Raw genomic sequence first — 57671 nt, 5'->3', positions numbered from 1 at the left:
CATTTTTTTGGCAAAAACAGTTAATATACCTTTTAAATCGCTTAATCTGACATTTTTATCAACATAAAGTCCTTCAATTTGCATAAATTGATGGGAGTGGGTAGCATCATCCGTGTCCCGACGATAAACTTTTCCGGGACAAATAATTTTTACAGGTCCCTTGCCGTTATGAGCCTCCATTGTACGCGCCTGATTCGGTGATGTGTGCGTACGTAACAATATTTCTTCCGTAATGTAAAATGAATCTTGCATATCTCTTGCCGGATGGTCCTTTGGTAAATTTAAAGCTTCAAAGTTATAATAATCATTTTCAACTTCAGGGCCTTCGGCAATTGAAAACCCTAAGCCGATAAAGAGATCTTCAATTTCTTCAATCACCGCAGTCAGCGGATGATGGTTACCAACTTGTACCGGGCTGCCGGGAAGGGTTACATCAATAGATTCCTTGGCAAGCTGCGCTTTGATTTTCTCCATTTCTAAATGTTCTTGTTTCTCTTTAATAGCTGATTCAATCATTTCACGGACATCATTAGCAAGTTGACCGATAACAGGGCGTTCCTCTTTGGAAAGCTTGCCCATGCCCCGTAGAACTTCAGTAATCGGTCCTTTTTTTCCTAAGTATTTGACGCGAAGATCTTGAAGTGATTTAAGATCCTGGGCGCTCTTCACTTGTTCTAACGCTTCATTCCTAAGCGATTCCAATTGTTCCTTCATCAATATCCTCCTCTAAAACTTCGGCTTGCACCAGACTGTTGACAAATAAAAAAATGCTCCATCCCGAAAAGGGACGAAGCATCGCGGTACCACCCTTGTTAGCAATGACTGTAAAAAACTTGTCATCTGCTCACTTATCATGATAACGGCTGCCGCCGGTTTATCCTTTAAGATAACAGCTCCGGAGTGAATTCCTTATGTTCTACCATAGATACGCTTTCAGTCTTTGGCGAATCCTCCCTAAATGGCGGTGCATAAGTACTACTCTCTTTCATAGCATTCAACCAATTTTTTCGTATATACTTGACATTATAAAAGAGATAACAGCGACTTGCAAGCCTATTTGTTACTCGCTGCCGCTGAATTGTGTGCTTCATTGCAGCTTTGCGATGAGAAGTTGGCGATACTTCTTAGAATAAGCGACAGCGAAGGATCACCAAACCCGCATTCTCAACTTTTACCTATCCCTCAAATCCCCGAAGCCAATACAGTAAAATACCCGCTGATACGGCTACGTTAAGAGATTCAGCAGCTCCGTAAATTGGAATTTTCACATTGACATCTGTTAAAGACAAAAGCTCTTCCGAAACGCCATTGCCCTCGTTTCCTAATAACAAGGCAAAAGAATGAGCTGATCTCGGCGTGTATTCTAATCCTTGTCCGTTTAATGATGTCCCATACACCTGGATATTGTTTTTCTTCATTTGCCGGATCGTTTCACTTAATTCAACGGCCGCGATCGAAAGATGAAAATGGGATCCTTGAGCCGCCCTTATTACTTTTTCATTGTATAAGTCTGCACAGCCTCGTCCTAAAAAAACCGCCTCTAATCCGCAGGCATCTGCAGTTCTGATAATTGTTCCCAGATTGCCTGGATCTTGGACACCGTCGACAAGCAGATACCTTCCTCTTTCTTCTATTTCAACGCTCTGATTCGGCATTTTACAAACAGCAATAACACCTTGAGGCGATTCAGTTTGCGACAGCTCTTGGAATAATTTACTGGGAACACAGTATTCTTCGATATCATCTGTTGGCCAATCATTTTTTTGACTTTGAAAATGTTCATCATAAATGATCGACTGAATTCTGGAAGGAACCTTTAATGCCTCTTCAAGCAAATGCAATCCCTCAATTAAATAAAGTCCATATTCGTCGCGCCATTTCTTTTTATGGCATTTTCGCCACGTTTTGATTTTTTGATTTTGCGATGATTCAATCCATTTCACAGCGTATGACTCCTTTATAACTTCTTACATAATTATTTTATTTTAATCAATACTAATACAAAAAGTAAAGGAGAGTTGTGTATGGATATTAATATTAGAAAAGCCATCAAACATAATATTGCTGATAACGATAAAGAACAATTAAGGGATACTATCGTTGACGCTATCCAGGATGGTCAGGAAAAAATGCTGCCTGGTCTCGGCGTACTTTTCGAAATCATTTGGGAACAGTCTGATGAAAATCAAAAAAATACGATGGTTGACAGCCTGTCAAAGGGTGTATAAAAACAGACCTGATCATTACGATGATCAGGTCATTTGTTACATTTGGAAAAAATAAGCTGGCAACAATGCTGCTAACTCGACGTTGGGCCAATTTTAAGTATAAGCGCAACAAAGCGAGACTTGTGCTCTGGAGTACTAGCCTCTGTCTGCGCCTTTTAAGGCTTGCCAATCGGCAAGTCTTCTTTATTAACCAAAAGTTAATTCTTTAACTTTTTCTTCGTCTAATCCTTTAATCACTTCAACAAGAATTTTAACAGCATTTTCATAGTCATCACGGTGAATAATGGACGCGTGAGAGTGAATGTACCTTGTTGCAATTGTAATCGACAATGCCGGTACGCCGTTTGCTGTTAAATGAATTTTACCTGCGTCAGTGCCGCCGCCGGCTATTGAATCTAATTGATACGGAATATTATGTTGATCAGCCGTATCGGTTACATAATCACGAAGACCCTTATGTGTCACAATAGACGCATCGTACATAATAATTTGCGGACCCTTACCGATTTTAGCAATCGCTTCTTTATCGGTAATCCCCGGCGTATCCCCCGGAATACCTGTATCTACAGCAATGCCAATGTCAGGTTGAATCTTATGAGCGGATGTCGTAGCACCGCGAAGGCCGACCTCTTCTTGGACGGTGCCGACACCGTAAACAACGTTTGGATGCTCAACATCTTTTAATTGTTTTAAGACATCAATAGCAATTGCGCAGCCAATTCTGTTATCCCATGCTTTTGCCATTAAGTATTTTGGATTTTTCATGATGGTAAAGTCGCAAACCGGAACGACAAAATCCCCAGGCTTCACACCAAATTTAAGCGCTTCTTCTTTATTTGCCACACCGATATCAATGAACATATCTTTAACAGGTACAGGCTTTTTGCGGGCTTCTGCCGATAAAATATGCGGCGGTTTTGAACCGATAACACCTGGAACGTCACCATCCTTTGTCATAACTGTAACACGTTGTGCAAGCATGACTTGCTCCCACCAGCCGCCGACTGTTTGAAAGCGCAGAAAGCCATCGTCATCAATTTGCGTAACCATGAAACCGATTTCATCCAAATGTCCGGCTACCATGATTTTTGGGCCGTTGGCATTGCCTTTTTTAACAGCGATTAAGCTGCCAAGGTTATCATATTGAATTTCATCAGCATATGGTTCTATGTATTTTTTCATTACTTCACGGGGCTCGCGTTCATTTCCAGAAACACCCTTAGCATCTGTCAAATCTTTTAGCATCTGCAGTGTTTGATCTAATTCACTCATCGGCTTGTCCTCCTTAATTATCATCAGTTACATTATACTGAATATAATATCTTGCCACAATCTTCCTGCCTAATAACTTGACTCTTGACGCTTATGATTAATTTGATTCTTTTTAAAATAGGCATCTATAATATCATTTGAAGAAAATCCGAGAGCTATACCTAAACTTAAGTATTCATTATAGAGTTCTTGATAATTTTTTTGGTTTGTCCCTTCCCTCAGCCGGTTGATACTTTCAATAACTGCGTGAAAATGATCAGTTAAACTGCCGCGGCTTTTCTTCGTATACTTAATAATAAGTTGGCTGGCATCATTAAATTCCAGGTCAAGGCCAATGGAAAGCAAGAAATGAACGCCATCAACATATTCTTCTAAAATAATCTCTCTCTTTGAAGCTGGTTTAAAGCTCCAAAATTTAAAGCATCTTGTTTCATTTGCTAATTCGCCAACTTCTACATAAAAAGCTAACAGCTTATCTTTTAATAAATCCTTAGACTCCAGATCGTGGTTTTCTAAAATTCTATCGTCAAGGATTCTTTGCTCTTGGAATAATTTTGTCAATTGTTCTGTATCCATGGTTTTTCACTCCTGATTTCGTGGTAAATTATATTATAGCATGGTCATAACTGGGCGGGGCGCAAATTATTAAATGAAAGGCGGGGCGCTGCATGGGGTTTCTTTTATTATTATTAATTATTCTTGGATTAGTTTGCATTCTATTCAGCCTTTATCGGTACATTCAAAAAGATGAGTATCGATTTAATAAAGCAGTTCGCCGTGAATCGATGTATCTTTATGAAAATGACGGCAACGTTTTTATAACAGTAAGAGGGATGACTTTCATTGGTCAATGCACAATAAAACCCTATGAATCAAAATACAGGGTAACTGAGATATTTATTTATTCCAAAAGCCCCCAGCCTTTGTTGAAAAATATAACAAAAGAGGACCTTTACAATATTGAAGAACAGCTTTATACGAAATACCCTGTTGCTGAATTAAAGTGGGATCGTCCATTTGCTGAGTTAATGGAAAGTATATAAAAAAAGGATCATCCATAATGAATGATCCTCTTTATTATTTAACAGCTTCTTTTGCTTTAGTTGCTAATTCAGCAAATGCTTTTTCATCGTTAACAGCTAAATCAGCAAGCATTTTACGGTTAACATCGATACCGGAAACTTTCAAGCCGTGCATCATGCGGCTGTAAGAAATACCGTTCATACGTGCTGCCGCATTGATACGCGCGATCCAAAGTTTACGGAAATCACGTTTTCTTTGACGACGATCTCTGTATGCATATTGTAATGATTTAAAAACTTGTTGTTGAGCAACTTTAAATAGTTTATGTTTAGCACCATAATAACCTTTTGCAAGTTTTAAAACTTTTTTGCGTCTGCGACGTGTAACATAACCGCCTTTTACTCTTGCCATAATACTACCTCCTAGTATATCTCATTAATCGTTCAATAGTTGTTTAACAGGATGTTCAAAAAATCCGATTGGCTTCTTTTTGAACACATACTTTAATTTAATTAGATAAGCTTGCTGATGCGCTTTTCGTCCGCACTTGACACCAATGCGCCTTTACGAAGCTTGCGTTTTTGTTTTTGAGTTTTATGTTTGAACATGTGGCTTGTGTAAGCATGGCTGCGTTTTAATTTACCTGAACCTGTCTTTTTAAAACGTTTTGCAGCACCTTTATGGGTTTTCATTTTTGGCATGATAATTCCTCCTGTCAGCTTCTTATTTTTCGCCTTTTGGTGCGAGGATTAGGAACATACTGCGGCCTTCCATTTTCGGCTTCGCTTCAATAACACCAAATTCCTCACATTCCTTAGCAAGACGTTCCAATACTTCTCTTCCAATCTCTGAATGGGTAATAGCACGGCCGCGAAAACGGATCGATGCTTTTACTTTGTCGCCTTTTTTAAGGAATTTTTGAGCGTTGCGAAGTTTAGTATTAAAATCGTGTTCTTCAATGTTAGGGCTTAAGCGGATTTCTTTAACATTGATGATCTTTTGCTTTTTACGGGCTTCTTTGTCTTTCTTCTGTTGCTCATAACGATACTTCCCGTAGTCCATGATACGGCAAACCGGGGGCTTGGCGTTCGGCGCCACCATGACAAGATCAAGATTGACGTTTCTAGCCATATCCAATGCTTCACGCTTTGGTTTAATGCCGATTTGTTCACCGTTTTGGTCAATGAGACGTACTTGGTTAGCGCGAATCCCCTCGTTAACAATCATATCCTTGCTAATATTGAGCCACCTCCAAATTATTATTAAAAAGTAAATGAGCAGTATTAGGCACCGACCGATAACTTTTTACTAATAAAAAAGTGCGGGCACATTCGTACGCCCACACTTATCCTTCACATTCATCACTCAAACCTGTCAACAACCATATAGGCATCAATCAGGTGAGAAGCCGGGCGCTTCTTCTTTTGCTCGATTTATTCACTTTCCTAATAAACTATATCACTTTTCATCAATGTGTGCAAGTTAATCAAAACATCCTATATAAAGATACACTAATATAAAATTAGATTCAAGTTTTTTTATTACTTATGGTTTTTAATTGCTTTTTCTAAACGGTCAACGAATGTGTCAACGGCAATGGATTCTGAATTCTTTTCCCCGTAGCGGCGGACATTAACGCTATCCGTTTCAATTTCTTGATCTCCGACCACGAGCATAAAAGGAATTTTTTGTGTTTGTGCTTCACGAATTTTATAACCGATTTTTTCATCACGCTCATCAATTTCTACACGAATATTGTGTTCGCGGAGTTGATCAGCGACTTTATTGGCATAATCGTGATGAACCGATGCTACAGGTATCACTTTTGCTTGAACCGGTGCCAACCAGGTTGGGAAGGCGCCTTTATATTGCTCGATAAGGAAAGCAACAAACCGTTCCATGGTCGATACAACACCGCGGTGAATAACAACCGGACGATGCTCCTTGCCATCTTCACCGATGTAAGTCAAATCAAAGCGTTCAGGCAAGTGGAAGTCAAGCTGAACTGTTGATAATGTTTCATCTTTTCCTAATGCTGTTTTCACTTGAACATCAAGTTTTGGACCGTAAAACGCTGCTTCGCCCTCTGCTTCAACATAATCAAGCCCAAGAGCATCCATTGCCCCTTTTAACATGCCTTGCGCTTTTTCCCACATCTCATCCTTGTCAACATATTTTTCTTTGTTTTCAGGATCACGGTAAGAAAGACGGAAATAATAATCGTCAATCCCGAAGTCTTTATAAACTTTTTGAATGAGTTTGACTACATTAGTAAATTCCTCTTGAATCTGATCCGGACGACAGAAAATATGCGCATCATTTAGAGTCATAGAACGTACCCGCTGCAGTCCAGCCAGCGCCCCGGACATTTCATAACGGAACATTGTACCAAGTTCGGCCACACGGAGCGGAAGATTGCGGTAACTATGCAGCTCATGTTTATAAACCATCATGTGATGCGGACAGTTCATCGGTCTAAGTACAAGCTCTTCATTATCAATTTTCATCGGCGGGTACATATCATCCTGATAATGATCCCAGTGACCGCTTGTCTTATATAAATCAACATTGGCAAGATGTGATGTATAGACGTGCTTATAGCCGCGGGCTGTTTCTAAATCAACGATGTAGCGTTCAATAATTCTGCGGATCGTTGCCCCTTTTGGAAGCCAGATCGGCAGTCCTTGACCAATTTCTTGAGAGATAGTAAATAGGTCAAGCTGCTTGCCAAGCTTGCGGTGATCCCGTTCTTTCCGTTCTTCAAGGACATGCAAATGCTCTTCGAGTTCGCTTTTTTTCGGGAACGCTGTGCCGTAAATTCTTTGCAGCATTTTATTATTGCTGTCTCCGCGCCAATAAGCGCCGGCAATGCTTAATAATTTAAAAGCTTTTATTTTGCCTGTTGAAGGGAGATGCGGTCCGCGGCATAAGTCGAAAAATTCACCTTGCTCATAAATCGTCACTGACTCACCTTCAGGAATATCTTCAAGCAGTTCAAGTTTAAGATCGTCACCAATTTCTTCAAAACGACGCTTTGCTTCTTCGCGAGAAACAACATGACGCTTTATTTCAAAATTTTGATCAATAATTTTTTGCATTTCTTTTTCAATACGTTTAAGATCTTCAGGAACGATGGCTTCTTCCATATCAATATCGTAATAAAAGCCTTCTTCAATAACCGGGCCAACCCCAAGCTTAACATTATCATACAATCGTTTAATTGCTTGGGCCATCACATGTGTTGTTGTGTGACGAAGGATTTCAATACCTTCAGGATCTTCCAGCTTTAAGATTTCAATCGTCCCGTCAGTTGTTAATTCTCTCCGTAAATCAACGGGCTGTCCGTTAAATTTACCAGCGATGGCTTGCTTTTTTAAGCTTGAACTAATTGAACCTGCAATATCTTCTGTCGTTGTATTTTTGGGAAACTCCTTGATATTGCCGTCTGGAAAAGTTACTTTGATCATTTCAGCCATCAATCATCACTCCATTCATTAGAAATAAAAAACACCCGTCCCCTTAAAAGGGACGAGTGTGATCTCGCGGTTCCACCCTTGTTCATGCATAAATATGCATCTCAAGTAAACATAACGGTTGTTACCGGCGGCAGATACTCTATAGGATGATCAAAGGCGGCTGTTTGTCCACACTTTGAACATATATAATCATTTCCCTGCCGCAGCTCAGAGGCGGTAAGTTATTTTTTTCGTTAGGAAGATTCCAGCTATTCTCCCCTCTCTGTTAACGACATTTAAAACAACTCTTGTCCTCATCAAGGCTTTTTATTTAAGCAATTGTATTATGTAAGGTATTATAGCCACTTATGATAATAAAATCAAGGACTTTAAAAAAAGAAAATTAGACCTTCTTTAATAAACATTATACTCTAAAACAATTTATTTGTTAATTGTAACAGCTGTACTTTTAGGAAGAAAGGTTACCCGTTCTTCAAAGACATTTTGCAATGTTTGCATCATGCCATTATCCGGACGATCTGTATAAACAAAGATATTTTTTGGCGCCAGTCCAATTAGCGTTAACAATATGGATGGCTCGGCTTCAATCCCCCATTGTTTTAACAAAGGATAGAACGAACGGATCGAATGTACATTTTTTATATAATTGTGATTTTTATCAAATAATTTAAAAGGATGATCATCGATAACATAAATTGTGTGATGTAATGGCCGATAAGCTTTAACAATTCGCCTTAATTTATCGATAAATGCCTGGTACTCTTGTTGAAGCTTGTACTCATCAATAGCCAACTCAACATATTTTTGCAAGCACGTCCGATATTTATTAAGGCGGAATCGAATAACCGATTGAAATGACAAACTTGTCCGGTCTTCAAAGATATCACGGACAGCTTCTTTAATAACATTTCGTCTGGAAGGCAAAATATCCAATCTTGGCAGATCTGTTTTCTCTCCATCAAATATCGCTTGAACAATTTCTAAAATTTCTTCCTGGTCATGCTTGTCTTTAAAATAAAAAGTCGAAGAGATAATATCAAGAAGCCATTTTTCTTCGTATGTGTCAATAATAAAGTCAACAAAAATTCCAATAAACTTCGTTCTAAAGTCAACCGACAACGGTTCATCTTCTAAGCCAATCGTTAACGTTTCCTTATGAATTTGAAAATGCAAAGGTTCTTTGATTACTTCAGCAATATGTGTATTCAGAGACACTGCTTCGTGCCTTGATTTAAAAGTAACAGAAATCAACCTGGTCCCCCCTTGTCCCTTCTTCATTACACTATATGGAACAAGACGGGAAAAAATGTCCTAAATTTTTATTACAAAAATATTAAACTAAGTTATCCACAGCTTTTGGGGTCTGACCCCGAAAAGTGAAGTTATCCACAGTTTAAGGGCCAGCCTAAAGCTGACCCTAAATCCGGCGATTATTCCCTTTAACTGTAACCAATTTCGTATAATGGCGGATCCGTTCCATGACACGCTTTGCCTTAAGAAGTTCGGTCCCGCTTTTTTGTGAATACGAGAAGTGATCTTCCAATTCTTCATAATCATAATTTGACGTATATAACGTCGGCAATTTTTTCATCATTCGGTATTGCAAAATACTGCCAATGATTTCATCACGAATCCAAGGAGAGATCGTTTCCGCACCAATGTCATCCAAAATCAGCACTGGTACCTTCTTAATATAATCTAACTTTTCATCAAGTGTTTTTTCCTGTATTGCACCTTTTAGTTCCCTGAAAAAATCAGGTGTATAAACCATTAAAGAAGATACATTTTTATCTTTCAGCCTATTCATGACAGCACCCATTATATAGGTTTTGCCGACACCAAATTCGCCGTAAAGGTAAAGACCCTTTGTTTTGGAAGGATGTTCTATATATTCCTTTACAAAATCCCCCGCGGCTTTTAAGGCATCGTAACGTCTTGGATCACTTGTATCTATCGATTGAAACGTTGCCTGTAAAACATCATCCGGTACATAATAACTATTAATTAATTGTGATTGATGTTTCATTTCTTCATTTCTTTGTTTCAACGGGCAAGGATGAAAAGCCAAATTGATTGATGCTTTGTCATATATTAATTCAGGCTGGTAGCCTTTTAAAACGTTCGGGCAGCGTTCCAGACCCGGGCAATTGTCGCATTGATTGCGTTCTTGTACAAATTGGTACAAACTTGGGATACTTTTTTCAACAGCGGCAAATGATATATCCTCATGGCTGTTTAAAAATGCTTGTACATCCCCGTGATTCAGCAAAGAATCTGTTATTTTCTTGAAAAATTGTTCAATGTCCTGACCCTTCGCCATTTGACGGATGACAGATTTTATTGAATCCATATCTTCCACCGCCTATATATTATTTAAATAATCTTCAAGGGACTTTCTTTTTTTCGCAGCTTCTTCATCTGATAACCCCGTTTGTTCTTTCGAGGATGATTTATCGGTCATCCATTTCGGCAATCTTTCCTGATGATCATTTTTCCGGGTTTTTTGCGATTGCTTTTTATTTTTAGTTTGCGACCACTGTTGATACTTTTTGTGTTCAGAGCGTGCCAAAGCCATTGCCTCTCTTACCGTACGCACTTGTTTCCTGGCCCAATGAGCAGCAATTTTTTCGACATAACTTTTAACCAGTTTTTGGTCACTTGTTACCATGACATAATGTATGAGGACATTAACAACGCCTGGATTTAATTTTTGTTCAAATAAAATTTCCTCAGCAATTTTCAAATCTGCCGCTGCCGGCTTGCCGCCTTGTCCCACTTGTTCAAGCACCTCGTACGGCGATAATTGCTCAAACGCCTGTATAGCCTGTTCTTCCTCATTTTGAGGTGTTCGATTAGCCATTTCCTGAAGAGCCGCAGGCTGAGTTCGGTAACTTAGAGCCGGCAGTTGATCACCTGATTCTATCCTGTAAAAATTACGGACTTGTTTTCTAAGTTCTTGAATATCTATAACACCGGTATGCAGAAAGGCTTCTTGAATGACACGGCTCATCTGCCCCGGCGTCAGCTGATAGACAAAGGCAAGCTTAACAACGGCATCCTTTACTTCAGAGGTAAATGCCTCTTTAGAAATAATAACATCGGAAAGTTGATGATACAAAGCCTGGAAATCAAATTCTGATGTCACTGACGGTGCTGTCGGATTCTTTCTGTCTACCCATTCATATTGATCATTTATTAGTGACACTTCATCTTTATTTATACGCAATTCCGATGGATGAACAGATTGAAAAACATCGCTAAATGACACAGTAATATCTTCAAATTGCTTTCTATCTACCTGTTCTTGAACAAAAATTTTCTTTAATCGGATAAAATCCTTTTGGCCAATTCGATTGTATAAATATATGTTTAATAAACCATCCGTAAAAAACTGCTTAGGCGTTAAAGGGGGCTGCAGCTCATAAATAAACTCAGTCTGTTCATTATCCTTTTTTTTATAAACCTTAAGCAAACCAATAGCTTCAAGCTTTTTTCTATCATCCAGCAATAGATCAAGGGGACAGTTCATTCGAACCATTAATTGATGATGCGAGCATAAGTCGCCAAAAAAGGACATCTCATCAATTTCATGCCAAAGTGAAGTATATAAACTGACTGCTCTTGGCCCTATAAGCGGCTGATATAAATAATTAATAATTTTTTGATCATAAGGATGGATTAAACCATTGACGCGGACCTGATAACGGTCTGCGGGTAATAACTCTTTCCAATAATTTTGCACCCTGATCACCTCACACATCTAAAGGGTACAGGTAAAAGTGTAAAAGAGCTTTAAACAAAGCTCTTTAGTCATCATCTTTATTGACTTTTTTCAATAAATCTTTCAATTCATGGATAAATACATTAATATCTTTAAACTGCCTGTAAACAGACGCAAAGCGGACATAGGCAACTTCGTCGACTTGAGCCAATTCATCCATAACTAACTCGCCGATATCATGACTTTTCACTTCGGATATTCCTTGATCCCTTAAAGTTTTCTCAACTTTATTAACGATTTCTTCAAGGCGCTTTAAAGGCACTGGCCGCTTTTCACATGCTTTAATCAAACCGCGCAGTATTTTATCACGGCTAAACGATTCTCTATCATCGCCTTTTTTAACGACTATAAGCGGCATTTCTTCAACTGTTTCAAACGTTGTAAACCGGTACTGGCATGATTCGCATTCACGCCGCCTTCTAATAGACCGCCCATCGTTAACAGGCCGAGAATCAAGAACCTTTGTTCCTAGTTCCTTACAATTAGGACAACGCATGAATCCCACCTCTATTAGGGCCTTTTAACTTTAATCATATTAAAAAAAACGTCGAATAACAAGTATGTTTCTTTAAAAGTGCAATCTGTTTTAAAGAAACAAACCTGACAGTCATATCAAAAGGGTTGCCTTGGGCAACCCTTTATCTCATTTTTTATATAGATGTCATTTGTTTCTTTTTAATTTGTACTGGACCTAAACCTCTTGGCAGTTCCATCTTTTCCGATATCTCAGCGTCCAACGCCTTTGCAATATAGTCGGCTGCGACGTTCGGATCAATTCGGTCACCGCAAGTATATACATCAATACTCGCATAGCCGTGTTCTGGAAAACTGTGAATTGTTAAATGAGATTCAGAAATAATAACAACTCCGCTTACACCTTGAGGTGCAAATTTATGAAAGGCTACTTCCCTAACTTCTGCCCCGGCAACTAATGCCGCATCAACAAAAATTTTCTCAATCATTTCCATATCATTTAATTTATCGACATTACAATTCCATAATTCAGATATAACATGACGTCCTATTGTTTCCATTTAACATTCCCCCTTAGGAAAAAGTACCATGCTTAGAGCATGCAGGATTGTTTTAACACCACGGGGGATAGTTAGTCCGATGAGGTCCTAACCCTTTAAGTGTTGTACAAATCCTCTTTCGTACATTTTGTATTGACGATGATTAGTATAATGGTTTTACATAAAGTTTGCAACGACTTTTTTACACTATTAAAATTTCCCAATCTTTCATTTAAAAAAGCCCGCTACCGGCGGGCCTTTTTCTGTTACATTGAAAATTTCTCTATGATACTTTTACATCATTTGTATTAATCATACAAGAAGCGACTAAATTAGCCAAATCAACTACCCGGCAAGAGTATCCCCATTCATTATCATACCATGCCAAGACTTTTACTTTATTTCCATCAATGACCATAGTGGATAATCCATCTACGATTGCCGAATGTTCATCGGTATTAAAATCTTTTGAAACCAGCGGCTCTTCAGTATAAGCTAAAATACCTTTATAATTCGCTTGTGAGGCAGCTTGAAAGGCATAATTTATATCATCAACAGTCACTTTTGTATTTAGTTCAACAACAAGATCGACTAATGAAACATTTGGTGTCGGCACACGCAAAGCCATGCCGTTTAATTTCCCGCTAAGTACAGGAAGCACCTTGGAAATTGCCTTTGCTGCACCCGTTGATGTTGGGATGATCGATTCAGCACAAGCACGCGCACGCCGCAAATCCTTATGCGGGTTATCTATATTCTTTTGGTCGTTCGTATAAGAGTGAACAGTAGTCATCATGCCGGAGACAATTCCGAATTGCTCTTCCAATACTTTAACAACCGGCGCCAAACAATTCGTTGTACATGAGGCATTTGAAAGAACATGATGATGGTTTGGATCATATTTGTCATCATTGACACCCATCACAATTGTCATATCTTCATCTTTCCCAGGTGCCGTAATAATGACTTTCTTGGCACCTGCTTCTATATGGTAACCTGCTGTCTCACGTGTTTTAAATTTACCCGTAGCTTCGATAACAATATCTATACTCAATTTTTTCCACGGTAAACATCTTGGATCACGGTTATTAACAAGTTCAATAATTGCGCCGTTAACTCTAAGATGATTGTCGTCTACAACGTCCACTTCCCCTTGGAAACGGCCGTGAATACTATCATATTTTATTAAATGGGCTAATGTCGCAGCTGGATAACTTGCATTAATCGCCTTAATATTTAATGAAGCGTCTGTCATCGCTCTTCTAAAAACCATACGCCCAATTCTTCCAAATCCATTTATCGCAACATTTACAGGCATGAAACATCAACCTCCGAATATGTGTTATACAATTTATGAATTAACTACAAATAGTATAACATAATAACCGGAGATTGAAAGCGCTTTTTGATTTTTTATTAAAAAATGTGCCACTGCCTAAAGATCGCTTTTAATTGTTGCAAAGTATTATCCACCGAGCCATTATTATCAATAATCGCATCGGCGAGCGCCTTCTTTTCATCCAACGGCATTTGTGACCGTATTCTGTCCAAGGCCTGTTTTTCCGTGCTATGATCTCTATTTATTAATCTTTCCAGCTGTGTTTTAGGATCAACGTAAACCAATAACTTTTTATCAACCCACCCTGTTAATTTCCCTTCAAAAAGTAAAGGTATATCAAGGACAATGGCTTTTTCACCTTTTTTTTCGTAAAAATTTATCTTTTGTAACATACTTTTTCTTACTTGAGGATGTACGATATTATTTAGTATAATCCTTTGGTCAGCATCTTGAAATACAATACTGCCAAGTTTTTTCCGATTAATTTGTCCATTTTCTAACAATATGTCCGAACCAAAGGAGGCAACAATTTGTTTATATGCCTCCTCTCCCGGTTCAACGACTTCTCTTGAAATAATATCCGCATCAATAATTGGGATACCAAAATTTTTAATCATAGCGGAGACAGTGCTTTTACCGCTGGCAATACCGCCTGTTAAACCAATTTTTATCATCCGTCTTCTCCTTTATCACGAATAAAGCGTCAGGAATTCATTCAAATCATAACTTGGCAAGCATGGCAAAAATGAGTTCCTCTGCCGCCGACTTTAATTTTTTCAATAGGATGTCCGCAATTCGGACAAGGCGAACCAACGCGGCCATAAACATTTAATTTTTGTTGGAACATGCCCATTTGCCCTTGGCTGTTTAAATACGTTCGAATCGTACTTCCTCCCATTTCAACCGCTTCATTTAGAGTCTTTCTAATACATTTCGTCAAATTATCGATTTGTTTATGATTTAGCGTCCTCGCTTTAGTTAATGGATGAATACATGCACGGAACAAGGCTTCATCAACATAAATATTGCCAAGACCGACAACGATTGTTTGATCTAATAAGGCTGTTTTTACCGCACGGTCTGTTTTCGCTAAACGATCAGTTAAATATTCTGCCGTAAAGTCAGAACCAAGCGGCTCCGGTCCTAATTGACTGAGGGGCGGATACAAGAATTCCTCCCCTTTTGCAAACAGATGCATCGTGCCGAACTTTCGTACATCCCGATACCTTAGCTCTGTTTGGTCAGTAAATTTAAAAATAACATGGGTGTGTTTATCTATTGTAACATGTTCTTCTTGTAAACTATACTTGCCTTCCATTCGCAAATGAGAAACGAGAACATCTTTATTTAAATAAAAAAGTAAAAATTTCCCTCTTCGTTTTATATCTTTAATTGATTGACCTTTAAGCTCTGTTTGAAAAGCCCGAACATCATCAGGTCTTTTGATGATGTTCGGCCAAAGAACGGTAATATCCTCAATCTTTTTTCCAATAATAAGTTGCTTTAATGTTTCTTTTACTGTTTCCACTTCAGGTAATTCCGGCACGGATATCTTCCTTTCTTATTTCGCGTCGTACCATGTGTCCCCAAATGAGAAATCAACTTTTAAAGGCACCTTCAGTTTCACGGCATTTTCCATAACATCCGGAACGATGGTTTTCAGCTTATCTATTTCATCCTTCGGTGCTTCAAAAATCAATTCATCGTGAACTTGAAGCAGCATATTTGCTTGCATCCTTTCATCCTTAAGCCGCTTTGCCATATGAATCATTGCCTTTTTTATAATATCAGCTGCGCTTCCTTGGATCGGAGTATTCATTGCTGTACGTTCCGCAAAGCTTCTTCGGTTAAAGTTCCTGCTTGTAATATCCGGTAAATAACGTCTTCTATGAAGCAAAGTCGTTACAAACCCATCTTGCTTTGCCTTTTGAACGATATCCTCCATGTATTGTTTTACCCCTGGATAACTTTCTAAGTAACGGTCAATAAAAGCCCCTGCTTCCTTTCGGGTAATATTTAAGCTTTGGGATAAGCCGTAATCACTAATACCATAGACAATACCAAAGTTAACTGCCTTCGCATGGCGCCGCATAAGAGACGTGACATCCTCCTTATCAACACCAAAAACGTCCATAGCCGTTTTCGTATGAATATCCATTTCATGTTCAAACGCTTCAATAAGACTTTCATCATTTGCAATGTGTGCAAGGACCCTTAATTCAATTTGTGAATAATCAGCTGAAAACATCATCCAATCTTGCTTAGACGGAATAAATGCTTTTCTGATTTTACGGCCCTCTTCCAGACGAATAGGTATATTTTGCAGGTTAGGATCTGTAGAGCTTAACCTTCCCGTTTGCGTTAACGCCTGGTTAAAACGGGTATGAATTTTTCCTGTCTTTGGATGAATAACTTTTAAAAGACCTTCAATATATGTTGAATTCAATTTTCCAAGTTGACGATAGTCAAGAATTTCTGAAATAATATCATGTTCACTTTCTAACTTTTCAAGAACATCAGCAGAAGTTGAGTAGCCTGTTTTTGTCTTTTTAATAACGGGCAGGTTTAATTTCTCAAATAAAACTTCGCCAAGCTGCTTCGGAGAATTAATATTAAAGCTTGTCCCCGCTAATTCGTAAATATCCTTTTGTTTCTGTTCAAGTTTTTCTCTTAATTCTTCACCCATACTTTCAAGGGTTTCCTTGCTAATTTTAACCCCTTTTTCTTCCATTTCGGCTAAAACGAGTGAAAGGGGCATTTCCAGCTCTGCAAAAAGGCTGTACTGCTCATTATTTTCCAGTTCTTCTTTTAAGAGAGGCTGGCATTTTAACATAGCCTCAGCTTTTCTTATCAAATGATCGCCGAGCTTTTCACCTTCAGGAATGACTCTTTTTGCACCTTTTCCGTAAAAAGCATCATCAGAATAAACAAATTTAATATGTTTGCGCTTGGCGATTGCAGATAGATCGTGGGATGATTCGGATGGATCAATTAAATATGAAGCCATTTGAATGTCAAAAGTGACACCATTTATGTCAATATCGCGCCATTTTAATGAAACGATTGATTTCTTGCCGTCAAACACAATTTTCTTTTGATTGGCATCAGCAAGCCATTCTTTAAAAATTGATGAGTTTAAGGCTGTTTCCGTCGGAATATAGAAGCGGCCTTTTTCATTAGCTAATGCCAGACCAACTATGTCAGCATAATGATAATTATCTTCAAGAACTTCAACAACAAGGGCGCTTGGCGAAGCTAAATGCTGTTCATTAACTTCTGTCACCATTTCAAATTCTAAAGTTTCTTCTTCAGCATCTTCGCTAATCACTTCATCAAAGCCGACCCGTTCCAGAAGCGTTTTAAATTCTAAGTCTTTAAACAGATCAATTAACTCGCTTGTGACTTTATATTCATATTGTAAATCGTCTAACTTAACATCAATAGGCGCGTGCTTTTCAATTGTGGCCAGTTCCTTGCTCAGAAAGGCTTTCTCCCGGTCATTTTCCAGCTTTTCTTTTAATTTTTTACCGGAAACATCTTCTAATGATTGATAAATGTCTTCAATGGAACCAAATTGCTTTAGTAATTTAATAGCTGTTTTTTCGCCAACTCCCTGTACACCGGGAATATTATCTGAAGAATCGCCCATCAGCCCTTTTAGATCTATGATTTTATCCGGAGTAATTTCATAACGCTCATATACTTTTTCTTTATCATAATCGTCAACATCCGTAATGCCTTTCCTTGTTAAGGAGACAGTGACATGATCATCCACCAGCTGAAGCAAATCTTTATCACCTGTAACAACTTTAGTTTCAAAGCCTTCTTTTTCGGCCTGTACCGCTAAAGTGCCTATGATATCGTCTGCTTCATAGTTTTCTATTTCATATCTCTTGATGCCCATCGCATCTAACAATTCATGAATAAATGAAAATTGCTCAGAAAGTTCCGGCGGTGTCTTTTGACGGGTGCCTTTATACTCTTTATATGTTTTATGCCGGAACGTCGTTTTTCCAGCATCAAATGCTACAAGAACATGAGAGGGTTTTTCTTCCTCAATAATTTTCATCAGCATTGTCGTAAAGCCGTACACAGCATTTGTATAAACCCCTTTATCATTATTAAGTAAGGGCAGGGCAAAAAATGCTCTGTAGGCAATACCGCTGCCATCAATTAGGATGAGCTTATTCAATGAATGACATCTCCTTTTTTCTGCTATCAGAATTTATATCTTGGCAAGTTTTTTAAGCTTTTTTAAATGTTATTGTAAAAGTTGTCCCTTTGCCGATTTCGCTTGATACATCAATACGGCCTTCATGCGCTTCTACAAGATGTTTGACGATTGCCAGTCCAAGTCCTGTACCGCCTTGATTTCTGCTTCGTCCTTTATCAACACGGTAAAATCGTTCAAAAATACGGGGAATTTGATCTTCACTAATCCCAATCCCAGTATCCTTAACCATCAGCTCAACATCATCTTTTGTATCTCTAACTTGTACCCAGACATGGCCGCCGGCCGGGGTGTAAGATATGGCATTGGTCACTAAATTAATAATCATTTGTCTGATGCGATATGGATCACCTAAAGCCAGACTTTTACTGGATGGGAGAACTTCCAAAATAATGGATTTTTGATGAGCCTTTTCTTTTAAAATAATTAGTGTGTCTTCTAATACATCTCTTAATGAAACACTTTGCCATTTTATCATAAAATGTTCTTGTTCGATTTTTGACAACTCTAACAGATCTTGAATAAGGCTTTGCAGTCTTTTACTTTCATTAAGAATAATGTTAAGAAATTTTGTTTTTAATTCGCTGTCATCCATCGCCCCGTCCAAAAGTGTTTCGGTAAAGCCAATAAGGGAAGTAACCGGCGTTTTCAATTCATGTGAAACATTCGCCACAAAATCTTTTCTCATTTTTTCAAGCTTTTTCAGTTCTGTTATATCATGAAAAACGACAACGATACCTCGCAAACGCTTTTGTTGGGCTAAAATCGGGGCACAGGAAACGTCAAAATGTTTTCTTTCAATATGAACAGGCAAAAGAACTTGCCTTGTTAACCTTCTTTCGGTACTGAAGGTTTCATCAATAATATCAATGACTTCCTGATATGGAATGACTTCATAATATGTTTTGTCATTCCAATTGTTCGTCTTCACCCGAAAAGTTTCTCTGTAGGTCTTATTTAACAAATTTATTCGGCCATGGCTGTCAATAAAAATTAGCCCGCTCCCAATATTTTCAATCAAAGTTTCCAATCTATCCTCTTGTGTTTGATAGGATTTTGTCATTTTTTCCAAGTTTGTAGCTAAATGATTAAGGGATTGGTTAAGCCGGGCTAATTCAGTATTTTTTACAGGTTCAGGTATACGTTTTTTATATTTGCCGTATACAAGGTCCTCAGCCATTGCAGCAGCATCAGCGACTGGTTGTTTATACCTTTTCAGGACAAATTCATAAAAAAGTATAATGGCTATACCCAGAATTAAGATGAAGATACTGTCCAAATACGGTACAAACAAACCAAGGACATAAATAATAAGAAGAAAAAGTACAGCACAAATTATCCGCCTATGTTTTATATGGAGAATTTTATCTGTCAGGATATTCATTCTTTGGTCCCTCTAATTTATATCCTAATCCCCGTACTGTTTTGATATACAACGGCTTCCTGGTATCCTTTTCAATTTTTTCCCTTAAGTGGCTGACATGTACATCAACAATTCGGGTATCGCCGGCAAAATCATAGTTCCAAACAGTGCTTAAAAGCTGCTCTCGCGTTAATACTTTACCTTTATTTTTTACTAAGTAAAGCAACAGTTCAAATTCTTTAGGTGTCAGTGTCATCAGATCACCTTGGAAAAACGCTTCATACTTATCAGGATAAACAGATATCTCGCCAACAGCCAGTTTAAAGTCTTCTGTTTGCTGTTTTACAGGGTTCACTTGATTTGACCGCCTCAATATTGCCTTAACACGGGCGACGACTTCTCTTGGACTGAAGGGCTTCGTCATGTAATCATCTGCCCCAAGCTCAAGCCCCAGTATTTTATCTAATTCATCATCTTTTGCTGTCAGCATTAATATTGGAATAAACATTTGATTTTGTCTTAATGTTTTACAAACATTTAATCCGCCCATTTCCGGCAGCATTAAATCCAATACAATAAGGTCAGGTGAATAATTTTGTGCCTTTTCAAGGGCTTCATTGCCTGTTGAAGCGGTTAATACTTCAAAGCCTGCTTTTTCAAGGTTAAAAGATAGCAACGTGACTATAGATGGTTCATCATCGACAACAAGTATTTTATTTGACAAGGCAATAACCTCCAGTTTAAGCTGAATCGAATCCTTTTACCTCTTAATCATACTATTTTTTATAGGGATGATAAACTACATCACAAAAAAACAAAACCTCACTTAAGCGAGGTTTTAAAAGTTCTCCAAGGTTGAAGATGTAATGGACTTAGGCGGATACGGCGGCGATACAATTAATTCTCCAACGATGACTTGATCACCTGAATTGTTTTCTCCGTCGACGCTGATTTTTATATGTCTATCTTCAAGACTTACTTCTTCAACTGTTAATAACATATGAACTTCTTCATAGTGATGGACAGGCTTAGGAAATTGTAATGATTGGCTGAGAATACAGCTGCCCGGACCGGGAAGTATTTTGGAAATCGCTCCTGTCACCATACCTGTAAGCATAATTTGCGGCACAATTGGTTTTTTATACGGTGTTAATGAGGCATAATCATGTTGTATAAATAAAGGATTATTATCATCGGATAACCCTAAGTACAAAAGCAAGTCCTTATCTTCTACCTTTTCTGAAAATTTCAGTTTTTCCCCCGGCTGAATTTCCTCAATTAGCCGTCCTAATTTTCTTTTCTTCCCTAAGAGCATGAATACGCCTCCCTCTTTTGAACAAGTGCGGTAAATATAGATTAAAAGGATTCGAAGTTAAACTCCGAATCCCTTTTAACTTATAGTAAATGACTTAAAGCGCAGACATGACATTCTTAACAGATTCAACAGATTTATTTAATGCTTGTTTTTCTTCATCTGTAAGGTCAAGTTCAATGACTTTTTCAATACCGTTTCCGCCAAGAACAACCGGAACACCTAAGTACAGGTCATTATAGCCGTATTCACCTTCAAGATAGGCAATAGCCGGTAAAATACGCCGCTTATCTTTAACAATAGCTTCAACCATTTGTGTCAGCGAAGCTGCAGGTGCGTAGTATGCACTGCCGTTGCCAAGAAGATTAACGATTTCTCCGCCGCCTTTTCTTGTTCTTTCAACAATTTCATCTAAGCGGTCTTTGGAGATTAACTTTTCAAGAGGGATACCGCCGGCATATGAATATCTTAAGAGCGGTACCATATCGTCACCGTGCCCGCCAAGAACGAACCCGGTAATATCTTCTACAGACAAGTTAAGCTCTTGGGCAACAAAAGTTCTGAAACGGCCTGTATCAAGAACACCTGATTGACCGATGACGCGGTTCTTAGGGAATCCTGATTCTTTATAAACCGTGTATGTCATCGCATCTGCCGGGTTAGTTAAGACAACAATTGTACAATTTGGTGAATACTCAACTACTTGACGGGTGACATCTTTCATAATTTTAGCGTTAGTTGAAACAAGGTCATCCCGGCTCATACCAGGCTTTCTGGCAATACCTGCAGTAATAACTACGATATCAGAGTCGGCAGTGTCTTTATAATCGGATGTTCCAACAACGTTGACGCTGGCATTTAGGATTGGTGTTGCTTCTAACATATCAAGCCCTTTGCCTTTAGTTGGACCTTCCATTTGCGGAATATCCACTAAAACAACGTCGCCAAGTTCTTTTTGACTGACTAGGAATGCAGTTGTAGCACCTGTAAAACCTGCACCAATTACCGATATTTTTTTACGCTTAATAGTCATTACAGTGACCTCCTGATTTACATATTTTTAATTAATTCATCAGCAAATCCGGAACATTTAACTTCTTTTGCGCCATCCATCAGACGGGCAAAGTCATAAGTAACTACCTTGCTGGCGATTGTTTTTTCCATTGATTTCATTACCAAATCAGCTGCTTCGTGCCAGTTAAGGTGTTCAAGCATTAATACACCGCTTAAGATAACAGAAGACGGGTTAACTTTATCCATACCGGCATATTTTGGAGCTGTACCATGAGTCGCTTCAAAAATTGCATGGCCGGTTTCATAGTTAATGTTGGCGCCAGGCGCAATACCGATGCCGCCGACTTGTGCAGCTAACGCATCAGAAATGTAATCGCCGTTTAAGTTCATAGTTGCAACAACATCGTATTCTTCCGGGCGGGTAAGAATTTGTTGCAAGAAGTTATCGGCAATTGCGTCTTTAACAATAAGTTTGCCTTCTTGTTCTGCTTTAGACTGTGCGTCGTTTGCAGCATCTTTACCGTCTTTTTCAGCAATGCGGTCATATTCTTTCCATGTGAAGACCTTATCGCCAAATTCCTTTTCTGCGACTTCATAGCCCCAGTTTTTAAATGCGCCCTCAGTAAACTTCATGATATTGCCTTTGTGTACAAGCGTCACATTTTTGCGGCCTTCATTAATGGCGTATTGAATAGCCGCACGTACAAGGCGTGATGTGCCTTCTTTAGAAATTGGTTTAATGCCGATGCCTGAAGTTTCAGGGAAGCGAATTTTGTTGACACCCATTTCATTTCTTAAGAAATCAATGACCTTTTTCACTTCATCTGTACCTTCGGCATATTCAATACCTGCGTAAATATCTTCAGTATTTTCACGGAAGATAACCATATCTGTCTTTTCAGGATGTTTAAGCGGTGAAGGAACACCTTGGAAATAACGGACCGGGCGCAGACAAGTGAACAGATCAAGTTCTTGGCGAAGCGCGACATTTAAAGAACGGATGCCGCCGCCGACAGGTGTTGTTAACGGTCCTTTAATGGCAATTATGTACTCTCGAATTGTATCAAGTGTTTCTGAAGGCAGCCATTCTCCTGTTTGGTTATAAGCCTTTTCCCCTGCTAAAATTTCTTTCCATACAATTTGTTTCTCGCCATTGTAAGCTTTTTCAACTGCGGCTTCCAATACACGTGAAGCAGCTGCCCAAATATCAGGGCCTGTTCCATCACCTTCGATAAATGGGATAATTGGATTATTTGGCACATTCAGTGCTCCGTTTTGTACAGTAATGCGTTCTCCGTTTGCCACAATACATACCTCCTGCTATTAAATCTCGTATAACGGGTTGGGGTCTCCCCCTACCTGTTATACATTAAACATTAGCGATTTTCAATTGGTGTATATTCTCTTGCTTCAGGACCTACATAATCCGCACGAGGACGGATAAGGCGGTTATCACTATATTGTTCTAAAATGTGAGCTAACCATCCGGATGCCCGGCTGATCGCAAAAATTGGTGTAAATAGATCATGCTGGATACCCAAAGCATGATAAACGCTCGCCGAATAGAAATCGACGTTAGGAAGCAGCCCTTTTTCCTTTTTCATGATGTCTTCGATCTTGACGCACATTTCATAAAGTTCAGGTTCACCGGTTTTTTTAGTAAGCTTTTCGGACATTTCTTTTAAATGTTTGGCGCGCGGGTCCCCGGTTTTATATACCCTGTGGCCAAAGCCCATAATTTTTTCTTTATTGGCAAACGCTTTCTCAAGATATTCATCAACATGATCAACAGTGCCAATTTCTGTAAGCATCTTCATCACTTGTTCATTTGCGCCGCCGTGAAGCGGTCCTTTTAAGGCACCGATTGCTGAAGTTATCCCTGAGTAAATATCTGAAAGTGTTGCCACACAAACACGCGCCGTAAATGTTGAAGCATTAAGTTCATGATCTGCATGCAGAATTAAAGCTTTATTAAAAGCTCTTACTTCAATTTCTTCCGGTTCTTTATCGTTTAACATGTATAAAAAGTTTGCTGGGAAACTTAAATCTTTACGCGGGGCAACAGGGTCTTTTCCATCCCTGATTCTTGCAAAACCGGCAACAATGGTAGGAAGTTTCGCTTGAATACGTAAAGCTTTTGCTTTATTCGCTTCTTCATTCATTTCGTCTGCTTCTGAATCAAATATACCAAGGGTTGATACAGAAGTACGAAGAACGGCCATCGGATGAGTGTTATTAAGTGGAAAGGCTTTCAGCTGCCGGAAGACTTCATCAGGAACTTCAGCGTTTTCTGCTAATTCCTTTTTAAATGTATCAAGCTCGTTCTGATTAGGTAATTTATCGTGCCATAGTAAGTATACAACTTCTTCAAAAGTGGATTTTGTTGCCAGCTCATCGACATTATATCCTTTGTATCTTAGAACACTGTCAATAATCGAACTAATTGTCGTAGTTGTAGCTACAACACCTTCTAGTCCTTTAGTTGCTGTCATAATATCTCCTCCCTTATATAAATCCCTATCGCATATTCCTTAAATAAAAGGCACTTAATAGTTAGCTTAGACAAAAAACTAAAATATATTAAATGTCATTACATATACGATTATAAACAATTTAGTGTCATTTGTGAATAATAATGCAACATAATCTAGAAAACAGATGTAAATAACCCGTAAATTTTTAGAAATATACTAATAAAAAATTCATATACATGTCCTATAGTTCGTATTCAACTTTTCGTGCAATTTATAAAAAAATTCGACAGGGGGATGCGATGAATCCGCAATATTCGAATTCTGTTTTGAGATACATTTACATTTTGTGCCGCTTGACCCTGGTGGCTTTTATTATTGTTCTCATTGGATTATTTTTTTATTATGCAGGAGAATTTGTCTATCCTTTTATAATAGCAATTATCATTTCATTCTTTTTTAATCCGTTAGTAAATATTTGTGAGAAGAAAATCAAATTATCCCGCTGGGCAGCCGCATTTATTGCGATCATTTTAATATATGGCGTTTTTACCGGTTTAATCTTTCTGTTTGTTTTTGAAATGATTAACGGTCTTACTTACCTGACTTATGTTGTCCCAGATCATGCCGAAAAGCTTGTACAGTTCATCCAAAAATTTCTTTTCTCAAAAATCATCCCGTTATGGGAGCATATAACCCATTTATTTAACCGCCTTAACCAATCCCAACAACAATCGATTCAAAATAATATTGATGACATTGGAAAAAAGGCTGGAAATATATTGGCAGAATTCGGCACATCCCTTATTCAGTGGTTAAGCAATCTTATTGTTTCTTTGCCCAAAATTATAATTGCATCGATATTTATTTTATTAGGCGCCTTTTTTATAACAAAAGACCGGTACAAAATCGGCAAATTTGTAAAATTAAAAATACCTTCCAAAGCAGTTCATTATTTTAAGTCTGTCTATGATGATTTAAGAAAAGCTTTTATGGGACTTATTCGCGCTAAGTTAATTTTTATCTCTATTACCGGCGTTATTGTTTTTGTCGGGTTATTTATTTTGAATATCGATCATGCGTTTACCATTAGCGTTTTATCAGCATTTATTGATTTAATGCCTTATTTAGGTACAGGTTTCTTATTTGTCCCTTGGATCATATATGAATTTTTCGCTGGTGACTATTTTTTAACAATAGGATTGTCTGTCCTTTACGCTATTATTGCTATTCAAAGGCCATTCATTGAACCAAAAATTCGTTGTTCTTCAAATAATCTTGATCCCCTGCTGACATTAATAGCTATTTTTATCGGCTTCAAGCTTATCGGTTTTTTAGGTTTAGTTCTTGGTCCTGTTACACTTGTCATATTAAATTCATTAGCGCAGGCAAATGTCTATCAGGGTGTATGGAACTTTATTATTGGTCATCATCCGGTTAAAAAATAAAAACAGCTGTTCTTCACAGCTGTTTTTATCTTCGGAAATAAAATGATGGACGACCATTGGCCGTTCTTTTTCTTAACCAATTAATCACCCGGTCTTTCGCTTTTTTACGAATCGGGGGAAAAAGTAAAAGAAAACCGCAAATATCGGTAAAAAAGCCGGGTGTCAATAATAATATGCCTCCAGCCAATATACAGGCACCCTCAACAAGAGACTGCCCCGGCAGCCTCCCGGCGGATAGTTCAGCACGTATTTCTTTAAGTGTTTGCAAACCTTCCCGTTTAGCCAGCCAAGCCCCTGTAATGCCAGTGGCAATAATCAGCAATAAGGTTAAAGGGATCCCTAAATATTTTCCGGATAAAACAAATAAAAAAATTTCAATTGCCGGAACCAATATAAAAATAAATAATAGCGGCCTTGGCCCTCTCATCATTTTTATTTCTCCTTACAAGCCTTTTCGATTTTTTCATGAAGCTCAGAAGCAATTTTCTTAAGAGAAAGCGGCTTTAGGTCTAAATTTGTCCAACAATGCTCAGTCAATCCATCAGCAATAAGTTTTTTATCGTTTTCTTTTATAATCTCATAGTGAAATGCGATGCGTATACCTGTATATTTAACAATTTTTGTTTTAATAATAAGCGAATCTTCATACTTCGCGGGCGACTTATAATTAACTTCCGAGCGGATCGCCGGAAGCATCAGCCCGTCTTTTTCAATCTCACTATAAGGTTTCCCCATCTGTTCTCTAATACAATCAGTACGGCCAATTTCAAACCAATTAATATAGGTGCCGTGATGAATGACACCCATCTGATCTGTTTCAGAATAACGAGCAACAATTCTGGACTTTGTCTCCATAACATCACCTTCAATTCTTCTCTTTATCAATGATATGTAAAAAAAGAGAAGGTTTAATACCTTCCCTTTTACTATAACACTTTTGCATGTCCATCATAAATATTTCCGCGCTCTGCATCTACAGTAACGATTTGCCCATTTTTTAATAGTGTTGTTGCATCTTGCACACCGACAATAACAGGGATTTCGAGATTTAAGCCAATAACAGCAGCATGTGATGTCAAACCGCCTTCTTCAGCAATAATCGCTGATGCACGCTGACACGCAGGCATCATTTCTTTATCAGTCCCTCTTGTCACCAAAACAGCACCTTCAGGCATATTTTGATTGGCATCATCAGCATTGTTCGTCACATAAACTTCGGAGGTTGCGGTTCTGCGGCCAATACCTTGTCCTTTTCCCACCGTACCGCCGACAACGTGAACTTTAAGAAGATTTGTTGTACCAACTTCCCCGGCAGGAACACCTGCTGTAATTACAACAAGATCGCCGTGCTTAACTTGACCTGAGTCAACAGATCGATCAACGGCCAAATCCAACATTTCATCAGTAGATTTACAATATTCCCCGATCAGCGGAAAGACACCCCATACCAGTGCCAGTTTTCTTAAGCCCTTCTCGCTGCTTGTAACCGCAACAATATTGGCTTTTGGGCGATATTTTGAAACAATGCGCGCTGTATAGCCGCTCACAGTTGCAGTAATGATTGACGAAACATCAAGATTAAGAGCTGTATGTGATACGGCTAATCCAATAGCATCTGTTATTGTTATTTCGTTAACTTTACTTCGTCTGCTTAAGATTTCCCGATAGTCTAAAGCTGTTTCAGCCTTGGATGCAATACGGTTCATTGTTTTTACAGCTTCGACAGGATAATCTCCGGCAGCAGTTTCCCCTGATAACATAATTGCGTCAGTACCGTCGAAAATAGCGTTAGCAACATCACTTGCTTCAGCACGGGTAGGCCTTGGATTTCTTTGCATAGAATCAAGCATTTGCGTTGCGGTAATTACCGGCTTGCCGAGCAAATTACATTTCTTTATTAAATGCTTTTGAACGAGAGGCACTTCTTCTGCAGGAATTTCAACGCCAAGATCACCGCGTGCCACCATTAACCCGTCTGATACATCAAGGATTTCATCAATGTTGTCGACACCTTCGCGATTTTCAATTTTAGGGATAATATCGATGTCTGCATGATTTTCCTCGAGCAAACGGCGTATTTCCAGAACATCAGAAGCTCTTCGTACAAAAGATGCTGCTATAAAATCAACATCCTGTTCTATACCAAATAGAATATCTTTAGCGTCCTTTTCAGTAATACCCGGCAGATTAACGCTGACATTCGGTACATTAACACCTTTTTTACTTTTTAACTCACCGCTGTTTAAAATTTTAGTAATGATTTCGTTATTGTCATTTTTTCCAATGACCTCAAGCTCAATAAGGCCGTCATCAAGCAAAATTGTTGAACCGGGTGATACATCATTAATAAGGTCTTTATAAGTAACGGAAATCTTTTCGCTCGTGCCTTCAACATCATCCATCGAGACAATTAATTCTTTACCTTTTTCAAGATAAACCTTTTCTGTTGCCATTGTACCCGTACGAATTTCAGGTCCTTTAGTATCCAGCAGAATAGCTACTGTTTTGTTTGTTATTTTAGCAGCTTCTCTAATATTTTTTATTCTTTGCCCATGTTCAGCGTAATCACCATGAGAGAAATTTAAGCGTGCAACATTCATACCAGAGTTGATTAACTCAACGAGTGTTTCTACGCTCTCACTTGCCGGCCCAATTGTACATACAATCTTTGTTTTTCTCATTATATTTTTCCTCCCGATTATATAGAAAGTTCTTTAACAAGTTCAATTAATTCATTATCAATGTAATGTTTTTTCGTTAATACGTCCAATATATCATGGTAAACAACTTGATTATTTTGTATACCGACCATTTTGCCTGCTTTGCCGTCTATCAATAAGTCTACAGCTTTGGCGCCTAACCGGCTGGCCAGTACACGGTCAAAGGCTGTCGGCGATCCGCCGCGCTGGATATGTCCGAGTACAGTAACACGTGTATCCAAATCAGCTTTCTTTTTAATCTCATTTGCTACATGTGCCGCGCTGCCTACCCCTTCAGCCACAATGATAATACTGTGTTTCTTACCGCGCTTGTGTCCATGATAGATTCGTTCGATGACGCCATCGATATCCTCCGGTCTTTCAGGAATTAAAATAGATTCAGCACCGTCGGCTAAGCCGGCCCATAATGCAAGATCACCGGCATCACGTCCCATTACTTCAATAATAAATGGGCGTTCATGAGATGTTGCTGTGTCCCGTATTTTATCAATAGCATCGATAACTGTATTTAAAGCTGTGTCAAAGCCAATCGTAAAGTCTGTGCCGGGAATATCGTTATCAATTGTTCCAGGGACACCAATGGTAGGAATGCCTTGTTCGGACAGCTTTACCGCTCCTCTAAAGGAGCCGTCTCCTCCTATAACAACCAAACCTTCAATCCCAAATTTATGAAGCTGCTCAATTCCCTTTTTCTGACCTTCTTCAGTTTTAAATTCCTCGCATCTTGCACTGTAAAGCATCGTTCCCCCGCGATGAATAATATCACCGACAGAACCGACTTCAAGCTGTTTTATATTACCGGAAATAAGTCCTGAATAGCCTTGATAAATACCGTAAACTTCAAGTCCATGATAAATTGCCTTTCTAACGATAGACCGAATAGCCGGGTTCATTCCCGGAGCATCGCCGCCGCTTGTTAATACACCAATCCTTTTCATACTAACACCTCTTTAAATATATGTTCAAAAAGGAGGACAAAAAGAGCCGAGAAGTTCAAGGAAGCGCCGCCTCCGAGCACCGGATCGTATGCCTAAAATACGTGAGGAGCGGAGGAGCAAGCTGACGCAGAAATTCGACAGCTATTTTTCCCGGACTTTTTGAACAACCTCTTTAAACTCTAAAAAATATGTAAGAAAAGTGCTTTCTAGAAAAGAAAGCACTAACCTTGTCGGATGAAATCGCTTGCAACACCGTATTTCCCCATATGACGATATTTTTCAAAACGTTTTTTTACAAGTTCTTCCGGGTTAAACGGATGTAAGGCTTCCCATGCCCCCCATAAATACTCATCAATAGTCTTAGCCTGTTCCTTAGGATCCTGATGGGCGCCTCCTAAAACCTCCGGAATCAATTCATCAATGATATTCAGTTCTTTTAAGTCCGGCGCAGTAATTTTCATTGTTTTTGCTGCCCTTTCCGCGAGTCCGGCATCCTTCCATAACAAAGCTGCTGCACCTTCAGGTGAAATAACAGAGTACCAGGAATTCTCAAGCATTAAAATTTTATCCGTAACACCGAGAGCTAATGCACCGCCGCTTGCGCCCTCACCAATAACAACAGAAATTATCGGTACCTTTAGTCCGGCCATTTCAAATAAATTGCGGGCAATCGCTTCCCCTTGGCCGCGTTCTTCAGCAGCCTTTCCAGGAAAAGCCCCCTTAGTATCTATAAATGTAATAACGGGACGGCCAAACTTTTCCGCTTGTTTCATTAATCTAAGGGCTTTGCGGTAACCTTCTGGATGGGCCATGCCAAAGTTTCGCTTAATATTTTCTTTAGTATCACGGCCTCTTTGCTCACCAATGACTGTTACAGGCATACCATGAAACCTTGCAATACCGCCAACAATGGCTTCATCATCACCAAATAAACGATCACCATGACATTCAATAAAATCAGTAAATAAGTGCGGAATGTAATCAAGTGTCGTCGGACGGTCCATATGACGTGCGATTTGAACACGATCCCATGGAGACATATTGCTGTATGTTTCCTTTTTCAATTCTTTCAAGCGATTTTGCAAGCGTTCTAATTCATCTGTCAGATCAATATCTTTTTCTTCCATAAAAGATTTTAATTCTTTTATCTTATCCTTAAGTTCAACAATCGGCTTTTCAAAATCTAATCCTGGTGCCACTATTTTTCACCTCCTTCTGTATGAATAGACAATACGGTTGACAGCGTTTGTTTGAGTTCATCCCTTGGAATAACCCGGTCCAGCTGCCCATGCTTTAATAAAAACTCCGATGTTTGGAAGTCTTCAGGGAGATCCTCATGAATCGTTTGTTCAATAACCCTTCGGCCTGCAAAACCAATTAACGCACCGGGCTCAGCAAAATTATAATCACCTAACGATGCAAAACTTGCTGTTACACCGCCGGTTGTCGGATGCGTCATGACCGTAATAAAAAGGCCTCCGTCATCACTAAAATGCTTTAACGCTGCACTTGTTTTGGCCATTTGCATAAGGCTTAGCATGCCTTCTTGCATACGCGCTCCGCCTGAAGCTGTGAAAATAACGAGCGGCAGTTTTAATTTCATCGCCTGTTCAATAGCCCTCGTAATTTTTTCTCCGACAACAGAACCCATACTGCCCATTCTAAACCTTGAATCCATCACTGCTGCAACAGTTTTAATACCATTAATTTGGCCTTTACCAGTAATCACAGCTTCATTTAAATCGGTTTTTTCTCTGTCTTTATTCAGCTTTTCTATATAGTCCGGGAAATTCAGAGGATTTTCCGAAACCATCTCCCGATCAAATTCTTTAAAGCTGTCATCGTCAAACAGGGTTTCAATTCTTTCATAAGCGGTTAATGGATAATGATAACCGCATGATTGGCAGATATATAAATTCTTTTTTAATTCTTTAGCATACATAATCTTTTTGCACTGCGGGCATTTTTTCATTATCCCTTCCGGCACTTCTTGTTTCATTTTTTGGGAAGGGATTGTTACATATTTTTTCTTTTTTACAAAAAAGTCCTTTATCAAAGCACATACACCTTCTTAATTACTGGTTGATACATATAAATGTATCAATACCATCCATTTACTTCAAGAAATTGTGCTATTGATTACTCGTTAATAGAAGCAAGTTTTCTTGTTTTAGCAGCAATCTCTTCAGGATTTGCCTTTTTTCTGGCGACTCCGGTTTCCATAGCAGCCTTTGCCACCTCTGCGGCTACAGATGGCGCTACTCTTGGGTCAAAAGGTGCTGGAATAACATAATCATCACTAAGCTCTCTTTCGGTAATTAAGCCAGCAATGGCATATACTGCGGCTTTTTTCATCTCTTCGTTAATGTGCGTCGCCTGTACATCCAATGCGCCGCGGAAAATGCCTGGAAAAGCCAGAACATTATTAACCTGGTTAGGGAAATCTGAGCGGCCTGTACCAATGACCTTTGCACCGGCTGCTTTTGCGTCCTCCGGCATAATTTCCGGAACAGGATTGGCCATTGCAAAAATAATCGGATCATCATTCATTGATTTAATCATATCTTGAGTCAGCGCGCCTTCAACTGAAACGCCAATAAATACGTCCATACCTTTCACAGCATCTTCAAGTGTGCCAGTGATATTGTTGCGGTTAGTAAATTTGGCAACCGTCGCTTTAACTTCATTCATGCCGTTTTCTCTGCCTTCGTAAACGGCACCTCTGGAATCACACATGACGATATCTTTAACTCCGAAACGGTTAAGCAGTTTAATAATAGCAACACCTGCTGCTCCCGCACCGTTAACAACCACTTTTATTTCCGACATTTTTTTATTTACAAGCTTTAATGCATTAACTAAACCAGCTAATGTAACAATTGCTGTTCCGTGCTGATCATCGTGGAATACAGGGATGTTTGTTTCTTTTTTCAGTCTCTCCTCGATGATGAAACAGCTTGGTGCAGCAATATCTTCTAAATTAATGCCGCCAAATACCGGCTCCATCAATTTAACCGTTTCAACTATTTGATCAACATCGTTGGTTTTTAGGCAAATTGGAAATGCGTCAACACCTGCAAAGCTCTTAAAAAGAACTGCTTTACCTTCCATAACAGGCATAGATGCTTCCGGTCCAATATTTCCAAGACCTAAAACCGCTGTGCCGTTAGAAACGACGCCAACCAAGTTGCCTTTCATTGTATATTCGAAAACTGATTCTTTATTGTTATAAATTTCTTTACAAGGTTCAGCAACCCCAGGGGAATAGGCAAGGCTTAAATCCCTCGCATTTCGTACTTGTACCTTTGATACAGTTTCCAATTTTCCTTGATTAACTCGGTGCATTTGAAGCGCTTCTTCACGAATTGTGGACACTCCGATTTCATCTCCTCATAATATGTGTTGTTGTCTATAATAGTTGTCTATAATAACTTTTTCTTATAGAGGATGTTCAAAAAGTTACGTTGTTGTTCTTTTTGAACACGTACATATAGTTATTTAACCACAACATTATAACAAAATATGAATTTTATTTTAAACTTTTTATGACAACATTTTCAGATCCTAGACATTCCTTTAATAATAAAACAAGTTTTTGACTTAGTGACACAGCATATGATTGCGGTAATTGAATAACTTTTTTGTTTCTAGAATAATAAATAATCACGCGTGTTTCGCCGGGATGGGAAGTAACGATTTCCTTAAGCCGGTTAAGAACAGGTTTCTTCTCTTGATGGGAATCAATTTTGAGATACAGAATACCTTTTTCGTTTTGCTTAATCTCTTCCAACAGTTTTGCCTTTTGCAAAATCAGTTTCCTCGGCTTTTCATCGGCTTTAACCATTGCCTCAATATAGATCATTCGTCCCTTTTGAAACAAATCCTGATGCTCTTGATAAACTTTTGGAAAAACAACTGAATCAATTTGTCCCGACTGATCACTCAAACTCAGAAAAGCCATAAATTGACCTTTTTTTGTTTTAATTTGTTTAGATTCCTCTATCATGACTGGCAGTCTGATTAAATCCTGATGATGCATGTGATATACATCTTTTAAAGACTTAGTTTGCGAGCTTAAAATATCTTGATAAAGGTCTAAAGGGTGAGCCGTTAAATAAATACCAATCGCTTCTTTCTCAAATCGAAGCTTTTCTTTTAAGGTAAACGGCGGTACATCAACAGCGACATCTTCATCAAACTCTGCATCAAGCAATGTCGTTTGATCCAAGTCGCGGTGATGCTGCTCTGCAAGTTTCGATGCCAGGTCAAGAGAAGCAAGTAGCGCCGCCCTGTCCATTCCAAATTCATCCATGGCTCCGGAGAAAATCAATGACTCAATGGCACGCCGATTCACTTTACTTAAGGAAACCCGCCTGCAGAAATCATATAAGTTCTTATAAGGGTGCCCATTTCTCTTCTCTATAATCTCTTGAACGGCACCGGTTCCGAGATTTTTCACAGCATTTAATCCGAAACGAACCCCAAATCCTTCGTTTACAAAAAATGCTTTGCTCTTATTTACTGATGGCGGATAAACGGTTATGCCTTTTGACTTTAATTCAAAGAGATAATCTAATAATTTGTCTTGATGATGAATAACGCTGGATAAAAGGGCAGTCATAAAGGCAACCGGATAATGAGCTTTTAGATAAGCCAGCCGGTAAGCAATCATACTATACGCTACAGCATGAGACCGATTAAAGCCATAATCAGCAAATCGAACAATTAACTGATATAAATCTTCGGCAATTGCTTTAGAATATCCTCTTTTGATACAACCTTCGACAAAAAATTGCCGTTGTTCTTCTAAAATATTTCTTTTTTTCTTTGAAACTGCCCGCCTGAGAATATCCGCTTCTCCTAATGTAAAGCCGGCCATTTTTGCTGCAATTTGCATGATTTGTTCTTGGTAAACAATCACGCCGTATGTTGATTTTAAAATAGGCGCCAAATCCTCATGGGGATATGTGATGGGGCGCTTACCGTTTTTACTGTCAATATAGACCTTGATGAATTTCATAGGTCCCGGGCGATAAAGGGCATTGACCGCTACAATATCTTCAAAATCAGTCGGTCCAAGCTGCTTTAAAACATCCCTCATCCCATCGGACTCCAGCTGAAAAATACCTGACGTATCACCTTGGCTGAGTAATTCAAAAGTTTTACGATCATTAAGCGGGATTGCGCTGATGTCTATTGTTGTTCCAGCTTCTTGCTTAATTAAATCCAGAATCGTTTCTATAAATGTTAAATTTCTTAAACCTAGAAAGTCCATCTTGAGTAAACCTAGATCCTCAAGAATATCCATCGTATATTGGGTCACCGGAATGTCGTCATGGCCCGATTGGAGAGGGATCTTTGTCTGCAGCGGCTCTTCACTAATGACGACACCTGCTGCGTGTATCGACGTGTGCCTTGGGACACCTTCAACGGCTTTGGCAAGCTGATAAAGCCGGAATAATTCCTTTGATTGACTTAAAGATTCGCGGATTTGAGGGTTCTCTTGGTAAGCTTGATCAAGCGTCACACCGGGACGTGTTGGGATAAGCTTGGCCAAACGGTCAATTTGAGATGACTGAATGCCTAATACTTTACCAATATCTCTAACCGCCGCTTTAGCTGCTAACGTACCAAAAGTTATAATTTGTGCAACATGGTCATTTCCATACTTTTCAAAGACATAACCGATCATTTTATCTCTGTCTTTATCCGGGAAATCAATATCAATATCCGGCATCGTCACACGTTCCGGGTTAAGAAACCGTTCGAATAACAAGTTATATTTAATTGGGTCAACATCAGTAATTTCAAGAACATAAGCAACAACCGAACCTGCCGCAGATCCGCGACCGGGACCCGGCACAGCGCCAATCTCTCTTGCATAACGAATAACATCCCAAATGATTAAAAAGTAATCATTGAATCCCATTTGATTGATGATTGTTAACTCATCATCCAACCGCTTCTGAATGGTATCATTTATTTGTGTATATCTTTTTTTTAAGCCTTTTTGGCATTGCCTGCGTAAGTATTCCCCCGCCGTACAGGATTCAGGTACGCTAAACTTAGGAAGGATCATCCTGTTGAAAGAAAATTCAACATGGCATTGAAAGGCAATTTTCTCCGTATTTTCAACAGCATCGGGATATGATTCAAACAATGACGCCATTTCCTGCGGTGATTTAAGATAATATTGTTCATTCTGTATGTTTTCATTTTTGTCTAAGCTTTGACCATCACGAATACATTTTAAACATTCGTGGGCAAGCGCATCTGACTTTTCGAGATAGTGTACGTCATTAGCTGCTGCAAGGGGAATATTTAATTCTTTACTTATTTTAAGAATTTCAAGCAGGCATTTCTTTTCAACAGCTTCACCATGATTTTGGATCTCCAAATAAAAACGGTCAGGGAAAAGTTCTTTATAAAATTGGGCCAAACGCCGTGCTTTTTGGATATCCCCTTTTAAAAGCGTGGTTTCAATATCTCCTTTTGGACCCGAAGAAAGAGCAATTAAACCATCCTTAAAAGCTTTAAGCTGCTGTCTTGTTAACCTTTTGACTGCAGAAGTTTGCAAGAATGTGCTTAATTTTACTAAGTTCTCATAACCGGCTTGATTTTTGGCCAATAAAATAAGTGAATGATCTTGAGGGGACATTTCTCTTAATTTTGATTCACTTTCTTTTTCTATATATACTTCCATGCCTATGACTGGGTGGATGTCTGCTTTTTGACAAGCCTTATAAAAAGGAACAGCCCCATAGAGAACATTTGAATCCGTTAAGGCAAGAGCTTTGTAACCTAGCGATTTTGCTTTTTCAACAAGATTATGAATCCGGCATGAACTATCAAGTAAACTAAATTCACTATGTACATGTAAATGGATAAAAGCCATTCTTTTCAACCCTCTCATAGTCACTCCACGATTATCATTATAGTACACCTTTGCCAGAAGAAAAAATGGTATACTTCCAAACCTTGTCCCATACAATGGTACAAAGATGGAAGGAGCCCTGGGTTATGGATTTTCGCACTTTTGCAACGATGGCGATCATGAACTTTTGCATTGCCTTTGGTGTTTTAATGGGCGGTTGTTTTATAGGCGGGATTGGGGCATTTTTGGTTAGCCGCCCGCCTTTGAGCGAAATGAATAATCTTGCGACAAATATGAAAATCTGGGCTGTTGTGACTGCCATTGGCGGAACATTTGATGCCATTGAACATTTGGAAAAGGGATTCCTTGACGGTACGCCAAGTGAGGTCGTTAAACACCTGCTCCTGATCGCTTCAGCTATGACCGGCGCACATACAGCTACAATGATTGTCCATTGGTTTACGCAACAGGAGCCTTAAAAATTGAGAATCCCCCCATATTACAAGATACCAAGCTGGCAGCGTTTTTTATCAGGAGTTGTCGTGGGCATGATTATCGGCTTTCTTTTTTTTATCCTGTTATACGGCTTGGCTCAGGAGCGGCAAATCAATAAAATTAGAGAGCAGGCTACCGAAATCAAGTCCCTGCAAAATGACAAAAAAGCACTGCTGGAAGACCAGGATAAAGAAAACGAAGAACTGGAAAAGAAACTAAAAGTTCAAGATATACAGGTAAATATTCAAACAAGCAGCAGAAAAAATATAGACAGGATTGTCCGCTATGAGCTGGAAGAGCAAATCTCGGAACGCCTGCAATCTCTTATAAAAAATAATATTGAGTCAGTTGCCGTAAACAAAGAATTGATCTACAAGGCTGTTGAAGACCATCCATTTACCATCGATAAGAATGCCTATTATTTTAAAGTTAAAAGTCTTGTTATCTACTCGGTTATTGAAGTCAATGTTATCCCTGTTGAACCCAAAAAGAAAGCATAAAGAAGCTTGCCGGCAGGCAAGTTTCTTATATTTCAGTCGATACACTTTCACAAGCATGATTTAAATCATTTAATACTTCTTCCGTTTCCTCCCAAGAATAAATAGTGGCCCCCGCCGCATTAGGATGACCGCCGCCGCCGTACCTCTTTGCAATTGTATTAACAACTGTACCTTTTGAACGGAGACGCACTCTTATTTGGTCCTTTTCTTCTATAAAGAATACCCATGCTTTAATATTTTCCACGTTTGAAAAAGCATTAACTAAAAGCGCGGCTTCTTCCGGTTCGACCGAAAAAGATTTCATAATATCTAAAGTTATTTTCATGCAGCCTACGCCATATTCGTTTAATGTGAAATTCTGTAAAACATATCCTTCTAACCTTGACAATTTAAGGGTCGATTCATACAATTTGTCGTGCAGCAATTGGCGGTCAAAGTCCTTTTGTACAAGGACTGCCGCCTTTTTCAAAGTTTCCGGCGTTGTATTAGAAAATAAAAAGCGGCCGGTGTCTCCCACTATCCCAGCGTATAATAATCTTGCTGCCTCGTTTGACATTCGAAAATCCGGACGTGCCTCATACAAACCGACAATCATCTCACTGACAGAGCTTGCATTTGTATTAACTAACATGATATCGCCGTAAGGGTCGACATTCGGATGGTGATCAATTTTAATTAATTTATCACCCATCGTATACCTTTTATCACTTACTCTTTCCTGATTAGCTGTGTCACAAACGATAACTAAAGCGCCTTGATAGACACTGTCTTCTATACGATCCATACGATTTAAAAAAGCCAATGAAGGCACTTCTTCCCCGACAATATAGACTTGTTTTCCCGGATAATTATCCTTGATAAGATAAGCCAAACCGCCTTGGGAGCCTATAGCGTCAGGATCGGGCCTGACATGTCTATGAATAATAATTGTTTCATAATCTTCAATCGCCTTAAAAATTTTGTCTATCATACTTTGCCCCCTTATAAATTAAAATAATATTAGCAATTCTATAAAGTGAAACTTCTATCAGTGGGGGGTTTTCTTCATCCCCCACTGATAGTTAGTTGAACAAATCGGGGTGTTAGCGAAGCTACTACTTGAGCAAACTTCCTGCAATTTGCGACGAGAAGTTGGCGTTACTACCCTGAATAAACAACGGCGCAGGAGCACTCCGTTAACTTCCGCCTAAACTTCAGCGCTAACTCAAGTTTTGAGGCGGGAGTCTTACGGACGGTTGCACCGGGGTAAAAAACCCGTTAGAATTAATGTAAGAATATTCAACCGGGAGGGTCTAAAACTCATGCCAACTTTTATCATTCTTATTGTTCTGGCTCTTGCCATGTTTGTTTTTTACCGGATTAAGGTCTGGCGCACCCATGAACCTTATAAAAAACTGTGGACTTCATCTAAAGCTAATATCGCCTTGGGAGCCTTCCTTTTTTTCTTTGGGTTAAACCGGATTTTTTTTAGACCTTCGACGATCAGTTTCATTATTTGTGCCATTTTCATCCTTTATGGCGCCTTTATTATTTACAGCGGCATCAAAGCATTCCGCCATTATTTGCCTTTAGCTGTTAAAGAGGCTGAGGACAATTACCGGGAGTCTATTAATAACGGTCAATAAATTGGACGATCAAAAAGGCTTTGCTTACAGCCGCGCCATTATGAAACATTTCAATGTCAACTTTTCCGTACCGCCGTGTAATTTCTAAAATTTTCGGCTTGATTTCAATGGTTGATTCTATCTGAACGGGCTTTAAGAAATAGAGGGTGACATTCTCTACAACAAGGTCGCCCTTTTTTTGTTTATTCAAAACTCTTCGTCCTACGGTTGTAACAATCGATGAGACAACACCATATGATAAGGTGCCCAGATAGTTAGTCATTTGCGGCGTAACATCAAATTGGTATAATTCTTCATTTCTCTTAGAACAATCGGTAAGCTGCGCCTCTATGAGATCTTCGATTGTTTCACCGACTTGCGGCTGCTGCTGAACCATTTGCATAGCCTTAAGCACGTCCTGCCTTGTAATAATCCCCAACAGCTTGCTGTCATCATCTACAACCGGCAGACATTCAATACCTTCCCATATCATGTTTTGTGCAGCCGCCGCTACAGATGTCGATGGATTTGTCATCATTGGATTTCTCGTCATCACTTCTTCAATATAACGGCTTACATCTTTCCCAATGATATCTTTTGAAGTGACAATCCCTTGTACTTTCATATCCTTATCGATAATAGGATAACGGCTGTGGGTCGTTTTTTGATTCATTTCATGCCACTTGCCAACCTTATCATCTATATATAAAAAATCTGTATCTTCAATAGGAATCAAAATATCCGAAACATGAAGAATTTCCTTTTTAATAAGCTGATCATATATCGCACGGTTAATTTTTGCAGCAACGGTAAAAGTATCATAAGAAGTTGAAATGAGCGGAAGTTTAAGATCATCGGCCAATTTCTTAACCGATTCTTCAGCATCAAAACCTCCTGTAATTAAAACCCCCATGCCGGCCCTAAGCGCTATTTCATGGACATTATCCCGGTTTCCGACAATTAATAGCCCTCCCGCATCGACATAACGCATCATTGCCTCTAATTTCATAGCGCCAATGACGAAACGATTTAAGGTTTTATAAAGGCCTTCACGTCCCCCTAATACCTGTCCGTCGACAACATTAACAACCTCAGCATAGGTAAGTTTTTCAATATTCCCTTTATCTTTTTTCTCAATTCGAATCGTGCCGACGCGTTCAATTGTACTGACGTAACCCTGGTTTTCGGCATCTTTAATCGCCCTGTATGCGGTTCCTTCACTGACCTGAAGGGCCTTAGCAATTTGCCTGACAGAGATTTTATGCCCTATTTCCAATTTTTTAATATAGGATAAAATCTGTTCATGTTTCGTTGCCAATTCTTTCACCAAACTTTCATAATAAAGAAAACTTTGCTGGCGGCGACCTTAAACTTTCTAATAGTATGAGAACAAGCGGATCACCAAGATCCGCTCCTAATTCTCATAGTTTGTGTTTAAAAAAGTGATTATAATTCTATTGATTCGCCGGAGGCCAGCGCTTTTCCTTTACCTTTTAATTTTGAAGCAAAATCTTGAGGGTCCTGTTTGATGACCGGGAATGTATTGTAATGAATCGGTACAACAGTTTTAGCTTGAATCCATTCAGCAGCTGTTAATGCATCATCAGGACCCATTGTGAAATTATCACCGATAGGAAGAAATGCCAGATCAATATTATTTCTTTCACCGATTAATTTCATGTCAGAGAAAAGCGCTGTATCTCCTGCGTGATAGATGGTTTTTCCGTCAATTTCGAGTATAACGCCGGCCGGCATACCTGTGTAAACAATATTTTGATTTTCTTCTTCTGTATAGCTTGAGCCATGAAAAGCCTGAGTTAATTTGACCCTTCCAAAGTCAAAGTTGAATCCGCCTCCAATTGACATACCATGTGTATTCAGACCTTTCCAGCCAAAATATGTCGCAATCTCGGCAATACCAATAACCTGAGCATTATTTTTCTTAGCAATTTCCACAGTATCTCCCACGTGATCATTATGACCATGAGTCAGAATAATGGCATCAATTTTCGGCAAGTCACTTGTACTGATATTTGCTTGGCCATTACCAGTAATAAAAGGATCAATAATAATATTAGCCTTCGATGATTCAATTAATACAGCCGAATGTCCATGATATGTAACTTTCATTCTACCTGCCTCCCAGTTTCTAATAATCTTAATGATCTTCTATTAATAATATAACCATGCCTGCTGATACATTTCAATTAAATCGGGATGAATTAATGTATTTGGGCGCAATTTAACTTTCTTTCCTTTTTCATATATATTGCCATCTTCATCTTTACCAAACTCATCCAATGAGTGAAGCAGCTGATTGGTCAAATAATTCATTTTCACAGATTTAAGCTTAATATCATCAACACTAAAAGGATGCTTTGCCGCGAGTACATATCCCCAATCACCAAAGCTCGGAATATCAACATGAAGGTTTTGCGTATAAAAGCCGGCTGAAGAAATCGTCTTATTAATAGTCCAATAAGCTTTTCTTGCAAAATAAGGGCTGGTGGCTTGTACCATCATTGCCCCATCCGGCTTTAAATGCCGATGAACTAAAGAATAAAATTCTTGTGTATAAACTTTATTTAAACTTTCATTATTTGGGTCAGGTAAATCTATGATAATCACATCATAACTTTTTTTATGATGCTGTAAATATTTAAAGGCATCTTCATTTTTAATATGTACACGGGATTGATTTAAGGAATTTTTATTTTGATCGGTCAGCAGATGGTTTGTTCGTGCTAAATGCGTCATTTCCGGGTCAAGATCAACTAACGTGATATTTTTTAAAAAGGGATATTTCAATAATTCTCTTGCTGCTAAACCATCCCCGCCCCCAAGAATAAGTGCATTTTCGGGATTTTTTGCTGCAGCGACAGCCGGATGAATAAGAACTTCATGATATCGATCCTCGTCTGCTGAACTAAACTGCAGGTTGCCGTCAAGATACAACCGCAAGTCCCCTTGTTCTTTCGTCATTGTAATTTTTTGATACTTTGTGTCTTCCTGAAAAACAATTGGATCCGTATATAATTTTTGCTCAAACATAAACGCGCCTTCATCACCAAAAAACACCCCTGCAATTAACCCAATGCCTATGAAAATGCCAATTGCGAGCAGCCCTTTAAAAGGACGTACATGTTTTCTAAAAGCGATAAGCATCCATAAGGCAACACCCAGATTCACACACCCGACGATAAAGGCCGTTTTAACCATTCCAAATGCGGGCCTCATCCAGAAAGCAAATAATATGCCGCCGATAAATCCGCCCGCATAATCAAAAAACAGCACTCTGGCTGCGCTCTTATGAATTGCTATGCCAATTTCATTCGCCTTCCTGATTAAGAGCGGCAACTCCAAACCAGTTAAGAGACCAACAATAACAATCACTGTATATAAATAAAACGCATCAGAACCTTCGGGTAAATAAGCCGTAACTCCGAACATGAGAAAAGTAGAAAAGCCTCCGAAAACAGCCACTAAATATTCAACGCATATAAACGTCGTGATCAGCTGCTTGATCACCTTTTCACTCATATAAGCACCAATGCCCATCCCTGTAAGAAAAAGCGAGATGGTGAGCGTATATTGCTTGACACCATCTCCTAGAACATACGAACCTGCCGCACCAAACAGAGTTTCAAAGATAACGCCGCAAATAGAGACAATCCCTGAAGCCCAGTAAATGCGTTTACTATCTTTAAATGACATTCCTGACATATATGTCCACCTTTAAGTATAAAAATTCAATTATATAATGCGATTAAAAAGAGACTGAAATAACGATCATATTATTTGCCGGCATCCGGTCCCCCGCCTCTAAATGAAGAGCCCCTGAATAAAGGTTTAGAGCCAGGCCCTTTATAATGACCTCCTGACTGATTATAGCCCTGATAACAACCGCCTGTTTCATAACAACGATGACCTTGCCTGTAAGCCCAATCATGAACGCCTAATAATTTGTCCAGTAAATAAAATGATAGCAAATGATCAAAAAAACTTGGTTGAAAATTATCCCTTACAAAACCATATGTAGCAACCTCAATCCGTGTATTAGAGGCATTTTTATTATCAGGCGTTAAAATAACAAAATATTTGTCGTAGACGAGGACTTTTTTCTGATCAACCTTGCCGCTTATTTCTTTAGGTTTTTTAGCTTTTTCCAGTGATTCAGCCACTTCATTGATCGACTTATTTTTTGCAATAAATACCCGGTCAGTGTCGCTTGAATGAACACTGCTTTTGACCGTATCATCTGTTTCGTATTTTTTTTGAATGATATCTAAAATGGTTTCATTATTAAACATGGAACAAGCGGATAAGAAAAAAATAGACAAAAACAGGCTGAGAGCCATCATTCCCCTCATAACCAGCACCCCATTAGAAAGGGGAAAGCATTATTCTTTCCCCAATTTTTTCTTAAGTTCAGCTAATTCATCATCCACACTGTTTTTCTCAAGTGCTTCAAGTTCATCATCAAGGGTACGATTGGCTGAACGCATATCTTCACTTGTTTCGGCTTCCGCTTCAAACCGAAGAACTTTCTCTTCCATGCGTTCAAAGCCTCTTTTAGAATCATCAGAACCAATCGATGACATGGCCCTGTTAATTTTTGTTTTTGTTTTAGCAGATTCAGCACGGGCTTTAAGCGAATCTCTTTTCAGATCCATTTCCTGATACTCATTTTTCATTTCCTGAAGTTTTTGCTTGAGCTCACTGACATCAGCTTTGGCTCCTTCCCAAGCTGTTTTTAATGTTTCAGCCTGAGATTCATGTTGTTTTTTATCTTGGAGCGCCCGCCTTGCTAAATCTTCATCACCGGCTTCTAATGCTTTTATAGCTTGCTGCTCCCGTTTCTCAGCTAACTTTTGCGCGTCATTGTATTTTTTATACATGATCTTTTCATTGGCCATTTGTTTAGCAACAGCTGTTTCCGCCTCACGAATGTCTTCTGCCATTTCTCTCATAAATTGGTCGAGCATTTTAACAGGATCCTCAGCTTTATCAAGCAATGAATTCAATTCTGAAGACATGACTGTTTTAACCCGCTTAAACATTTTAAACATTTTAACATCCTCCTGCTTTTTTAACTTCCTGCGATAATTTCAAAATCATAATCATTGGCGCAGGCACCTGTACTGACTTCAATGTCACCGCCCCAAATTTCAACAGACAGGTATTTTTCCTCATTTTCATCGCAAAAATCATAATAGTGAACTTGCATGCCGCTGACATTAACACTCCTGCCTTGACCGGATACATTGGCTGTACCTTTTTCATCCAGATAGTAGATTATTCCATCCATCTCTATTTTATCAGGAATAGGCTCGGAAAGCTTTTTCTTTACTTTTTTATAAACACTGACTTCTAATTCATCATCGAGTTCGACATTTACCCAAATCGTTCCTGAACGGCCTTCTAATTGATATTCATACCATCTGTACCCGTGATCATTAAAAGTTAATTTCCCTACTACCTGATAATCCGCCAATTCATACGATACCATGTCTCCGACTTTTAAATTCATTAACGTTCGTTTTTCTACTTTAGGTGTTTCATCAGACTTAAATAAGCGAGAAAAAAATCCCATTTTTTCCACCTGCCTCTTGCTTTATCCCGGTGCAACCGTCCGTAAGACTCCCGCCTAAAGCAACATAACCTATGAAGTTTAGGCGGAAGATAACGGACGGTAACACCCCGATTTGTTCATCTAACCATCAGTGGGGGAAGAAAACCCCACTAATGGAAGATTTACTTTATTGTACAAAAAATTTACGTCTTAAGGCTACAAAAGTTTCACTATAAAAACTAAAATATTTTTCTACAAATTTAAATTATGATAAATTAAAGTTAATCGTATCATTGATGGGAGTGTAAATTGTGAACGAACGAATCCTTCGCGTGCAAAAATGGTTAAAACAAAATGATTACCAGTTTGCTTTTATATCCGATCCTACAAATGTTTTTTATCTGACTCGCTTTATGTGCGAGCCGCATGAACGCCTGTTAGGATTATTTATCTTTCCTGAAAGTGAACCTTTTCTTATTTGTCCGCAAATGGAAGTTCACCAGGCCAGACATGCCGGTTGGGATTATGAATTGATTGGTTATCAAGATCATGAAGACCCGTGGGAAAAAGTAGAGAAATCATTGCAAAAGCCTGAACTAAAAGGTACGCTGACCGCTGCAATAGAAAAAGATACGCTGCCGTATCAAAAAGCCATGTCTCTTCGCCGCCTGGATGAACAATTATCTTTTGCTTCAATTGAATCATTTATAGCCTCTTTAAGAATGATCAAAGATGAAAAAGAAATAGCAATAATGCAAAAGGCAGCAGAAATGGCTGATTATGCGGTTACTGTCGGCGTTAATGCTATTAAAAAAGGCAGAACCGAACAAGGCATTATTGCTGAGATAGAATACGAATTAACAAAACGCGGTTACTCGGAAATGGCTTTTCCAACGATGGTGCTTGTAGGCGATAACAGTGCTTCTCCGCACGGACATCCCGGCAACCGGCAAATTAAAGAGGGCGACTTTGTTTTATTTGATTTAGGTGTTGTTGTTGACGGCTATTGCTCTGATATCACAAGGACCGTATGCTACAAACATGCAAGCGATGAACAACAAGCGATTTACGAAACTGTCCTCGAAGCAAATGAAAAAGCTATTAAAGCGTCTAAGCCCGGGACGCGAATTGGTGATCTTGACCGCTTAGCAAGGGATATCATCACAAATAAAAATTACGGCGAATATTTCACACATCGCCTCGGCCACGGTTTAGGGCTTGGCACACATGAAGCGCCATCTATGAGCGAGAACAATGATGATATTTTAAAACAGGGCATGGTCATTACGGTTGAACCCGGCATTTATGTTCCTGAAGTTGGCGGGGTTAGAATTGAAGATGATGTTTACATAAGTGAACAGGGACCTGTCACATTAACAAGTTATCCTAAAACACTGCAAATTATATCCTAATTATATGGAAACTTAGCGCAGCTGAATTTCCTTTTAAAAACAAATAATGCCTTCTCAAATTGAGAAGGCATTTTTATATTATGCAAGTTGTTTTAATAATGTTTCGGCATCTCTATATTCTGCACCATGAGCTTCTGCAACGGCTTTAAACGTTACAAATCCGTCTAATGTATTTACGCCTTTTAACAGAGCCGGGTCCTCAAGACAAGCTTTTATATACCCTTTGTTAGCAATGTTTACTGCATAAGGGACTGTGACATTCGTTAAACCGATTGTCGAAGTTCGTGGAACTGCGCCAGGCATATTGGCAACCGCATAATGAACGACGCCATGCTTGACATAAGTTGGATCATCATGTGTTGTAATGCGGTCTGTTGTTTCAAAAATACCGCCTTGGTCAATCGCTACGTCAACAATAACAGAACCCTCACGCATTGACTTAATCATGTCCTCTGTCACAAGACGGGGCGCTTTAGCACCTGGAATTAATACTGCACCGATAACAAGATCTGAATCTTTAACTTCTTGAGCAATATTAAACGGGTTAGACATTAATGTATTAATGCTGGTGCCAAATATATCATCCAGTTGACGGAGCCTTTCAGGATTAAGGTCGAGAATTGTAACATCAGCGCCTAGTCCGACAGCTATTTTTGCAGCATTCGTACCGACGATACCGCCGCCGACTACTGTAACCTTAGCACGCTTGACACCCGGGATGCCGCCTAATAAAATACCTTTGCCGCCGTTTATTTTTTCAAGAAATTGTCCGCCGATTTGGGCTGCCATGCGTCCGGCAACTTCACTCATTGGCGTCAACAGCGGCAATGAACGGTTAGGAAGTTGAACCGTTTCATAGGCAATACCAATGACTTTGTTATCAATTAATGCCTTCGTTAATTCAGGTTCCGGTGCAAGATGAAGATAAGTAAATAAAATAAGTCCTTCATGGAAGAATTGATACTCTTCCGGCAGAGGTTCTTTAACCTTCATAACCATTTCAGCCGACCAAGCTTCTTTTGCGGAGGACACGATTTTCGCCCCGGCACTTTGATACTGTTTATCTGTAAAGCTTGATCCCAAGCCCGCATTAGTTTCAATGAGGACTTCATGGCCTGCTTCAACAAGGTGATGAACACCAGCCGGAGTCATGGCGACACGGTTCTCGTTATTTTTTATCTCTCTTGGTACTCCAACACGCATACATCATTCCCCCCTAAATATTCTATCTTTTCCGTATAAAAAGACGGATAGCTGCACATTATGAAATCCCTTACATTTGAATCGTACGCCTTTTCAGGGACTTTTTCAAGTCAAAATCTATAAAGCTTATAATGTTCGAAAATTAAGATTCGCTCTCCTTAATTCAGGGGGGAATATTCTTTTATACTTTCAAAATGCAGCCAGGCAGTTACCTTCGTCTTTTATGGCTTGCCAATCGGCAAGTTTTCTTTACTTTCTCCAAACCCATGTGTACAATTCTTCATCGCTGTTTATGACCCTTACATCTAAGGCATCAATATTTTTATAACCATGCCGTTTCAAAGCATCAACCATGTCCTCTACCTTTGTTTTCTTTGATACATTAATAAGCTGGTATATCATTTTAACTTTGTTTTCCGCTTCTTTGCCTTTAATCACGCGGCTGCCCTTTTCAAATTCATATTCATCCGGATTGGCATACTCCCATTCGTATTCTTTGCCGTCCATGATGACTGTCATTTTAAAAGAATATTGATTTTCCAAACTCGATGCATAGCTTGTCACAACCGGAACAAAAACAATAAAAACGATCCAAATCATCCATCGCTTCATCAATATCACCTCATTTTTAACATGAGGCAACTGATGTAAATTTATTCAAATGATGGGCGAAAACGATTGATGACTTCCACAGCACCGGTAACTTCAATCACTGATCCTGTCACCATTTCTGTTTCTTCTTTACATAAAAATAATATGGTATCCGCAATATCTTCACCTGTTACAGAACGTCCCATCGGTGTCCTTTGTTCAGTAAATTGCTTGGCCTCATCAATTGTTGCTTCCTTCATATCGGAAAGAATCACACCAGGACAAACCATATTCGCTGTAATTCCCGATTCCGCTTCTTCTATAGCTAATGTTCTTGTTAAAGAAGCTAAGCCTGATTTTGCTGCGGCAAACGCGCCGCGGTCTATCCACCCCGGAGCCGAACCTGCGTTTTGAAAACCATATGTAATAATTCTGCCAAAGCGTTGCTGCCTCATTACCGGAACAACACTTTTTACTAAGTGAAAGACGGCACTCAAATTACCTTCAATCATTTGCTGCCATTCCGATACAGAGTGGTCAACCAATTTTTTTCTCTCAAATACAAAGGGCCCCGCATTATTAATTAATCCATCAATCCTATGGAACCTGTTAAGCGTTTTGTCAACAAGCTCGGCAATATCCGCTTGCTTTGTTATATCTCCCTTTATAAACTGCAGACGATCAAGATTGTCTCCCCACTCTTCTTTCATTGCTTCAACAGCTTTTTCATCGCTTCTGTAATTAACCGTAACCGAGTATCCCTGCTGTAAAAACTTTTCTGTGACCATGCGTCCGATACCTTTCGATCCAGCGGTTATAAGTATGTGGCGCATTGGGCTCACCCATCCTTTTTATTTAAATATATGCCTATTAAAATTATAAACGAGGCAGTCTTTTATTTAAAGGGGTCTGACCCTGTGAACTGTGGATAAGTTATAGAATTAAATGGCTCAATAAAGTAAGAAAGCTACCACGTTTTTTCGTGATAGCCTTAGAATTACTCTTCGTCTTTGTCTGTTTCTTCACCAGTTAAAAGATTTTGATCCGTAATATAAGAATCAACAACCCCGCTTTGATATGCCTCAGTTAACTGTTGATGAATAACATTTTCTCCATCTTGATCGTACTGGAGATCGGTATGTTTATTATGTTCCTTTGCCATTAAAACTCCCCCTCATAAGTCATTTACAAAAAGTTTTACCGCTCTTCGCAGTTAGCTTTTGTTAAAAAAGTAGAATTTATACCTTACAGATGATAATATCGTGCTATTAGAGCCAGTATGGAGGGATAAACATGTCATACGGTTTTGTATATGATAGCCGCTTAGGCATTCCGGTGCCAGTACTAAGTAAAGAGTGGGAAACATATGATCATGAAACACAACAACAAATGATTTTGACTTGGGAAAAGATAAGAGGCAAAATTCCAGATCGAATTAAACAACTGGAAAAAAATATTGAACGTAAGCAGGAACAACTCAATCAAGAAGAAAATTTTGAAAAAAGCTGTCAGATAAACAGTGACATATCTGATCTGGCTTCAACGATTAATGACTTATGGATATGGTACAGAACGAGTTAAAGAAAACTTGGCTGGTGCCAAGCCTTAAAGGCGCTGGCAACTGCCTAGTTGCATTATACTATCGACCTTATCTTGGCATCCACGCCGGACTTGCTTCTACGTTGCCAATATACTTTCTGGTAGTGCAAAAAATAAGCTAAATACACGCAGGTATTTAGCTTATTTATTCAATTCATGAATAATATGAGGCAACTCTGGAATAATTAATTTTTCCATAGCTAATTTAACAGCTCCTGATGATCCAGGCATTGAAAATACGGCTGTTTTTCCGATGATTCCGGCTGTCGCCCGGCTTAAAATGGCTGCTGACCCGATATCCTCCGTGTAACTCAGCATTCTAAAAATTTCTCCGAAGCCAGGCAGCTCCTTATTAATCAGTTTGTTAACCACTTCAATGGTGACATCACGTTCTGCTATTCCTGTACCGCCATTGATTAATAATGCATCAACAGATTGTGACAGTATTTCATTAATAGACAATTCTATTTCCACTTCTTCATCTTTAACAATGACATATGATTCAATATTATAGTCTTGTCCCTTTAGTTGATTAATAATTAAACGGCCGCTCTTATCTGTATCTACATCGCGGGTATCGCTTACAGTAATCACACCGCAGCTTAATTGATCAGGTTTATGAGATTTATGTTCATCAACCGACACTTTCCCCACCCGCCTTTTCCATTAAATAACGCTTTTGATAAAAACGATGAGCAATTTCTGTAATATGTTTTGTAGAACGGTAATTAAATCCTGCCCCTATAGCCATTCCTAACAAGGGAATACCTTGTAATATTTTCTTTTTTAATTGTGAAATGACGATTGTCTTTCCAAGCTGTTTAATACCGGTATCTACCCATGATAATTTCATGACATCATCCTGGCCTTCATAGAAATATGGGTTAACGCTTGTATGTATAACTTCATCTTCAAGCTCTTGCCAGGCTGACCTTTTTATTCTCTTTGGCAATAAACCGATTTCAAAAACTTTTAGCGATGTTACCATTTCGGCAGGCAATGTTACCTCATATCCATAGGTCATAGCAATTAACTGAACCGTATACATTTGGATAGAAAAAAGCAGCGGGATATCTAAACCAATTAATAAAAAACCCCCGGTGCCAGTTAATCCGCCTTGAACAGTTGAAATTAACCGCTGCTTGCCAATATGTTTTTGGGCAATAAAATTAAGTTGATGAACATTTAATAGTTTCATGTCTTCAATATGATTAATTTCAGGCAACAATGCTTTTCCTTCGTTAATCAGCTGAAGCCTTGCATTTTGCTGCCACGAAGTACTTTGTAATAGAGCATGCAATTGAAAAACAAGCTGATCAATGGTTAAGGAAGCCCTTTTTTGCCATTTTGGCGAAAGCTTTTCTAATTGATTTCGAACCCATTCCTGATAAAGTACCGAGAAATCAGTCGGCTCATAAGTAAAAAATTGTTTTTCCCAAGTTTCGATTTGGGAGAATACAGCCTGTTCCGTACTTGACAAGGCCACACTTATCTCTCCTTCATAACTTTTACTTCCATTATACTTGATTATTATCTGATGATGAAATAAAGAAGGGAAAATCTATATTTCTATATTTCAGAGTCAAAATCCTGTACAATATCTTTTATACCCAATAACCGGTATTCTTATATCTTCTATACAGTAAATAAACAAGAAAAACTAGCCGTTTTTAAAAAGGGAGATGCTATTAATGAAAGGTCTGAAAGGAAAAACAATCGCACTTGCTTCTTTCAGAAAGTCTAAAGAAATCAGTCAGCTAATCGAAAAACACGGCGGCCATGCAAAAATACGTTCCACACAAGGCACTCGTTTTCTAAAAGAAGAGGAAATATTGAAAGATATCAAAGAATTTATTGAATACCAGCCTGAATGGATTATTTTTACAACCAGCATGGGGGCTAATGCACTTTTTGACATTGCTGAAAAATATCATTTTACAAAACCGTTTATCAATATTTTAAAGCAAGCCAAGCTCGCCGCAAGAGGGAAAAAAACGATACAATTTTTGAATAACCTTGATTTATCTCCTGAGGTAACTGATCAGGATGGCTCAGTAAAAGGTCTTGTTGAAAATTTAGATTCTGCTGCACTTAAAGGAAAACGGGTTTTTTTACAGCTTTATGGGGAAAGCGCCCCTGAACTCGTCAATTGGCTGAAGGGTCAAGATGCGGAATTGATGCAGTCTATGCCTTATGAACACGTCCCTCCGAAACAACAAATAGTTGACACCCTTGCAGAAGAAATAACATTGGGGAAAGTCGATGCAGTCGTCTTTACAAGTTCAATTCAAGTCAAACAATTTTTTAATCAAATTGAAAAAGACCATTCAACATATCAAAAAGTTATCGAAGCGTTAAATCATTCTGTGGCAGCTGCGGCTGTCGGCCAAGTAACCTGCAATACTTTAAAAAGTTTTGGCGTTAAAAGAGTTATCGTTCCTGGAAACCCGCGGATGGGGGCCATGATTGTAAAGCTTTCAGAGTACTTTTCAGCAAAAAATTAAGCAGCTTATACATACAAAAAACAACCTTTTTTCTCATTACGAAAAAAGGTTGTTTAAACAAGTTTTTTTCATTACCTAAAATTATATCCCCGCAAGTCTGACAGTATCTCTTGCAATCATAACTTCCTCATTTGTCGGGATGATAATAACTTTAACAGGTGAGTGAGGATAATTTACAAAGGCTTCTTTTCCCCTTACTTCGTTAAGAGCAGGATCCCAGTAAACACCCATGAACTCCAAGCCTGTTAATACTCGAGAACGAACGACGTCACTATTTTCGCCAATGCCGGCTGTGAAAATAATCGCATCAACCCCATGCATTTTAGCGGCATATGAGCCTAAATATTTATGAATTCTGCCGGCAAATGATTCAAGTGCCAATTCAGCCCGTTTATTTCCTTTTCTTGCTTCCTCTTCAATATCTCTTAAGTCGCTTGAGAAACCTGACACACCAAGCAATCCGCTCTTTTTATTAAGAACATTAATGACTTCTTCCGCAGTTTGTCCTGTTTTTTCCATAATATATGGGATTAAGGCCGGATCAATATTTCCGGAACGGGTCCCCATCATAACACCAGCGAGCGGAGTAAATCCCATGGAAGTATCAATCGATTTACCCCCTTCTACTGCTGCGATACTTGCACCATTACCCAGGTGACAAGAAATAAGACGCAACTGTTCAAGAGGACGCTCAAGCAACTCAGCAGCACGCTGTGTCACATACTTATGAGACGTTCCATGAAATCCATATTTACGAATACCATATTTTTCATAGTATTCATAAGGCAAGCTGTAAAGGAACGATTTTTCCGGCATCGTTTGGTGGAATGCTGTATCAAATACAGCAACCGCCGGAACATTTGGTAAAACTTTTTGGAAAGCTTTAATCCCTGTAATATTTGCCGGATTATGAAGCGGTGCTAAATCTGAAACATCCTCAATCGCTTTAAGCACCTCATCTGTTATTAGTACAGAATCATTAAAGATTTCCCCGCCGTGAACAACACGGTGTCCGATACCGTCAATTTCATCTAAAGAAGCAATAATACCAAGAGTTGTCAGCTTATCTAACAAAATTTTAACAGCTTCAGCATGATCAGGAATATCCCGTACTTCTTTTTGTTTTTCTCCGTTAACTTCAATTGAAAAAATTGATTTCGGCAGACCGATTCTTTCAACAAGTCCCTTTGTAATCACTTTTTCCTCTGGCATCTCTAACAATTGAAATTTTAAAGATGAACTGCCAGCATTAATCGCTAAAATCTTAGCCAATTTCCTTCATCCCTTCATTGAAGACATTCATTGTGTTGTTTCCAGGTGGTGTTGAAACCAGTCATTCAGTTTAACCATCATTTGTGACATGGCTTCTTTGTTTGAAAATCTTGGCATTTCGGCAAGTAAAGCTTGTTTTGGAGGGACGACATGCGGCCCCTTTTTTTGTAGGATTAAAATACTTTTGGCATGTTTTTCATTTTGAAACATTGATATCGGCAGCTGTAATAAACCTAATATGACAGCTTCATCATGCAAAAATTTATGGAATATCTTATCCTCATCTTGGGTAAATAAATCATTAGGAATTAAATAAACAAGATAACCTGCTTGCTTAGTATATTTCAAACCTTGCTCAATCATAAGAAAATGACTGTAAGATTGTTTGAGAGCTTTACCGAGCTTAAAACTTTCCGTATTCTCCTTGTCAGGATATATACCAACCGGAGTATCACATACGGTAATATCTACTGGATCTATCAGCATTGGACGCAAACTGTCTTGATGAAAAAACTCAACGTCCTTTTGCTGCAGATTAGCGTTTGTATAGGCTAACTTAATAAGAAGCTCATCAATTTCGACCCCATATGCTTTAATGTCATCAGTATGGCTTTGATTCATAACGCCTGTTAACAAATTACCGGTCCCGACTGTTGGATCCAGGATAGAGAAATGTTCAGATGTCGATAACAGGCGGTTTACCAGATAACCGATAAAAATAACAACACTGTCAGGTGTCATTTGATGCTGGGATTGAGTAGATGATTTCATGCCTTTTAAAACAGCTAATTGATATGATCTTCTAATGTCCTCTGCAGACATGCCTTCTTTAAAGAAATCAATATAAAGAGGTGTCAGTTCTTTTCTCAAGTTATTTTGGCCAACTTTTTCATTAAAAATATTTTCACCAGTCAAATAAAGAGCTTCCAGGTAAGTAACATTCTCTTCTTTTTCAATCAATGCAGCTGATTGATCAAAAATTTTAAAAAGATGGTCCACCATAGATCTTTGCATCATCGCTAAACCTCCTGCAACACCACATTTACACCTATACAATAATACATAAAATGTACAGAAAATCAAATAAAGAAAACTTGCCGATTGGCAAGCCGTTAGGCGTAGACAGAGGTTTAGTTGCTCTTATACTTGGTACTTAAAATTGGCCCCTGCGCCGAATTAGCTACTTTGTGCCAATTTATACAAACCTAACGTGCAAAAGAAAACTCCGACGAATGTCCCGCCGGAGTGAATGTTTAAACTATTTCGCACCTTTAGCAACTTCAAGCGCGCTGTCATAATCTGGATGATTGGTTCCTTCACTTACATATTCTGTATAAATCACTTTGTTATCGCTGTCAATGACAAAAACAGCTCTTGCCAAAAGTCTGAGTTCTTTCATAACAACACCATACGCCTGTCCAAACGAGAGATCTCTATGGTCTGAAAGCGTTATCGCATTTTCAAGACCGCTGGCGCCGCACCAGCGTTTTTGAGCAAACGGCAAATCACAGCTGATTGTAATGACTGACACATTATCAAGCTTAGTCGCTTCTTCATTAAAACGTCGTGTTTGTGCATCGCATACGCCAGTATCCAATGAAGGTACAACGCTGATGATACGAACGCCTTTATAATTATTCAACGACTTTTCCGAAAGGTTGTTATCTAACGCTGTAAAGTTAGGCGCTTGGTCGCCGACTTTAACCTCTTCCCCTGCAAGTGTTACCGGATTTCCCTTAAATGTCACTTTAGCCAATTTAAATTCCTCCTCATCATTTATGTATGCTTTTATCATAACTTATACCCTCTATAAAATTCAAACAAACTTCCTTATAAAAAAACTAACTGACAGAGGAAAATCAGTTAGTTAAAAAAATCATCTTGCTGCTGTTCGTTATTTCTTCTTTGCTTCATCGACATCCCGCCGCGTTGTTGTTGCTGCTGCTGTCTGTTTTGAGAGTTATTGGAACCAGATTGTTCCGACTGATTATTTGAATGATTATTAGATACCATTTGCTGAATTTTTTCCACAGCTTGCGGTGCCAGATCAAGCAGTTTTTCATATAAATGTGTGCTGTTGTCTAAATGAATCGTTTTTACACCGTATGGTCCAACAATTAAGAAAGCAATCGGTGTTATAGAGACACCGCCGCCGCTTCCGCCTCCAAACGGAAGCTGACTGCCCTGGTTTCCGCTTTCCTGATCGCTGTAGCTGTCATTATTGTTATTGTTTTGATTATTTGCTTGAAATTCACTCCCGCCGGCAGCAAAACCAAAGCCAACCTTTGAAACAGTTAATATGACATTGCCGTCCGGCGTTTCAATGGGATCCCCAATAATTGTATTAACATCTGTCATTTCTTGAAGGCTTTCTAAAGCTGTTTTCATTAAGCCTTGTATTGGATGTTCTGACATGCAGGATGATGCCTCCTTTTCCAATATTTCGCGATCCTATATCCTGTGATGATAGCTTTCCCGAGCCTAAAAGAAATCATGCACGAAAATTTAGATTCTGCCGCAAATGATTGATAAATTGGGGAAACGTCAATATCGGGATTTTTTTTTAAAACCAGCCAATCATCAGCCAGCTTAAGTAATTGAATCTTAATCATCCAAATAACACCGACCGAAATACCGGTAACAGATGCATCATCAAGTCCTATTTTTGTTTTCCAGCTTAAGTTTTTAACTTTAAACCATTTAAGAATATGATATCGTCGATTTAAATCTCCGAGTATTTTGAAACCTGACAAGATTTTTGAAAAACTAGATTTAAACTCCTCTTTATTAATTGATGCTTGTTCATGTCCATTATCATTTTTTAATGTCATTTTAAATGGGGAATAATTTAAATCAATATCATCTAACGTTTTTTTTAATATTGTAAGGCCCCATAATTTCACTGTAATTTCCGCGTCAATATTACATTCGTTGATAAATCCTTTAAAATCAACTGATATAAAGGCAAAAAACCAAAGTATAATAAGCAGTAAAATAAAGGAAAATATTATAACCATTACTGTCATTAGCATAGACAACACACTACCTCTTATTAGTTATCCTCATTATCACCCGGTTTTTTAAAATTAAACCTTTCTTAGGTTATAATAAAACTAGTCACTTCTTTGGAGCAGGTTTTAATGCTGCCAAGATACAAATCTGATAGTATGAAAGTAGTTGATATCTAAGAGGAGGCTCTTATAATGGAACTAAGAAACAATCTTTATTTCTTTTACAAAGAGACACAGCAAATCAAAGATAAGGTGGATGGACTAAAAGAATTCGCGGTAAATCAAGGATTTAATTTGGTTCAAAACTCTGAAGAAGCGAATATTATTGCCAGCATTGGCGGAGACGGCGCTTTTTTACAAGCCATTAGAAAAACCGGGTTTCGCGATGATTGCCTCTATGTTGGTGTCAGTACCGGGCAGCTGGGTATATACTGCGATTTTCATATCGACGAACAAGAAAAAATGCTTGAAGCTATGCAATTTGAGGAAATAGAGGTTAGAAGATATCCAATTATTTCAGTCGTTATTGATGGGGATACTGAATTCTACTGCTTAAATGAATGCTCAATTAGAACGTCAACAATAAAGGTTATTACTGCTGAAATATATATTAATGATCTCCATTTTGAAACATTTAAAGGTGACGGCATTATCGTTGCAACACCGTCCGGAACCTCCGGTTATAATAAGTCGGTTAATGGTGCTTTAATCGATCCAATGCTTCCATGCATGCAAGTAAGCGAGCTTGCTTCAGTTAATAACAATACCTTCCGTACTTTGGGATCATCTTTTGTCCTTAATGATGATAAGGAACTGATATTAAAAATTAAAAAAGGCGATAACAGCTACCCGATTATCGGTTTAGATAATGAAGCCTACAGCATCCGTTCCAATGAGGAAATTAAAATAACTTTACCTGAACGGCGTATCAAAACAGTTAAACTAAAAAATAATTCTTTTTGGCATAAAGTGCAAAGAAGTTTTCTTTAAAAAGAAGTCCTCAATAAAAGGAGTAAAGCGTTTGAACTATTCAAACGCTTTTTCTTTGATATACAATATGATTGTCTACAACCGTAGAAGTAACTTTTGTATTTAATATTTCTTCTTGATCAATTGATAAAAGATCTTGATTTAAAATAGTAAAATCCGCTTGGAAGCCGGGCGCGATTTTCCCTGTTTTTTCTTCTTTATCTATTGCATGAGCGCTGCCGTATGTATAAAGCTGAACGGCTTGGTAAGCTGACAACTTTTGATCAGGGATATAGCCTTGGTGGCTATCATCTGCTTTTTTTCTGCTGACAGCAGCATATATCCCTAATATCGGATCTGCTAATTCAATCGGAGCATCTGATCCTCCGGCACATACTATCCCTTCGCTAATAAGTGTCCGCCATGCATAGGCATC

General features: G+C 38.7%; 60 protein-coding genes and 3 other annotated features (2 of these 63 cut by a window edge). Of the genes, 10 read left to right on the top strand and 50 right to left on the bottom strand.

The window, feature by feature from the left end; translation table 11 throughout:
• Positions 1–714, bottom strand: the 5' portion of a protein-coding gene (gene pheS, locus ACFQRG_RS12115; RefSeq protein ID WP_380966257.1) for a phenylalanine--tRNA ligase subunit alpha. It extends 321 nt beyond the left edge of the window; only the first 714 of its 1035 coding nucleotides appear in the window; the start codon lies at positions 712–714; its stop codon lies beyond the left edge, outside the window.
• 66 nt (positions 715–780) lie between these two features.
• Positions 781–998, bottom strand: a binding site (T-box leader).
• Positions 999–1175: 177 nt separating this feature from the next.
• Positions 1176–1943 carry a TrmH family RNA methyltransferase gene (locus ACFQRG_RS12110; RefSeq protein WP_380966255.1) on the bottom strand — a complete coding sequence of 256 codons (768 nt, stop codon included), beginning with the start codon at positions 1941–1943 and terminating at the stop codon, positions 1176–1178.
• An 81-nt stretch (positions 1944–2024) separates the two neighbouring features.
• On the opposite strand from ACFQRG_RS12110, the gene sspI reads away from it, so the two are divergent.
• Positions 2025–2228 (top strand): small acid-soluble spore protein SspI, encoded by a 204-nt coding sequence (gene sspI / locus ACFQRG_RS12105; protein ID WP_380966253.1) that lies wholly within the window; start codon positions 2025–2027, stop codon positions 2226–2228.
• A 186-nt stretch (positions 2229–2414) separates the two neighbouring features.
• Here the strand turns inward: sspI and ACFQRG_RS12100 are convergent, their stop codons facing one another.
• Positions 2415–3500, bottom strand: a complete 1086-nt coding sequence (locus ACFQRG_RS12100) for a M42 family metallopeptidase (RefSeq protein ID WP_380966251.1) — start codon at positions 3498–3500, stop codon at positions 2415–2417.
• Between the two features lie 69 nt (positions 3501–3569).
• Positions 3570–4076, bottom strand: a complete 507-nt coding sequence (locus ACFQRG_RS12095) for a dUTP diphosphatase (protein WP_380966248.1) — start codon at positions 4074–4076, stop codon at positions 3570–3572.
• 92 nt (positions 4077–4168) lie between these two features.
• Between ACFQRG_RS12095 and ACFQRG_RS12090 the strand changes: the two genes are divergently transcribed.
• Complete coding sequence (locus ACFQRG_RS12090; protein WP_380966246.1) at positions 4169–4543, top strand: hypothetical protein; 375 nt, start codon at positions 4169–4171, stop codon at positions 4541–4543.
• A gap of 34 nt (positions 4544–4577) precedes the next feature.
• On the opposite strand, the gene rplT is transcribed toward ACFQRG_RS12090, so the two are convergent.
• The 19 genes from rplT to citZ all read right to left on the bottom strand — a co-directional run bounded on the left by rplT (position 4578) and on the right by citZ (position 24544).
• Complete coding sequence (rplT, locus tag ACFQRG_RS12085) at positions 4578–4934, bottom strand: 50S ribosomal protein L20 (RefSeq protein WP_380966244.1); 357 nt, start codon at positions 4932–4934, stop codon at positions 4578–4580.
• 101 nt (positions 4935–5035) lie between these two features.
• Positions 5036–5224, bottom strand: a complete 189-nt coding sequence (gene rpmI / locus ACFQRG_RS12080) for a 50S ribosomal protein L35 (RefSeq protein WP_380966243.1) — start codon at positions 5222–5224, stop codon at positions 5036–5038.
• Positions 5225–5246: 22 nt separating this feature from the next.
• Positions 5247–5750, bottom strand: coding sequence for a translation initiation factor IF-3 (gene infC, locus ACFQRG_RS12075; protein WP_380966241.1), 504 nt, complete (start codon positions 5748–5750; stop codon positions 5247–5249).
• An 80-nt stretch (positions 5751–5830) separates the two neighbouring features.
• Positions 5831–5953, bottom strand: a sequence feature (ribosomal protein L20 leader region).
• Between the two features lie 111 nt (positions 5954–6064).
• Complete coding sequence (gene thrS / locus ACFQRG_RS12070) at positions 6065–7999, bottom strand: threonine--tRNA ligase (RefSeq protein WP_380966239.1); 1935 nt, start codon at positions 7997–7999, stop codon at positions 6065–6067.
• Between the two features lie 45 nt (positions 8000–8044).
• Positions 8045–8308 (bottom strand) — a binding site (T-box leader).
• A 111-nt stretch (positions 8309–8419) separates the two neighbouring features.
• Entirely contained in the window at positions 8420–9250 is an 831-nt protein-coding gene (locus ACFQRG_RS12065; RefSeq protein ID WP_380966237.1) for a putative sporulation protein YtxC, read from the bottom strand.
• Positions 9251–9416: 166 nt separating this feature from the next.
• Positions 9417–10349 carry a primosomal protein DnaI gene (gene dnaI, locus ACFQRG_RS12060; protein ID WP_380966235.1) on the bottom strand — a complete coding sequence of 311 codons (933 nt, stop codon included), beginning with the start codon at positions 10347–10349 and terminating at the stop codon, positions 9417–9419.
• Between the two features lie 12 nt (positions 10350–10361).
• Positions 10362–11741 carry a replication initiation and membrane attachment family protein gene (locus ACFQRG_RS12055; protein WP_380966233.1) on the bottom strand — a complete coding sequence of 460 codons (1380 nt, stop codon included), beginning with the start codon at positions 11739–11741 and terminating at the stop codon, positions 10362–10364.
• Between the two features lie 64 nt (positions 11742–11805).
• A complete protein-coding gene (nrdR, locus tag ACFQRG_RS12050) occupies positions 11806–12276 on the bottom strand; it encodes a transcriptional regulator NrdR (RefSeq protein WP_380966231.1) in 471 nt (156 codons plus the stop codon).
• A gap of 154 nt (positions 12277–12430) precedes the next feature.
• Positions 12431–12814 (bottom strand): adenosylmethionine decarboxylase, encoded by a 384-nt coding sequence (speD, locus tag ACFQRG_RS12045; protein ID WP_380966229.1) that lies wholly within the window; start codon positions 12812–12814, stop codon positions 12431–12433.
• 262 nt (positions 12815–13076) lie between these two features.
• Positions 13077–14111: a glyceraldehyde-3-phosphate dehydrogenase gene (locus ACFQRG_RS12040; protein WP_380966226.1), complete on the bottom strand. Its 1035-nt coding sequence runs from the start codon at positions 14109–14111 to the stop codon at positions 13077–13079.
• A gap of 98 nt (positions 14112–14209) precedes the next feature.
• Positions 14210–14806 carry a dephospho-CoA kinase gene (gene coaE, locus ACFQRG_RS12035; protein WP_380966224.1) on the bottom strand — a complete coding sequence of 199 codons (597 nt, stop codon included), beginning with the start codon at positions 14804–14806 and terminating at the stop codon, positions 14210–14212.
• A gap of 41 nt (positions 14807–14847) precedes the next feature.
• Complete coding sequence (gene mutM, locus ACFQRG_RS12030; protein WP_380966222.1) at positions 14848–15678, bottom strand: DNA-formamidopyrimidine glycosylase; 831 nt, start codon at positions 15676–15678, stop codon at positions 14848–14850.
• Positions 15679–15693: 15 nt separating this feature from the next.
• Positions 15694–18324, bottom strand: a complete 2631-nt coding sequence (gene polA, locus ACFQRG_RS12025; RefSeq protein WP_380966219.1) for a DNA polymerase I — start codon at positions 18322–18324, stop codon at positions 15694–15696.
• Positions 18325–18376: 52 nt separating this feature from the next.
• Positions 18377–19747 carry a two-component system histidine kinase PnpS gene (pnpS, locus tag ACFQRG_RS12020; RefSeq protein ID WP_380966217.1) on the bottom strand — a complete coding sequence of 457 codons (1371 nt, stop codon included), beginning with the start codon at positions 19745–19747 and terminating at the stop codon, positions 18377–18379.
• Positions 19728–20450 (bottom strand): winged helix-turn-helix domain-containing protein, encoded by a 723-nt coding sequence (locus ACFQRG_RS12015; protein WP_380966214.1) that lies wholly within the window; start codon positions 20448–20450, stop codon positions 19728–19730. Before ACFQRG_RS12015 ends, pnpS begins: the two co-directional genes overlap by 20 nt.
• Positions 20451–20564: 114 nt before the next feature.
• Positions 20565–21041, bottom strand: a complete 477-nt coding sequence (locus ACFQRG_RS12010) for a MaoC/PaaZ C-terminal domain-containing protein (protein WP_380966212.1) — start codon at positions 21039–21041, stop codon at positions 20565–20567.
• 94 nt (positions 21042–21135) lie between these two features.
• Complete coding sequence (gene mdh / locus ACFQRG_RS12005; protein WP_380966210.1) at positions 21136–22071, bottom strand: malate dehydrogenase; 936 nt, start codon at positions 22069–22071, stop codon at positions 21136–21138.
• Positions 22072–22088: 17 nt separating this feature from the next.
• The gene (gene icd, locus ACFQRG_RS12000; RefSeq protein WP_380966208.1) at positions 22089–23357 is read right to left on the bottom strand and encodes an NADP-dependent isocitrate dehydrogenase; all 1269 of its coding nucleotides are present in this window, start codon (positions 23355–23357) and stop codon (positions 22089–22091) included.
• A gap of 71 nt (positions 23358–23428) precedes the next feature.
• On the bottom strand, positions 23429–24544 hold the full coding sequence (citZ, locus tag ACFQRG_RS11995; RefSeq protein ID WP_380966206.1) for a citrate synthase: 1116 nt from the start codon (positions 24542–24544) through the stop codon (positions 23429–23431).
• A 281-nt stretch (positions 24545–24825) separates the two neighbouring features.
• On the opposite strand from citZ, the gene ytvI reads away from it, so the two are divergent.
• Positions 24826–25971 carry a sporulation integral membrane protein YtvI gene (gene ytvI / locus ACFQRG_RS11990; RefSeq protein ID WP_380966204.1) on the top strand — a complete coding sequence of 382 codons (1146 nt, stop codon included), beginning with the start codon at positions 24826–24828 and terminating at the stop codon, positions 25969–25971.
• 25 nt (positions 25972–25996) lie between these two features.
• Here ytvI and ACFQRG_RS11985 read toward each other — a convergent pair whose 3' ends face one another.
• The 8 genes from ACFQRG_RS11985 to ACFQRG_RS11950 form a co-directional block, all read right to left on the bottom strand.
• A complete protein-coding gene (locus ACFQRG_RS11985) occupies positions 25997–26401 on the bottom strand; it encodes an FxsA family protein (RefSeq protein ID WP_380966202.1) in 405 nt (134 codons plus the stop codon).
• A 2-nt stretch (positions 26402–26403) separates the two neighbouring features.
• Positions 26404–26826, bottom strand: a complete 423-nt coding sequence (locus ACFQRG_RS11980) for an acyl-CoA thioesterase (protein ID WP_380966200.1) — start codon at positions 26824–26826, stop codon at positions 26404–26406.
• Positions 26827–26897: 71 nt separating this feature from the next.
• Positions 26898–28652 carry a pyruvate kinase gene (gene pyk / locus ACFQRG_RS11975; RefSeq protein ID WP_380966198.1) on the bottom strand — a complete coding sequence of 585 codons (1755 nt, stop codon included), beginning with the start codon at positions 28650–28652 and terminating at the stop codon, positions 26898–26900.
• A gap of 17 nt (positions 28653–28669) precedes the next feature.
• Entirely contained in the window at positions 28670–29629 is a 960-nt protein-coding gene (gene pfkA, locus ACFQRG_RS11970; protein ID WP_380966196.1) for a 6-phosphofructokinase, read from the bottom strand.
• Positions 29630–29850: 221 nt separating this feature from the next.
• The gene (gene accA, locus ACFQRG_RS11965) at positions 29851–30828 is read right to left on the bottom strand and encodes an acetyl-CoA carboxylase carboxyl transferase subunit alpha (protein WP_380966194.1); all 978 of its coding nucleotides are present in this window, start codon (positions 30826–30828) and stop codon (positions 29851–29853) included.
• Positions 30828–31685 carry an acetyl-CoA carboxylase, carboxyltransferase subunit beta gene (accD, locus tag ACFQRG_RS11960; protein ID WP_380966193.1) on the bottom strand — a complete coding sequence of 286 codons (858 nt, stop codon included), beginning with the start codon at positions 31683–31685 and terminating at the stop codon, positions 30828–30830. Before accD ends, accA begins: the two co-directional genes overlap by 1 nt.
• An 83-nt stretch (positions 31686–31768) precedes the next feature.
• Complete coding sequence (gene ystJ, locus ACFQRG_RS11955; RefSeq protein ID WP_380966191.1) at positions 31769–33004, bottom strand: NADP-dependent malic enzyme; 1236 nt, start codon at positions 33002–33004, stop codon at positions 31769–31771.
• 154 nt (positions 33005–33158) lie between these two features.
• Positions 33159–36524, bottom strand: coding sequence for a DNA polymerase III subunit alpha (locus ACFQRG_RS11950; RefSeq protein ID WP_380966189.1), 3366 nt, complete (start codon positions 36522–36524; stop codon positions 33159–33161).
• 125 nt (positions 36525–36649) lie between these two features.
• On the opposite strand from ACFQRG_RS11950, the gene ACFQRG_RS11945 reads away from it, so the two are divergent.
• A complete protein-coding gene (locus ACFQRG_RS11945; protein ID WP_380966188.1) occupies positions 36650–36982 on the top strand; it encodes a YtrH family sporulation protein in 333 nt (110 codons plus the stop codon).
• A gap of 3 nt (positions 36983–36985) precedes the next feature.
• The gene (gene ytrI, locus ACFQRG_RS11940; protein ID WP_380966185.1) at positions 36986–37498 is read left to right on the top strand and encodes a sporulation membrane protein YtrI; all 513 of its coding nucleotides are present in this window, start codon (positions 36986–36988) and stop codon (positions 37496–37498) included.
• Between the two features lie 25 nt (positions 37499–37523).
• Here ytrI and ACFQRG_RS11935 read toward each other — a convergent pair whose 3' ends face one another.
• Positions 37524–38468: a DHH family phosphoesterase gene (locus tag ACFQRG_RS11935; RefSeq protein ID WP_380966184.1), complete on the bottom strand. Its 945-nt coding sequence runs from the start codon at positions 38466–38468 to the stop codon at positions 37524–37526.
• 331 nt (positions 38469–38799) lie between these two features.
• Here ACFQRG_RS11935 and ACFQRG_RS11930 point away from each other — a divergent pair, with 331 nt between their 5' ends.
• On the top strand, positions 38800–39123 hold the full coding sequence (locus ACFQRG_RS11930) for a YtpI family protein (RefSeq protein ID WP_380966183.1): 324 nt from the start codon (positions 38800–38802) through the stop codon (positions 39121–39123).
• Here ACFQRG_RS11930 and ACFQRG_RS11925 read toward each other — a convergent pair.
• From ACFQRG_RS11925 to ACFQRG_RS11900, 6 genes are all read right to left on the bottom strand, one after another.
• On the bottom strand, positions 39107–40420 hold the full coding sequence (locus ACFQRG_RS11925) for a DRTGG domain-containing protein (protein ID WP_380966182.1): 1314 nt from the start codon (positions 40418–40420) through the stop codon (positions 39107–39109). The genes ACFQRG_RS11930 and ACFQRG_RS11925 overlap by 17 nt on opposite strands.
• A 128-nt stretch (positions 40421–40548) precedes the next feature.
• Positions 40549–41232, bottom strand: a complete 684-nt coding sequence (locus tag ACFQRG_RS11920) for a metal-dependent hydrolase (RefSeq protein ID WP_380966181.1) — start codon at positions 41230–41232, stop codon at positions 40549–40551.
• A 42-nt stretch (positions 41233–41274) separates the two neighbouring features.
• Positions 41275–42825: a polyamine aminopropyltransferase gene (locus ACFQRG_RS11915; RefSeq protein ID WP_380966179.1), complete on the bottom strand. Its 1551-nt coding sequence runs from the start codon at positions 42823–42825 to the stop codon at positions 41275–41277.
• A 71-nt stretch (positions 42826–42896) separates the two neighbouring features.
• Positions 42897–43472, bottom strand: coding sequence for a DUF4247 domain-containing protein (locus ACFQRG_RS11910; protein ID WP_380966177.1), 576 nt, complete (start codon positions 43470–43472; stop codon positions 42897–42899).
• Between the two features lie 30 nt (positions 43473–43502).
• On the bottom strand, positions 43503–44171 hold the full coding sequence (locus ACFQRG_RS11905; RefSeq protein WP_380966176.1) for a PspA/IM30 family protein: 669 nt from the start codon (positions 44169–44171) through the stop codon (positions 43503–43505).
• Positions 44172–44191: 20 nt separating this feature from the next.
• Positions 44192–44695, bottom strand: a complete 504-nt coding sequence (locus ACFQRG_RS11900) for a DUF4178 domain-containing protein (RefSeq protein WP_380966174.1) — start codon at positions 44693–44695, stop codon at positions 44192–44194.
• A gap of 290 nt (positions 44696–44985) precedes the next feature.
• Between ACFQRG_RS11900 and ACFQRG_RS11895 the strand changes: the two genes are divergently transcribed.
• Entirely contained in the window at positions 44986–46086 is a 1101-nt protein-coding gene (locus ACFQRG_RS11895) for a M24 family metallopeptidase (protein WP_380966173.1), read from the top strand.
• Positions 46087–46164: 78 nt separating this feature from the next.
• On the opposite strand, the gene ald is transcribed toward ACFQRG_RS11895, so the two are convergent.
• The 4 genes from ald to ACFQRG_RS11875 form a co-directional block, all read right to left on the bottom strand.
• Entirely contained in the window at positions 46165–47289 is a 1125-nt protein-coding gene (ald, locus tag ACFQRG_RS11890; RefSeq protein WP_380966172.1) for an alanine dehydrogenase, read from the bottom strand.
• A gap of 249 nt (positions 47290–47538) precedes the next feature.
• On the bottom strand, positions 47539–47901 hold the full coding sequence (locus ACFQRG_RS11885) for a hypothetical protein (RefSeq protein ID WP_380966170.1): 363 nt from the start codon (positions 47899–47901) through the stop codon (positions 47539–47541).
• Positions 47902–47942: 41 nt separating this feature from the next.
• Positions 47943–48713, bottom strand: a complete 771-nt coding sequence (locus tag ACFQRG_RS11880) for an SDR family oxidoreductase (protein ID WP_380966169.1) — start codon at positions 48711–48713, stop codon at positions 47943–47945.
• 164 nt (positions 48714–48877) lie between these two features.
• Complete coding sequence (locus tag ACFQRG_RS11875; RefSeq protein WP_380966168.1) at positions 48878–49042, bottom strand: hypothetical protein; 165 nt, start codon at positions 49040–49042, stop codon at positions 48878–48880.
• A 131-nt stretch (positions 49043–49173) separates the two neighbouring features.
• On the opposite strand from ACFQRG_RS11875, the gene ACFQRG_RS11870 reads away from it, so the two are divergent.
• Positions 49174–49461: a hypothetical protein gene (locus ACFQRG_RS11870; protein ID WP_380966167.1), complete on the top strand. Its 288-nt coding sequence runs from the start codon at positions 49174–49176 to the stop codon at positions 49459–49461.
• A gap of 159 nt (positions 49462–49620) precedes the next feature.
• Here ACFQRG_RS11870 and ACFQRG_RS11865 read toward each other — a convergent pair whose 3' ends face one another.
• Positions 49621–50124, bottom strand: a complete 504-nt coding sequence (locus ACFQRG_RS11865; protein WP_380966166.1) for a MogA/MoaB family molybdenum cofactor biosynthesis protein — start codon at positions 50122–50124, stop codon at positions 49621–49623.
• Positions 50114–50965, bottom strand: a complete 852-nt coding sequence (locus ACFQRG_RS11860) for an EcsC family protein (protein ID WP_380966165.1) — start codon at positions 50963–50965, stop codon at positions 50114–50116. Before ACFQRG_RS11860 ends, ACFQRG_RS11865 begins: the two co-directional genes overlap by 11 nt.
• Positions 50966–51170: 205 nt before the next feature.
• Between ACFQRG_RS11860 and ACFQRG_RS11855 the strand changes: the two genes are divergently transcribed.
• A complete protein-coding gene (locus ACFQRG_RS11855; protein ID WP_380966163.1) occupies positions 51171–51983 on the top strand; it encodes a uroporphyrinogen-III synthase in 813 nt (270 codons plus the stop codon).
• Positions 51984–52064: 81 nt separating this feature from the next.
• Here the strand turns inward: ACFQRG_RS11855 and ACFQRG_RS11850 are convergent, their stop codons facing one another.
• The 5 genes from ACFQRG_RS11850 to ACFQRG_RS11830 all read right to left on the bottom strand — a co-directional run bounded on the left by ACFQRG_RS11850 (position 52065) and on the right by ACFQRG_RS11830 (position 56287).
• Positions 52065–53255, bottom strand: a complete 1191-nt coding sequence (locus ACFQRG_RS11850; RefSeq protein ID WP_380966161.1) for an acetate kinase — start codon at positions 53253–53255, stop codon at positions 52065–52067.
• A 27-nt stretch (positions 53256–53282) separates the two neighbouring features.
• Positions 53283–54272 carry a class I SAM-dependent methyltransferase gene (locus ACFQRG_RS11845; RefSeq protein WP_380966160.1) on the bottom strand — a complete coding sequence of 330 codons (990 nt, stop codon included), beginning with the start codon at positions 54270–54272 and terminating at the stop codon, positions 53283–53285.
• A 241-nt stretch (positions 54273–54513) separates the two neighbouring features.
• Positions 54514–55011: a thiol peroxidase gene (gene tpx, locus ACFQRG_RS11840; RefSeq protein WP_380966159.1), complete on the bottom strand. Its 498-nt coding sequence runs from the start codon at positions 55009–55011 to the stop codon at positions 54514–54516.
• Between the two features lie 107 nt (positions 55012–55118).
• Positions 55119–55670, bottom strand: a complete 552-nt coding sequence (ytfJ, locus tag ACFQRG_RS11835) for a GerW family sporulation protein (RefSeq protein WP_380966158.1) — start codon at positions 55668–55670, stop codon at positions 55119–55121.
• Positions 55643–56287 (bottom strand): DUF2953 domain-containing protein, encoded by a 645-nt coding sequence (locus tag ACFQRG_RS11830; RefSeq protein WP_380966347.1) that lies wholly within the window; start codon positions 56285–56287, stop codon positions 55643–55645. Before ACFQRG_RS11830 ends, ytfJ begins: the two co-directional genes overlap by 28 nt.
• Before the next feature lie 168 nt (positions 56288–56455).
• Between ACFQRG_RS11830 and ACFQRG_RS11825 the strand changes: the two genes are divergently transcribed.
• Entirely contained in the window at positions 56456–57256 is an 801-nt protein-coding gene (locus ACFQRG_RS11825) for an NAD kinase (protein ID WP_380966345.1), read from the top strand.
• A gap of 40 nt (positions 57257–57296) precedes the next feature.
• On the opposite strand, the gene ACFQRG_RS11820 is transcribed toward ACFQRG_RS11825, so the two are convergent.
• Positions 57297–57671, bottom strand: partial view of an amidohydrolase gene (locus ACFQRG_RS11820; RefSeq protein ID WP_380966157.1) — the final stretch only. The gene runs 1224 nt beyond the window's last position; 375 of the gene's 1599 nt are visible here — the last part of the coding sequence; its start codon lies off the right edge, out of view; its stop codon occupies positions 57297–57299.

It is taken from the genome of Scopulibacillus cellulosilyticus (assembly GCF_042665295.1).
Classification (GTDB): Bacteria; Bacillota; Bacilli; order Bacillales; family Sporolactobacillaceae; genus Scopulibacillus_A; species Scopulibacillus_A cellulosilyticus.
The sequence above is the reverse complement of the archived record's forward strand: the minus strand, read 5'-3'. Positions and strand labels throughout refer to the sequence as shown.

Bases quoted from the DNA above. Each gene is read 5' to 3' on its own strand.
- sspI (WP_380966253.1), top strand. From the start codon at position 2,025: ATGGATATTAATATTAGAAAAGCCATCAAACATAATATTGCTGATAAC.
- ACFQRG_RS12100 (WP_380966251.1), bottom strand. From the start codon at position 3,500: ATGAGTGAATTAGATCAAACACTGCAGATGCTAAAAGATTTGACAGAT.
- ACFQRG_RS12095 (WP_380966248.1), bottom strand. From the start codon at position 4,076: ATGGATACAGAACAATTGACAAAATTATTCCAAGAGCAAAGAATCCTT.
- ACFQRG_RS12090 (WP_380966246.1), top strand. From the start codon at position 4,169: ATGGGGTTTCTTTTATTATTATTAATTATTCTTGGATTAGTTTGCATT.
- rplT (WP_380966244.1), bottom strand. From the start codon at position 4,934: ATGGCAAGAGTAAAAGGCGGTTATGTTACACGTCGCAGACGCAAAAAA.
- rpmI (WP_380966243.1), bottom strand. From the start codon at position 5,224: ATGCCAAAAATGAAAACCCATAAAGGTGCTGCAAAACGTTTTAAAAAG.
- infC (WP_380966241.1), bottom strand. From the start codon at position 5,750: ATGATTGTTAACGAGGGGATTCGCGCTAACCAAGTACGTCTCATTGAC.
- thrS (WP_380966239.1), bottom strand. From the start codon at position 7,999: ATGGCTGAAATGATCAAAGTAACTTTTCCAGACGGCAATATCAAGGAG.
- dnaI (WP_380966235.1), bottom strand. From the start codon at position 10,349: ATGGATTCAATAAAATCTGTCATCCGTCAAATGGCGAAGGGTCAGGAC.
- nrdR (WP_380966231.1), bottom strand. From the start codon at position 12,276: ATGCGTTGTCCTAATTGTAAGGAACTAGGAACAAAGGTTCTTGATTCT.
- speD (WP_380966229.1), bottom strand. From the start codon at position 12,814: ATGGAAACAATAGGACGTCATGTTATATCTGAATTATGGAATTGTAAT.
- ACFQRG_RS12040 (WP_380966226.1), bottom strand. From the start codon at position 14,111: ATGCCTGTAAATGTTGCGATAAATGGATTTGGAAGAATTGGGCGTATG.
- coaE (WP_380966224.1), bottom strand. From the start codon at position 14,806: ATGATAAAAATTGGTTTAACAGGCGGTATTGCCAGCGGTAAAAGCACT.
- pnpS (WP_380966217.1), bottom strand. From the start codon at position 19,747: ATGAATATCCTGACAGATAAAATTCTCCATATAAAACATAGGCGGATA.
- ACFQRG_RS12010 (WP_380966212.1), bottom strand. From the start codon at position 21,041: ATGCTCTTAGGGAAGAAAAGAAAATTAGGACGGCTAATTGAGGAAATT.
- mdh (WP_380966210.1), bottom strand. From the start codon at position 22,071: ATGACTATTAAGCGTAAAAAAATATCGGTAATTGGTGCAGGTTTTACA.
- citZ (WP_380966206.1), bottom strand. From the start codon at position 24,544: ATGACAGCAACTAAAGGACTAGAAGGTGTTGTAGCTACAACTACGACA.
- ytvI (WP_380966204.1), top strand. From the start codon at position 24,826: ATGAATCCGCAATATTCGAATTCTGTTTTGAGATACATTTACATTTTG.
- ACFQRG_RS11985 (WP_380966202.1), bottom strand. From the start codon at position 26,401: ATGATGAGAGGGCCAAGGCCGCTATTATTTATTTTTATATTGGTTCCG.
- ACFQRG_RS11980 (WP_380966200.1), bottom strand. From the start codon at position 26,826: ATGGAGACAAAGTCCAGAATTGTTGCTCGTTATTCTGAAACAGATCAG.
- pyk (WP_380966198.1), bottom strand. From the start codon at position 28,652: ATGAGAAAAACAAAGATTGTATGTACAATTGGGCCGGCAAGTGAGAGC.
- pfkA (WP_380966196.1), bottom strand. From the start codon at position 29,629: ATGAAAAGGATTGGTGTATTAACAAGCGGCGGCGATGCTCCGGGAATG.
- ACFQRG_RS11950 (WP_380966189.1), bottom strand. From the start codon at position 36,524: ATGGCTTTTATCCATTTACATGTACATAGTGAATTTAGTTTACTTGAT.
- ACFQRG_RS11945 (WP_380966188.1), top strand. From the start codon at position 36,650: ATGGATTTTCGCACTTTTGCAACGATGGCGATCATGAACTTTTGCATT.
- ACFQRG_RS11935 (WP_380966184.1), bottom strand. From the start codon at position 38,468: ATGATAGACAAAATTTTTAAGGCGATTGAAGATTATGAAACAATTATT.
- ACFQRG_RS11930 (WP_380966183.1), top strand. From the start codon at position 38,800: ATGCCAACTTTTATCATTCTTATTGTTCTGGCTCTTGCCATGTTTGTT.
- ACFQRG_RS11920 (WP_380966181.1), bottom strand. From the start codon at position 41,232: ATGAAAGTTACATATCATGGACATTCGGCTGTATTAATTGAATCATCG.
- ACFQRG_RS11915 (WP_380966179.1), bottom strand. From the start codon at position 42,825: ATGTCAGGAATGTCATTTAAAGATAGTAAACGCATTTACTGGGCTTCA.
- ACFQRG_RS11910 (WP_380966177.1), bottom strand. From the start codon at position 43,472: ATGAGGGGAATGATGGCTCTCAGCCTGTTTTTGTCTATTTTTTTCTTA.
- ACFQRG_RS11905 (WP_380966176.1), bottom strand. From the start codon at position 44,171: ATGTTTAAAATGTTTAAGCGGGTTAAAACAGTCATGTCTTCAGAATTG.
- ACFQRG_RS11900 (WP_380966174.1), bottom strand. From the start codon at position 44,695: ATGGGATTTTTTTCTCGCTTATTTAAGTCTGATGAAACACCTAAAGTA.
- ald (WP_380966172.1), bottom strand. From the start codon at position 47,289: ATGCGTGTTGGAGTACCAAGAGAGATAAAAAATAACGAGAACCGTGTC.
- ACFQRG_RS11885 (WP_380966170.1), bottom strand. From the start codon at position 47,901: ATGAAGCGATGGATGATTTGGATCGTTTTTATTGTTTTTGTTCCGGTT.
- ACFQRG_RS11880 (WP_380966169.1), bottom strand. From the start codon at position 48,713: ATGCGCCACATACTTATAACCGCTGGATCGAAAGGTATCGGACGCATG.
- ACFQRG_RS11875 (WP_380966168.1), bottom strand. From the start codon at position 49,042: ATGGCAAAGGAACATAATAAACATACCGATCTCCAGTACGATCAAGAT.
- ACFQRG_RS11870 (WP_380966167.1), top strand. From the start codon at position 49,174: ATGTCATACGGTTTTGTATATGATAGCCGCTTAGGCATTCCGGTGCCA.
- ACFQRG_RS11855 (WP_380966163.1), top strand. From the start codon at position 51,171: ATGAAAGGTCTGAAAGGAAAAACAATCGCACTTGCTTCTTTCAGAAAG.
- ACFQRG_RS11845 (WP_380966160.1), bottom strand. From the start codon at position 54,272: ATGATGCAAAGATCTATGGTGGACCATCTTTTTAAAATTTTTGATCAA.
- ytfJ (WP_380966158.1), bottom strand. From the start codon at position 55,670: ATGTCAGAACATCCAATACAAGGCTTAATGAAAACAGCTTTAGAAAGC.
- ACFQRG_RS11830 (WP_380966347.1), bottom strand. From the start codon at position 56,287: ATGCTAATGACAGTAATGGTTATAATATTTTCCTTTATTTTACTGCTT.